Here is a 56,040-nt window from a genome sequence, read left to right as displayed (position 1 = left end):
CCTGACCTTCGCGCCGATCGCCTTCCCCGAACCGGTGCTGTCGTACGCGATCGAGCCGAAGAGCCGCGGCGACGAAGACAAGATCAGCACCGCGATGCACCGCCTCGAAGAGGAAGACGGCAGCATCCGCTACCAGCGCGATCCGCAGACCCACGAATTGCTGCTCGCCGGGCAGGGACAGCTGCACATCGAAGTGACGGTGGCCAAGCTGAAGCGGCGCTTCGGCGTGGACGTGCTGCTCAAGCCGCCACGCATTCCCTATCGCGAGACCATCACCGCGAAGGTGGAGGCGCACGGGCGCCACAAGAAACAGACCGGCGGCCACGGCCAGTTCGGCGACTGCAAGATCCGCATGGAGCCGCTGCCGCGCGGCAGCGAGTTCGAGTTCGTCAACGACATCTTCGGCGGCTCGATTCCGCGGCAGTTCATCCCGGCCGTGGAAAAAGGCATCCAGGAGTCACGGCTGCGCGGCTACCTGGCCGGATACCCGGTCGTCGACTTCCGCGTGATCCTCTACGACGGCTCGTACCACGACGTCGACTCGAACGAGTTGTCGTTCAAGACCGCCGGCTGGCTGGCGTTCAAGGACGCCATGTCGAAGGCGCACCCCACCCTGCTCGAGCCGGTGATGAACGTGGAGGTCTACACGCCCGGAGACCACGCCGGCGACCTGATGGGCGACCTGAACAGCCGGCGCGGCCGCATCTCGGGCATGGAGGCCCGCGGCCAGACCACGGTGATCAAGGCGCAGGTGCCGATGTCGGAGATGCTGACCTACGAGCAGCACCTCACCTCGGTGACCGGCGGCCGCGGCTCGTACCACATGGAGTACTCGCACTACGACGAAGTGCCCAGCCACCTGCAGCAGAAGATTGTCGCCACCGCCAGGGCCGAGCGGGGCCAAGCCGCCGAGGAGCCGGCCTAAGCCGGGCCCCGCGCCGCCGCCGCGCGTCGGTGGCTATGCCGAAGTCGACACGCCGAGGTCGTCGATCAGGCCGTCCTTGAGGCCGTAGATCCAGCCGTGGATTTCAAGCGGCTGGTCGCGCCGCCACGCGTCCTGGACGATGGTGGTGCGCGCGATGTTGCGCACCTGCTCGATGACGTTGAGTTCGGCGAGCCGATCGATGCGGGCGTCAACGTCGGCGAGGCCCAGTAGGTCGGCCTGATGTGTGTGCTGGACGTCCTGCACGTGCTGCAGCCAGTTGTCGATCAAGCCATGCGCGGTGCCGTCGAGCGCGGCGCGAATGCCGCCGCAGCCGTAGTGGCCGCAGACGATGACGTGGCCCACCTTCAGCACGTCCACCGCGTATTGCAGCACCGACAGGCAGTTGACGTCGGTGTGGACGACGATGTTGGCGACGTTGCGATGGACGAAGAGCTCGCCCGGGTCGAGGCCGACGATCTCGTTGGCCGGCACCCGGCTGTCGGAGCAGCCAATCCACAGGAAGGCCGGGGCCTGCTGGCCGGCGAGCCGCGTGAAGAACCGCGGGTCGCGCCTGACGCGTTCGGCGGCCCAGGCGCGGTTGTTGTCGAGCAGCTTGGTCAGCGAGTCCATGCGCCCATAGTCTACCGTCGCCGCGCCACCCACGTGGTCATCGACCGCTGGTCGTGGACCACGGTGGTCTTGATAGGGTCGATCAGCTCCCCGCCCAGCCGCCGGGTCCACTCGAGAATCGTGGGGGCGTCGACCAGGTAGCGATCCGAGCCGTCGAGCAGGCGATAACGCCCGCCTCCGCTCGCGCGGGTTGCAGGCGCAAGCTTCGGCGAGGCCTCGCCATAGCGGCCGTCGGCCGCGAAGGCGGGATTATGACCAAGAGGCTGGACCCGGCCTTCCATCCCGATCGTGGAAGCCAGCCGCGCGAAGAACACGCCACCCGGCTTCAGCACCCGCCACAGGGCGCGGACCATGGCCTCGAAGTGGGCATCGTCGCGCGCGAAATGCAGTACGGCACTGGCCATCACCACGTCGGCCGAGGCGTCCTCGAACGAGGTGTCTTCGATGGCCTCGTGGCGAAAGTCCGAGGTCCGGCCTCCTGCCAGGGCCGCTGCGAGGGCCCGCACTTTCGCGATCGCGTCGGGGCTGGCGTCGTTGCCGAACACGTCGAAGCCCTGGCGCAGGAGGTAAACGAGATTGCGCCCGCCGCCGCAGCCGGCATCGAACACGCGGATACCGGGCCCGCCTTCGCTCGCGCTGGAATCCGCGAGCTTCGGCGAGGTCTCGCCGTAGCGGCCTGCGGCCGCGGAGGCGGAGGCGGAGGCGGAGGCGGAGGCGGAGGCGGAGACGATGCGCCCGCGCAGCAGCTGGTCGAAGACGTAGATGTCGATGTCGCCGAATTCGCTCCGCAGGTCCATGCGGCCTCAAAAAAAATGGCCTCGATGGCGAACCATCGAGGCCGGTGTTCACTGCGTCGGGGACAGTCCCCTCGGCACTTCTTGCTCGGGGACAGTCCCCTGAGGCTAGGCGCCGCCGGCCTTGCGGGGCGTCGAGGTCTGCTTCGACGCGCCACGCGCGGGCTTGCTGGCCTTGGTCTTCGGGCCGCCGTCGCCCTTGCTCTTCTGGCCGGCGCCGCCGCGGATGCTCTTGGCCGCCGCCTTGAGGCGCTCGCCCACGCTCTTCTGCGACTTCGGCTGCTCGCCGGCGCCGGCGGCTTCTTCGGCCGCCTTCTTCTCGGCTTCGGCCTTCTTCGGGTCGAACTCGCTGCCGATCAGTTCGATCTGCGCCACCTCGGCGGCGTCGCCGCGGCGGTGACCGAGCTTGAGGATTCGGGTGTAGCCCCCCGCGCGATCCATGAAGCGCGGCGCCAGCTCGTCGAACAGCTTGGTGACGACGGTCTCGTTGAGAACGTCGCGCATGACCAACCGGCGCGCCGAGAGCGAGGCGCCCTTGGGGTCGTTGGCTTTCACGCCGCGCTTGGCGATCGTGATCAGCCGTTCGACGTAGGGCCGCAGTTCCTTCGCCTTGGGGACGGTGGTTTCGATCTTCTCGTGTCGAAGCAGGGCCTCGGCCTGGTTACGAAGCAGCGCCGTGCGGTGCGACGAGTCCCGGCCGAGCTTGCGATGTGCATTTTGATGACGCATGACTGTTAATTAATCCGCCGTCGCGGGCTGGTCGAGCTTCATGCCGAGGCTCAGCCCCATCGACGTCAGGATCTCCTTGATCTCGTTGAGCGACTTGCGCCCGAAATTCTTGGTCTTGAGCATCTCGGTTTCGGTCTTGCCCACCAGCTCGCGGATGGTCCGGATGTTCGCGTTCTTCAGGCAGTTGTACGACCGCACCGACAGTTCGAGCTCTTCGACGCTCTTGTCGAGGTGCTCGTTGGTGACGCCGACGCGCGGCGTTTCGGCGCCGGCTTCCGACGTCTCATCGTCCGCCTCGTCGAGGCTGACGAAGATGTTCAGGTGGTCGCGGATCAGCTTGGCCGACAGCGACACCGCGTCGCGCGGGGTGACCGAGCCGTTGGTCCACACCTCGATGGTGAGCTTGTCGTAGTCGGTGGTCTGGCCGATGCGGGCGCCCTCGACCTGGTAGTTCACCTTCTTGACCGGCGAGTGGACCGAGTCGATCGGAATCCAGCCGATGCCGAGATCCTCGTCGAAGTTGCGGTCGGCCGAGACGTAGCCGCGGCCGCGCTTGACGCGCAGCTGCATGTGGAGCTTGCCGCCCTCGGCGATGGTCGCAATGATGGCATCCGGTTCCAGGATGTCGATGTCGGCGTCGGCCTCGATGTCGGAGGCGCGCACCGGGCCCGGCTTGTCCTTCCGCAGCGTCAGCGTCTTGGTGTAGTCGACGTGACAGGTCAGCGGCAGCTGCTTGAGGTTGAGGATGATGTCGGTGGCGTCCTCGACCACTCCCTTGATCGGCGAGAACTCGTGGAGCACGCCGTCGATCTGCACCGCGGTGATGGCGGCGCCCTCGATCGACGACAGCAGCACGCGGCGCAGCGCGTTGCCGACGGTGGTGCCGAAGCCGCGCTCGAAGGGCTGCGCGTAGAAGCGGCCGAACCGGTCGGTCAGCGTCTCACGCTCGAACTCGAGGCGCTTGGGCCTCTGAAAACCTTTCCACAACATGGGATCTGTTCCTTTCGCTTACGGGCTGGCAGTTCCAGCCTCCAGGCCTGCGGGTAATGACCACGCTCGCTCGCTGCAGGCCTGACAAGCTGCTGGAGCGCGGCTGGCGATTGGGCCGGGACTGAAGTCCCGGCCTTCTGGCACTACTTGCTGTACAACTCGACGATGAGCTGTTCCTGCACCGGCAGGTTGATCTGCTCGCGGGTCGGCATGCTGACGACCTTGCCGCCCAGCTCGCCTTCGAGGGAGAGCCATTCGGGAATGCCGCGGCCCTTCACTTCCTCGGTGGCGTGGAGGATGGTGGGGTTCTGCCGGCTGGTCTCGCGGACCACCACGGTGTCACCCGACTTGAGCGAGTACGACGGCACGTCGACCTTCTTGCCGTTGACCAGGAAGTGGCCGTGGCGCACCAGCTGGCGGGCCTGCGGCCGCGAGGTGGCGAGGCCCATGCGGTAGACGGCGTTGTCGAGACGGCGCTCGAGCAACTGCAGCAGCGTCTCGCCGGTGATGCCGCCGCGCGTGCGCTCGGCCTGTTCGAAGTAGCGGCGGAACTGGTCTTCGAGCACGCCGTAGGTGCGCTTGACCTTCTGCTTCTCGCGCAACTGCACGCCGTAGCCGACCATCTTCGCCTTGCGCAGGCGGCCGTGCTGGCCGGGGGGCATGTTGCGCTTTTCGATGGCGCACTTCTCGGTGTAGCAGCGCTCGCCCTTGAGGAACAGCTTCATCCCCTCACGGCGGCACAGGCGGCAAACGGGTCCGTTATATCGAGCCATATGTCAGTTCTTCAGCAATCAAAAGTTCGTTAAACGCGGCGGCGCTTCGGCGGACGGCAACCGTTGTGCGGGATCGGCGTGACGTCGCGGATCGATCGCACCTCGAGGCCCGCGGTCTGCAGCGCGCGGATGGCGGACTCGCGGCCGGAGCCGGGGCCCTTGACCAGCACGTCGCACGAGCGCATGCCGAACGTCTTGGCGGCGTTGGTGGCGCTGAGCGCGGCCTGGGTCGCCGCGAACGGCGTGCCCTTGCGCGAGCCCTTGAAGCCAATCGCGCCGGCACTCGACCACGACACCACCGCGCCCTCGGCGTCGGTGATCGTGATCAGCGTGTTGTTGAACGACGCCTGCACGTGCACGAAGCCGTGGTGGACGATGCGCTTCTCGCCGCGCTTCTTGAACGCCTTTTTCTTCTTGGTCGGTGCTTCCGCGCCGCCCGGAGTCTCTGCTTTGGCCATGATTTAAACCGTCTTCTTCTTCGCCACGGCGCCCTTGCGCGGGCCCTTCCGCGTGCGCGCGTTGGTCTTGGTGCGCTGCCCGCGCAGCGGCAGGTTGCGGCGGTGACGTCCGCCGCGGTAGCTGCCGATTTCGATCAGCCGCTTGATGTTCATGGAGATCTCCTTGCGGAGATCGCCTTCCACGCCGCCCTGCTCTTCGAGGACGCGGGTGATCTTGCGAACGTCGTCTTCGGTGAGGTCCTTCACCCGGACGTTCGGATCGACCCCGGCCGCCGTCAGCACGACGTTCGAGCGATGGCGCCCGATACCGAAGATATACGTGAGACCAATCTCAATGCGCTTCGTGCGCGGGAGATCGACACCTGAAATACGCGCCATGTCTTATCCTTGCCGCTGCTTGTGCTTCTGGTTCGCGCAGATCACCCGGACCACCCCTTGGCGGCGGACAATCTTGCACTTAACGCAAATCTTCTTTACCGAGGCTCTAACTTTCATAGCTTCTCCACGATCCGTCCGCGAGTCGGCTCGTGACTCATGAGCGCGACCCTGACCCGATCACCCACCAGCACGCGGACGTAATTGCGTCCGACCGGACTGGCCAGGTGCGCCGTCACCTGGTGCCGCCCCTCCAGCTCCACTCGCACGAGCTGGCTTGGCAGCAGTTCCATCACCACACCGTCCGCCGTGTTAGCCGGCGGCGCTTGCGGTTCGTCCATCCTCGACGGCCACGTCAGGGAGCGTGAGCACCCGGCAACCGTCTCCGGTGACGACCACCGTGTGTTCGAAGTGCGCGGACAGGGCCTTGTCTTTCGTGACCGCCGTCCACCCGTCTCCCAACACCTTCACTGCGGGCTTGCCCGCGTTCACCATGGGCTCGATCGCGAGCGCCATGCCTTCCGCCAGCCGCGGACCGCGTCCGGCGGTCCCGTAGTTCGGAATCTGCGGCTCCTCGTGGAGCGACGTGCCGATGCCGTGGCCCACGAACTCGCGGACCACCGAAAACCCCTGGGCCTCGACATACTGCTGCACCGCGGCGCCGATGTCCGAGACCCGGGCGCCCGCCTTCACCGTGGCCACCGCTTTTTCAAGCGCGACCCGGGTGACGTCGAGCAACCGCTGCGCCTCTGGCGTAACCTGCCCCACCGGCACCGTCACCGCCGAGTCGCCGTAAAACCCGTCGAGCTTCGCGCCCATGTCGATCGAGATGATGTCGCCCTCGATCAGCGCGCGCGGCGATGGAATGCCGTGCACGACTTCTTCATTCACCGACGCGCAAATCGTCGCCGGGTAGCCATGGTAGCCCTTGAAGGCCGGCTCCGCACCCGCCTCCCGCAACCGCTGCTCGGCGATGGCGTCCAGGTCCGCCGTGGTCACACCCGGCCGGACCGCCGCCGCCAGTTCCTTCAACACGCGCGCCACCAGCGCGTTCACGCGGGCGAGCTTCTCGATTTCCGCCGCCGACCTGCAGACGATCACGCCTGCGCTCCCAGGCTCTTCGCCAGCGCTCGCAATTGCGCCGGCGGCAGGCCGAGCGCCGAAGCCACCGCGCCGACCAGCGCCTCGCGAACCTGCTCGGGCGACTGCTTGCCGTCGATCACCCGGAACGTCGGCCGGGCGCTGTAGTACTCGATCATCGGCCGGGTGTCGCGCCAGTAGACCTTCAGCCGCTCGCGCACCACCCCTTCCGAATCGTCCGACCGCGCCACCCACCGCGGCCCGGTGGTCCGGCACCGCTCGGTGTTCTGGCACAACTCCGAGATCGCATCCGGCTTGTGCTCGAACGCGTCGGCGTTGGCGCCGCAGTCGTCGCACACCCGCCGGCCCCGCACCCGCCGCACCAGTTCCTCGTCCGGCACCTGGATCTCGACGCAGATCACCGGTCCCCGCGACGCGGTAATCTCATCGAGCGCCGTGGCCTGCGCCGCGGTGCGCGGAAAACCATCGAGCACGAACCCGGCCAGCGCGTCCGGCCGCGACAGCCGCTCGCGGACGATCCCGATGATCAGGTCGTCGCCCACCAGCTCGCCACGTTCCATGACGGTCTGCACCGCGCGGCCGAGTTCCGACCCACTGTGCACGGCCTCCCGGAGGATGTCTCCGGTGGAGACCTTGGGAATCCCGTGCTCGCGTGCGAAACGTTCCGCCTGCGTGCCCTTGCCCGCTCCCGGCGGGCCCAGCATCACCAGGTTAAGCGCCACTTAGCCGCGCCGTCCCCGGATACGCGTCTTCTTCATGAACCCGTCGTAGTGCCGCATGATCAGCTGCGACTCGACCTGGTTCACGGTGTCCATGGCGACACCCACCACGATCAGCAGCGAGGTGCCGCCGAAGAAAAACTGCACGTTCAGGCCCTGCGTAATGAAGCGGGGCAGCATCGCATCGAGGCTCTCGCCGATGAACGGAATCGGCGCCACCTTGAAGCCGGTCAGCAGGAACTCCGGCAGGATCGCGACCATCGCCAGGTAGACGGCGCCGACGATCGTGATGCGGGCCAGGATGGTGTCGATGTACTCCGCGGTCCGCTTGCCGGGGCGAATCCCGGGGATGAAGCCGCCGTACTTGCGCATGTTCTCCGACACGTCATCCGGGTTGAAGATGATGGCGGTGTAGAAATACGCGAAGAAGATGATGCCGACGACGTAGAGCAGGTTGTAGAGCGGCATGCCGTAGGCAATCTGCCGCACCGCCGAGTCCATCCACCCGCCCGGCGTGAACATGCCCGACAGCGTCGTCGGGAAGGTCAGGATCGAGCTGGCGAAAATCACCGGGATGACGCCGCCGGTGTTGACCTTCAGCGGGATGTGCGTGCTCGAGCCGCCGTACTGCCGGCGCCCGACCACGCGCTTGGCGTACTGGACCGTGATCCGGCGGTGGCCGCGTTCGACGTAGATGATGGCGGCGATGACGCCCACCATCAGCACCACCAGGAGGGCCATGGTCAGCAGGCCAATCTGGCCGGTGCTCAGCTGGTCGATGGTCGCGATCACCGCGCGCGGGAAGTTGACGACGATGCCGGCGAAGATGATCAGCGACATGCCGTTGCCGATGCCGCGCTCGGTAATCTGCTCGCCGAGCCACATGATGAACATGGTGCCGGTGGTCAGCGTCAGCATGGCGCCGAGACGGAAGCTCCAACCCGGCTCGTAGACCAGCATCAGGCCGCCGGCGACCTGCGTCTGGCGCTCGAGGAAGATGGCAATCCCGAGGGACTGCACCGCCGCCAGCAACAGGGTCAGGTAGCGCGTGTACTGGGTGATCTTGCGCCGGCCCAGCTCGCCTTCCTTCGACAGCCGCTCGAGGTACGGCCACACCACCGTGAGCAACTGCAGGATGATCGACGAACTGATGTACGGCATCACGCCGAGCGCGAAGATGGTCACGCGTGACAAGCTTCCGCCCGTGAACATGTCGTAGAGGCCGAACATCGAGTTCTGCGCCTGCTCCGCCATGATCCGCAGCGCTTCGGAATTGACTCCGGGCGTCGGGATGAAGTTGCCCACGCGGTACACCGCCAGCATGCCGAGCGTAAACAGCACTCGGTTGCGGAGGTCCGCGACGGCGAACAGATTCTTCAGTGTATCCAGCACATCAGCCCTCAGTTAACTACTGATTGCTTGCTTCGGCCGAGCCATCCGGGATGGCCTCGGTCCGGCCACCGGCGGCGGCCACCTTTTCGGCGGCCTTGCCGCTGAACTTATGCGCGTGCACGGTCAGCGCCTTGGTCAGCTCGCCGCGGGCGAGGATTTTGACCAGCGAGGTGCGGCTGCTGACCAGCCCGTGCTCGCGCAACGACTCGACCGTGACCGTCGCGCCGGCGGCGAACGCCGACTCGAGCTGGTCCAGGTTCACCACGTCGTACTCGGTGCGGAAGATGTTGGTGAAGCCGCGCTTCGGCACCCGGCGGTGCAGCGGCATCTGGCCGCCTTCGAAGCCGCGCTTGAACGAGTAGCCCGACCGCGACTGCGCGCCCTTGTGGCCGCGGCCCGAGGTCTTGCCCAGGCCCGAACCGGGTCCGCGCCCGACGCGCTTCTTCTTGAACTTCGACCGCTCAGCCGGTTTCAGCTTATCGAGACTCATAATTATTCGCTCACCGTCACGAGGTGACGGACCTTGAAGATCATGCCGCGGGTCTCCGGCGTGTCCGCCAGCGTCACCACGTGGTTGATCCGACGCAGGCCGATGCTCTCGACCACCGTGGCCTGGTTCTTGTTAAAGCCGATCGGGCTCTTGGTGAGCTTGATCGTCACGGTCTTTGCCGCTGCTTTAGCTGCTTTCGCCTTCGCCATGTTCGTATGCCTGTCTGCGCTAACTGCGTAATCTGCGGCCCTATGCCGTCCGGCCGCCGGCCAGCTCTTCGAGCGTGTCCTTGCCGCGCAAGCGCATCAGCTTGCCCGGGTCCTTGAGTTCCTTCAGCGCCGTGAAGGCCGCGCGCACGACGTTGTGCGGGTTGGCCGAGCCCAGCGACTTGGTCAGGACGTTGGTGACACCCGCCGCTTCCACCACCGCGCGCACCGCGGCGCCGGCAATGACGCCGGTGCCGTCCGGCGCCGGCTTCAGCAGCACGCGGCCGGCGCCGTAGCGCCCGACGATCGGGTGCGGCACCGTCGTGCCCTGCACCGGCACGCGGATCAGGTTCTTCTTGGCGGCCTCGATGCCCTTCTTGATGGCCGAGGGCACTTCCTTGGCCTTGCCGACGCCGTAGCCCACCACGCCGTGGCCGTCGCCGACGACGACCAGGGCGCTGAAGCTCAGGTTCTTGCCGCCCTTGACCACCTTGGTCACCCGGTTGATCGAAACCACGGTGTCCTTGATGTCGAGCTGCGCCGGATCGATCTTTTCGCGTGTCCGTACCATATGACCCCTAAAATTCCAGACCGGCGGAACGCGCGGCCTCGGCCACGGCGCGCACGCGCCCGTGGTACAGGAACCCGTTTCGATCGAACACCACCTTGGTGATGCCCTTTTCCTTCAGCCGCTCGGCGATCGCGGTGCCCACCAGCTCGGCGCCCTTGAGGTTGCCGCCGGCGACGCCCGCCGGCATCTGGCCCTTGACCTTGGCGTCGATGCTCGACGCCGAGGCCACGGTCTGGCCGGTGCGGTCGTCGATGACCTGCACGTAGATGTGGGACACGCTGCGGAACACGCTCAGGCGCGGGCGCTCGGGCGTGCCGGTCATGCGCTTGCGAATGCGGAACTTGATCCGGTCGCGGCGGTCTTCTTTGGTCTTGATCTGCATAACTAAGCTCCGGTCTTTCCGGCCTTCTTCTTCAGCACTTCACCGGTGTAGCGCACGCCCTTCTGCTGGTACGGGTCGGGCTTGCGCAGCCGGCGCAGGTTGGCGGCCACCTGGCCCACCAGCTGCCGGTCGACGCCCGTCACGGTGATGTGCGTCTGCTTTTCGATGGCGATGTCGATGCCCTTCGGGATGTCGAACACCACCGGATGCGAGTAGCCGAGGGCGAGGTGCACCTGCTGGCCCTTCATTTCGGCGCGGTAGCCGACGCCGACGATGTCGAGTTCGCGCTTCCAGCCGTCGGTCACGCCGAGCACGGCGTTGTTGACCAGGCTCCGCGCCAGCCCGTGGAACTTGTCGAGCTCGCGGTCGTCCGAGATCTTCCTCGTGACGAGGGTGCCGTCTTCCACCGCGGCGGTGACGCCGGGAGGCAGCGACTGCTTCAGCTGTCCCTTGGGGCCCTTCACGTCGACGGCGGCGCCGTCGACCTTGATGGTCACACCCTTGGGGATCGCGATCGGTTTCTTTCCAATTCGTGACATGGGCTCACCAAACGTTGCAGAGAATTTCGCCGCCGACGCCGACCTGCTTGGCGGCCCGCCCCGTCATCACCCCGCGCGACGTCGTCAGGATGGTGACGCCGAGTCCGCCGAGCACCGACGGCACCTCGTCGCGGTTGGCGTAAACCCGGCGGCCGGGACGGCTGACGCGGGTGATGCCCGAGATCGCCTTCTCCCCGCCGGGACCGTACTTCAGGAACATCCGCATCTGCTGGCGCGGCGCCTTGCCCGGACGTTCGGCCGGGGTCTCGACCATCTTGAAGCCCGCAATGTAGCCCTCGTCCTGCAGAATCCGCGCGATTTCGGACTTCAGCTTCGACGCCGGCATCTCGACGCGCGCGTGGCGCGCCGTGACGGCATTGCGGATCCGGGTCAGCATGTCGGCAATCGGATCAGTCATCTTTGCTCTCTACCCTTCAGACCGGCCCTTGGGCAGCCCCGGCGCGCAGTGCGCGCCCGGCGTGCCGGCGACCGATGAGTTCTTACCAGCTGCTCTTCGTAACGCCCGCGACGTCGCCGGTCAGGGCGAGCTCGCGGAAACACAGACGGCACAGCGCGAACTTGCGCATGTAGGCGCGCGAACGGCCGCAACGGCGGCACCGGTTGCGGTGACGCACCTTGAACTTCAGGGTCTTCTTTTCGCGTGCTTTCTTCGCGCTTGTCGCCACAGCGTCTCCTAAAACCTGCCGCCGACGCGTCAGCGTCGGCGGACTCTTACTGTCCTACGTTGGTCCGGAACGGCATGCCCATCAGCTGCAACAGCTTGCGGGCCTCTTCGTCGGTCTTCGCGGTGGTGACCACGCTCACGTTCATGCCGCGGCCCTTGTCCACCTTCAGGTAATCGATCTCGAGGAAGATCAGCTGATCCTTGAGGCCGAGCGTGTAGTTGCCGCGGCCGTCGAAGCCCTTCGGCGAGACGCCGCGGAAGTCGCGCACGCGCGGCAGCGCGATGCTCATCAGGCGATCAAGGAACTCATACATGCGGTCGCCGCGCAGCGTCACCATGGCGCCGATCGGCTGGCCCTGGCGCACCTTGAACTGGGCGATCGACTTCTTCGCCTTGCGCACGGCCGCCTTCTGGCCGGTGATCTTGCCCAGTTCCTCGGCGCCGGTGTCGACCACCTTGGCGTTCTGGGTCGCCTCGCCGAGGCCCATGTTGACCACCACCTTGGTGACCTTGGGCACGGCCATCACGTTCTTGTAGCCGAACTCCTTCTGGAGCGCGGGGATCACCTCGGCGCGGTACTTGTCGCGCAGCCGCAGCGTCGTCTCGGTTGCCTTTGCCTTGCTCATTTGTCCACCACCGCGCCGCTCTTGCGGCCGATCCGCACGCGCGTGCCGTCGGGCAGCGTCTTGCTGCCGATGCGCGTCGCCTCGTTGGTATCCGGATCCACCAGCATCACGTTGCTGGCATGGATGGCGGCCTCGCGCTCGACGATCCCGCCCTTGATGTTCTTCTGCGGGTTGGGGCGCGTGTGCCGCTTGATCATGTTGACGCCCTCGACGATGACGCGGCCCTTCTCGGGCAGCACGGTGAGGACGCGGCCGCGCTTGCCGCGGTCCTTGCCGGCGCGGACGACGACCTGGTCGTTTTTACGAATCGACATTGCCATGGTGTTACAGCACCTCGGGCGCGAGCGAGACGATCTTCATGAACCGGCGCTCGCGCAGTTCGCGGGCCACCGGCCCGAACACGCGGGTGCCAATCGGCTCGCCCGCATCGTTGATCAGCACCGCCGCGTTGCGGTCGAAGCGGATGTAGCTGCCGTCCTTGCGGCGCTGTTCCTTGCGCACGCGGACCACCACCGCCTTGACGACTTGCCCCTTCTTGACGGTGCCTTCCGGGGCGGCTTCCTTCACGTTGGCCGTGACGATGTCGCCGAGATAGGCATACCGCCCGGTCGACCCGCCGATCGGGTTGATCACCGAGATCTTGCGCGCGCCGGAATTGTCGGCGACGTCGAGGATCGATCGCATCTGGATCATGGCGTCTCCTAAACCTGCGTGGCCTTCTCGACGACGCGCACCAGGGCCCAGCGCTTGCGCTTGCTGAGCGGCCGCGACTCGGCGATCACGACGGTGTCGCCGAGCTTCGCTTCGTTGTTCTCATCGTGGGCGACGAACCGCGAGGTGCGCTTCTGCATCTTGCCGTAAAGGCCGTGCTGCACGCGCCGCTCGGTGGCGACAATGACGCTCTTCTGCATCTTGTCGCTGACCACCACGCCCTGGACTTCCGCTTTGCCCGCCATGGCTATTTCGCCTTCTCTTTCAGAACCGTGAGGATGCGCGCGCGCTCGCGGCGCACGGTCTTTATCTTCCCGGGGGCCTCCAACTGGCCCATCGACTTCTGGATCCGCATCCGGAACAGCTGATCGTCGATTTCCTGCGTCTTCGCCTGCAGGGTCTCGACGTCCATGTCTCTCAATTCAGCGGCCTTCATGACACCGTCTCCTCGGCAAAGCGGGTGGCAAAGCGGACCTTGATGGGCAGCTTCGCCGACGCCAGCTCGAACGCGCGGCGGGCTTCCGCCGCCGGCACGCCGTTCATCTCGAACAGGATCCGCCCCGGCTTGACCACGCAGACCCAGCCCTCGGGCGCGCCCTTGCCCTTACCCATTCGGGTTTCCTGCGGCTTCTTGGTGATCGGCTTGTCGGGGAACACCCGCACCCACACCTTGCCGCCGCGCTTGACGAACCGGGTCATCGCGATCCGGGCCGCCTCGATCTGGCGGTCGGTCAGCCAGCACGGCTCCAGGGCCTTGAGCCCGAAGTCGCCGAACGACACGTCCGACCCGCGCCACGCCTTGCCGCGCATGCGGCCGCGCTGCTGCTTGCGGTACTTAACCTTCTTCGGCATCAACATGGTGGTTAGCCTCGCGCCCCGGGACGATCACCAGCCGGACGACGGGGACCGCGATCGCGATCGCGGTCACGGTCGCGGCCGCCGCCGCCGGTGCCAAATTCTTCTTCACGGGCGGTGCGCGGCGTCAGCCGCTCACCCTTGTAGAGCCACACCTTGACGCCAATCTGGCCGTAGGTGGTGTGGGCTTCCGCGAAACCGTAGTCGATGTCGGCGCGCAGCGTCTGCAGCGGCAACTGGCCGTGCAGGTACCATTCCGAGCGCGCGATCTCGGCGCCGTTCAGGCGGCCCGACACGCGCACCTTGATGCCGCGGGCGCCGAAGCGGAGCGCCGACTCGACGGCCTTGCGCATCGCCCGGCGGAACGCGACCCGCTTCTCGAGCTGCATCGCCACCGACTCGCTGACCAGCTGCGCATCCAGTTCCGGCTTCTGGATCTCCTGGATGTTGATGAAGACCTCGCGGTTGGTCCGCTTCTGGATCTCCTGCTTCAGCTTGTCGACTTCCTGCCCCTTGCGCCCGATGATGATGCCGGGGCGCGAGGTGTGGATGTTGATCTTCAGGTTGCGGGCGGCGCGCTCGATTTCGATCATCGCGACACCGGCATGCTGAAACCGCTTCTTGAGGTCCTTTTTCAGCGCCAGGTCCTCATGCAGGAGGTTGGCGTAGTCCTTGGTCGCGAACCAACGCGACTTCCAGGTCTTGTTGAACCCGATGCGGAACCCGTAAGGGTGAACTTTCTGGCCCACTGCGATCCCCTCTGACTATGCCGACGCGGGCGACGTGGCCCGGCCGCGCTTTGACTGTGACGCTGTTGACTTCGCCGGCTTGGCCGACGAGCCCTCGGCGCCCACCGCCTTGATAACCTGCGCCCGCTCCGTCACTTCCACAGTGAGGTGCGTGGTCCGCTTCACGATGCGGAACGCCCGGCCCATCGGGGCGGGGCGCACGCGCTTCTGCGAGGGGCCGTTGTTGGCGCAGCACTTCGACACGAACAGCCGCGCCACGTCGCCGCCGAAGGCGTCCTGCTGCTGCGCGTTGGCAACCGCCGAACGCAGCACCTTGGCGACGTCGCGGGCCACCGACTTGCGGCTGAACTGCAGCGCCGACAGCGCCTGGTTCACGTCCTTGCCGCGGATCAAATCGAGCACCAACCCGGCCTTCTGGGCCGAGGTGCGGATGTACTTGGCTGTGGCCTCTGCGCGAACCATGGCTTAGCCCTTCCCTGCCGGAGCCGACGGCGCGCCGCCCGGAGCCGGCGCCGACGACTTGTCGGAACGGGCCGAGTGGCCCTTGAACTGCCGCGTCGGCGAGAACTCTCCGAGCTTGTGGCCCACCATGTTCTCAGTGAGATACACCGGCACGAACTTCTTGCCGTTATGCACCGCCAGCGTGTGTCCCACCATTTCGGGGATCACCGTCGAACGGCGCGACCAGGTCTTGACGACCTTCTTTTCGCTGGCGCGGTTCATCGCCTCGACCTTTTCGAGGAGGTGCGTGTCGACGAACGGGCCTTTTTTGAGTGAGCGGCTCATAAATTATTTGCTTCGGCGTTGAACGATGAACTTGTCGCTCGGCTGCGGCCGGCGCGTCTTGTAACCCTTGGTCGGCACGCCCCACGGCGTCACCGGATGGCGGCCGCCCGAGGTCTTGCCTTCACCGCCACCGAGCGGGTGATCGACCGGGTTCATGGCGACACCACGCACGTGCGGACGCTTGCCCATCCAGCGGCTGCGGCCGGCCTTGCCGATCGAGACGTTCTCGTGGTCGATGTTGCCGACCTGGCCGATGGTGGCGAGGCAGTCCTGGTAGATCTTCCGGATTTCGCCCGAGGGCATCTTCACGGAGACGTAGTCGCCTTCCTTGGCCACCACCTGCACGCTCGCCCCGGCGCTGCGCGCCATCTGGCCACCCTTGCCGGGCTTCAGCTCCACGTTGTGGACCATCGTGCCCTGGGGGATGTTCTTGAGCGGCAGGCAATTGCCGGTCAGGATGTCGACGCTCTCGCCCGAGATGATCGCGTCACCCACCTTCAGCCCGACCGGCTGCAGGATGTAGCGCTTCTCACCGTCGGCGTAGTTGATCAGCGCGATGCGCGCCGAGCGGTTCGGGTCGTACTCGATGGTCGCGACCTTGCCGGGAATGCCGGCCTTGTCGCGCTTGAAGTCGATGATGCGATAGAGACGCTTGTGGCCGCCACCGCGCCACCAGATCGTCTGCTCGCCCGTGCTGTTGCGGCCGCCGGAGGTGTGCAGGTTCTCCGTGAGCGGGCCGTGCGGCTTGTCGGTCGTGATTTCGTCGAACACCAGCACCGTCATCTGGCGGCGGCCCGGCGTAGTCGGCTTGTATTTACGGATCGGCATGATCGTCCTCTTATGCGCCTTCGAGGAAGTCCGGCATCTTTTCGCCCGCGCGCAGCGTGACGTATGCCTTCTTCCAGTCGGAACGGCGGCCAACAAAACGGCCCTGGCGCTTCAGCTTGCCGCGGGTGATCGAGGTGCGGACAGCGGCCACCTTGGTTCCCAGCAGCTTCTCGATGGCGCGCCGGACGTCGATCTTGTTCGCGTCCTTGGCCACTTCGAAGACGATGGTCTTGCCATCGTCACGAAGCAACGTGGTCTTTTCGGTAACGAGCGGACGGCGGATGACTTCGGTAAGTTTCATGATTACGCGGTGAGCGCCGCCTCCAGCTTTTCCATCGCCGCGGTGGTGACCACGACCTGGCGGGTGTTGGCCACGTCGCGGGCGGTGACCTGGTTGCTCTGCACCAGCGTGACGCGGGCGAGGTTGCGCACCGACATCGCGAACTTGTCGTCGAGCCGGGCGTCAATCAGCAGCGCCTTGCCGGTGACGCCAATCGACCTGAGCACGCCGGCCGCGGCCTTGGTCTTGACGTCCGACGCGGTCAGCGCGTCAACGATGATCACGGAGCCGGACTGCAGCTTCTCCATCAGGGCCGCGCGCAGCGCGCCCTTCTCGACCTTCTTCGGCAGCTGGTATTCGTAGCTGCGCGGCTGGGGGCCGAACACAGTGCCGCCGCCACGCCACAGCGGGTTGCGGATTTCGCCGACCCGGGCGCGGCCGGTGCCCTTCTGGCGCCAGGGCTTCTTGCCGCTGCCGCTGACCATGGCGCGCGTCTTGGTGGCCTGCGTGCCGCGGCGCTCGGCCGCGTTGAGCCGCACCACCGACTCGTGGATGAGGTCGGTCTTGACGCGCCCGCCGAACACCTCGTCGCTGAGGGTGACGGAGCCGACCTTCTTGTTTTCCGCGTTCACGACATCGATAGTCATGGCGTCCTACTTCTTGCCCTTCTTGGGCTTTTCCTGCAGCTGGGGCTGCGGCTCGGGCTTCGCCGCCACGGCCTTGCGAATCACCACGTAGCCGCCGTTGGCGCCGGGAATCGCGCCCTTGACCAGCAGCAGATGGTTTTCCGAGTCAATCTTGAGCACCTTGAGGTTGCGGACCGTGACGCGGTCCACGCCCATGTGCCCGTGCGCGCGCATGCCGGGCATGACGCGTGACGGATACGACGAGGCGCCAATCGAGCCAGGGGCGCGATGGAACATCGAGCCGTGGCTGGCATCGCCGCCGCGGAAGTGGTGACGCTTCACCACGCCCTGGAAGCCATGGCCCTTGCTGGTGCCAATCACGTCAACGCGCTCGCCCTGGTTGAAGATCGAGACCAGCACCTGGTCGCCGGGCTTCGGCGCCTCGGCGCCCTTGGCGATCTTGACCTCGCGCTGCACGCGCGTCGGCGGCACGTTGGCCTTCTTGTGCTGACCCGTCAGCGCCTTGTTGGCGTTGCGGATGGGCTTGGCCTCGACCAGGCCGATCTGCACGGCGTCGTAGCCGTCGGTCTGCTCCGACTTGCTCTGCACGACGATGCAGGGGCCGGCCTGGATGACGGTGGCGGGTTCGAGCGTGCCGTCCTCGAGGAACAGCTGCGTCATCCCGACTTTCTTGCCGATGATTCCGGTGACCATCGCGATCCTACTTTCCGTGTTCCTTGCCGAACGCCTTGATTTCGACGTCGACGCCCGCCGGGAGATCCAGCTTCATGAGGGCATCGACCGTCTGCGGCGTCGGCTCGAAGATATCGATCAGGCGCTTGTGCGTTCGCACTTCGAACTGCTCGCGCGACTTCTTGTCCACGTGCGGCGAACGGAGCACCGTCCACTTGTTGATTTCGGTCGGCAGCGGAATGGGACCCGCCAGCCGCGCGCCGGTGCGCTTGGCCGTTTCCACGATCTCGCCCGTGCTCTGGTCGAGCACGCGCGCGTCGTAGGCCTTCAGTCGAATTCGAATCTTGTCGCCCAGCATATTTAGCTCTCAGCTTCTCAGGTCTTAATCGGCGTCTAATCTGCGGCTGTCTACTCTGCGGCTTACTTGGTGCCCTGCACGCGCGCGATCACTTCTTCGCTGACGTTGCGCGGCGCCTGCTCGTAGCGCTCGAAGAACATCGAATAGGTGGCGCGACCCTGGGTCCGCGACCGCAGGTCGGTGGCATATCCGAACATGTCGCTGAGCGGCACCCGCGCCGAGATGATCTGCGTGCCGCCGCGGTCTTCCTGCGACTGGATCTTGCCGCGGCGCGACGCCAAGTCGCCCATCACGTCGCCGAGGTTGTCCTTGGGACAGACCACTTCAACGCGCATCACCGGTTCCATCAGCACCGCGCCGGCCTTCTTGGCGGCGTCCTGGAACGCCAGCGAGCCGGCGATCTTGAACGCCATTTCCGACGAGTCGACGTCGTGGTACGAACCGTCGAACACCTCGATGCGGACGTCGTCGATCGGGTAGCCGGCGAGAATGCCGCGGGTGAGCGCTTCCTGGATGCCCTGATCGATCGGCTTGATGAACTCGCGCGGAATCGAGCCGCCGACGGTCTCGTTCTCGAACTGATAGCCGGTGCCGGGCGCGAGCGGGAACAACCGGATCCAGCAGTCGCCGAACTGGCCGCGGCCGCCGGTCTGGCGCTTGAACAGGCCATGGCCTTCGGCCGGCTTGGTGAGCGTTTCCTTGTAAGCGACCTGCGGCTTGCCGACGCTGGCTTCGACGCCGAACTCGCGCTTGAGGCGGTCGACGATGATTTCCAGGTGCAACTCGCCCATGCCGGCAATCACCACCTGGCCGGTCTGTTCGTCGGTCTTGACCCGGAAGGTCGGGTCTTCGGCCATCAGCTTCTGCATGCCCTGGCCGAGCTTTTCCTGGTCGGCCTTGGTCTTCGGCTCGATGGCGAGCGAGATGACCGGCTCCGGGAAGACCATCCGCTCGAGGACGATCGGCTTCTTCTCGTCGCACAGGGTGTCGCCGGTGGTCACCGACTTCAGGCCGACGGCGGCGGCGATGTCGCCGGCGTTGACTTCCTTGATTTCCTCACGCTTGTTGGCGTGCATCTTCAGCAGGCGGCCAATGCGCTCGGTGCGGCCCTTGGTGGAGTTGATCACCGAGGAGCCCGAGGTCAGCGTGCCCGAGTAGACGCGGAAGAAGGTGAGCTGACCGACGAACGGGTCGGTCATGATCTTGAACGCCAGGGCCGAGAACGGCTCGCTGTCGTTGGCGCTGCGCTCGATCTTGTTCTCGTCCTTGGAGTCGGGGTCGATGCCGGTGACCGGCGGAATGTCGAGCGGCGACGGCAGGTAATCGACGACCGCGTCGAGCATCGGCTGCACGCCCTTGTTCTTGAAGGCGGTGCCGCAAATCACGGGCACGAACGGCGCCTCTTCCTTGCGCACCGATTCAATGCAGCGCTTGCGGAGGCCGGCCTTGAGCTCGGCCTCGGTGATCGCTTCGCCGCCCAGGTACTTTTCGAGCAGCTTGTCGTCGACCTCGCTGACCTTTTCCACCAGGATGTCGTGGTGGGCCTTGGCGTCGGCGAGCATGTCGGCGGGAATCTCTTCGACGTCGTAGTCGGCGCCCATGGTCTCGTCCTTGTAGACGAGCGCTTTCATGCGCACCAGGTCAACGACACCGCGGAACTTGTCTTCGGCGCCGATCGGCAGCTGGATGGCGACGGCGTTGCCCTGCAGCTTCGAGCCGATCTGCGACAGCGTCTCCTTGAAGTCCGCGCCGATGCGGTCCATCTTGTTGACGAAGCAGATGCGCGGGACGCGGTACTTGTCGGCCTGGCGCCACACGGTCTCCGACTGGGGCTCAACACCCGACACCGCGTCGAACACGGCGACGGCACCGTCGAGCACGCGGAGCGAGCGCTCGACTTCGACGGTGAAGTCGACGTGGCCCGGCGTGTCGATGATGTTGATGCGGTGTTCCTTCCAGAAGCAGGTGGTCGCGGCCGACGTAATCGTGATGCCGCGCTCCTGCTCCTGCTCCATCCAGTCCATCACGGCGGTGCCTTCGTGCACTTCGCCGATCTTGTACGTGATGCCGGTGTAGAACAGGATCCGTTCAGTCGTCGTGGTCTTGCCGGCATCAATGTGGGCCATGATGCCGATGTTCCGCGTGCGTTCGAGTGGTGCAGAGCGAGCCATGATTTAGGTCAGCGTTCCAGGTTCAAAAAATGTTCAGCAGCGCCGGCGCTACCAGCGATAGTGCGCGAACGCCTTGTTCGCCTCGGCCATGCGGTGCGTGTCTTCGCGCTTCTTGACGGCACCGCCCCGCAGGTTGGCGGCGTCGAGCAGCTCGTTGGCCAGCTTTTCCTGCATCGTCTTGCCGTCGCCGCGCGAGCGGGCGAAGCCGACCAGCCAGCGGATGCTCAACGACAGGCGGCGGTTCGGGTTGACCTCGATCGGCACCTGGTAGTTCGAGCCGCCGACGCGGCGCGACTTCACTTCGAGCGACGGCTTGACGTTGTCAACGGCCTTCTTGAACACCTTGAGCGGGTCGTCGCCCGAGCGTTCCTTGATCAGGTCGAAGCTCTGATAGAGGATGCGCTCGGCGGTCGAACGCTTGCCCTCGCTCATGATCGTGTTGATGAACTTGGTAACCAGCGGGCTCCCGTAAAGGGCGTCCGGCAACAGTTCACGTTTCGCGATTACTCGTCTGCGCGGCATGGATAGGCTCTTGTCTGTGAAATCTGCGTAATCGGCGTTACGACTTCGGGCGCTTGGCGCCGTACTTCGAACGACCCTGCTTGCGGCCCTGCACGCCAACGGCGTCGAGGGTGCCGCGCACCACGTGATAACGAACGCCCGGCAGGTCCTTGACGCGGCCGCCGCGGATCAGCACCAGCGAGTGCTCCTGGAGGTTATGGCCGACACCCGGGATGTAGGTCGTGACCTCGATCTTGTTGGTCAGGCGGACACGCGCCACCTTGCGAAGCGCCGAGTTCGGCTTCTTCGGGGTCTGCGTGAAGACGCGCACACAGACGCCGCGCTTCTGCGGGCTGTTCTGCAGCGCCGGGCTCTTCGTCTTCCACTCGACCTTCTCGCGTCCCTTGCGGACCAGCTGACTAATCGTCGGCACGAGCACTCCACCGCGCCGCAGGCCCTCGACAAACCCCAAAGGTTCATCGCCACAGGCGCGGCGCAACTAACGAGAAAAAACGTCCCACCACCTCCCTCGCGGGCGGTTGTGGTGCCCGAGGCCTGAAAGCCCACCATATGGCGGCTTGGCACCTCGCGCGGTAAAACCCTACTAATGGTGTTTTCGGCATCGGCGGACGCTATTTCGCTCGGCTTTTAGCAAGCTCAAGCTCTTTGCGGCTCCCCCTCGGGGGCTCCGCGCAGACGCGTCACGATGCGGTTGAGACTAGATAGGGTGTCCTAGCCTCACGAGAACCTGACGAATATAGCACGACCTGCAAAAAACACGCAAGCCGCACGCTGCCGGCTACTTTCTGCGAGCCGCCACCCTATAATGCGCCATGCGCAAACGGGCAGCTTTTCCCACAGGCTTTCTCACGAGCTTTCTCACGAGCTTTCTTACAACTTCACTCATTGTCACACTAATTCTCGGCGGCAGTGGTTCATTCTCGCACGTTTTCGCCCAGGCACCTACCCCAGCCGTCGTGGACAGCCCCGGCGTCAAGGTCCTGACCGGGTTGCTCGCCCCGGCTTTCCAGGACGAAATGAACTACATGGTCCAGGCCCTCGGCGTGACTTGCGGCACCTGTCACGTGCGGGGCAACTTCGCCAGCGATGACAACCCGAAGAAGATCACGGCGCGGCGCATGCTGGAGATGACCAGGGCCCTCAACACCCAGTTCTTCCCCGACCACAAGCCCAAGCCGGGCGAATCGGTGCTCGGCCGGGTCACCTGCTACACCTGCCACCAGGGCGAGACGACGCCGAAGCTGCCGCCCGGGGACTGACCCCGAGTCAGTGTTGCCGAGGGGTCTGTCCCCGCGCATGGTCTAATCACTCGTGCCCATCGCGATCGCCGAGTCGCCCATCGCGGCTGCCCAATGGATCGAGACGTGGCAGATGGAACACACCGGCGGCGCCGTCATCGCCGCGCCGCCGCCGGCGGAGTGGCCGTTCCGGTATCCGCTGGCGCCCGTGTTGCCCGCGGGCCCGATCCTCCTGCGCGCCGACGCGTTCGACGAGGCCTTCGTCAACCACCAGGCCGGCGGCACGCAACTGGTCACGACTCAACGCGCGTACCTCGAGCAGGAATGGTCGGCCGCGTTCGCGACGCATGCGGACGCCTGGCTCCTGCTCGTCAGCACCCCAGCACCCCAGCACCACGGCACCACGGCACTGTTGCCCCGGGCCTTTCGCAGCACGGATGCCGCTGAACGATTGCGGCTGTGTGTTGAGGCCCTTGGCAACGGCCGCACGGCGCCCGCCCTGGTCGCCACCGCGAGCGTCTGCATGGAAGTGAATGACCTCGACGCCGCGGCACGCGATCTCGACGACGCCATCGCGCTGGCGCCGCGATGGGCGGCCGCGCACTATGAACGCGGCAAGCTCTGGCTGCGCCTCGACGACATGCCGAAGGCCGCGGGTGCGTTTCAGCAGGCGGCGGACCTCCTGCCCGGGTTTGGCCCGGCCTGGTCCAACCTCGGCGCCACGCTCGGCGAACTGGACCGGCCGGCCGAGGCGCTGGCGGCTTTCGAGCGCGCGCTGACACTGGACCCGGTGAACCCGCAAGCCCTCAACAACGTCGGCGTCGTGCGGCGCGAGCTCGGCCGCCTGGCGGAATCCGAGGCGGCGTTCCGGACGGTCATCCAGCTCACGCCGGACCTGGCCTTTGGCCATTACAATCTCGGGCATACACTGTTTCTGCAGGGGCGCTTCCAGGCCGCACTCTCGGCCTATGCTGAGGGCCAGGCTCGCGACCCTGGGAAGAACCCCGTGCAGGCCTCGCGCCTGGCGTTGTGCCAGGTCGCCACCGGTGATGCCGACGGCGCGCTCCGGGAACTGCGGCGCGCCACCGAGGGACTGCCGCGTGAGTACCGGCGGCAGTTGCTCGCCGACACCAGCGCGGTGTTGTGGGCGCTGGTCACGCAGCAGCCGGGGCTGGCCGGATGGCAAGCGGTGCAGGCGTGGGTGACAAGCGAGTTGCAGGATTGAGGTCCGGCTGAAGCCGGACGCCACATTTGCGTAGTGACATTAAAGGTCCGGCTAAGGCCGGACGCCACATGGCGTAGTGAGGTAGTGTCCGCCTTTAGGCGGACCGTGAGCCAATTAGGCGGACCGTGGGGACGACATGAGCAACGCAACCCGTCCGAATCCAGCGTGGCAGGTGATGCACGACCGCGGGATCCGCTTTGCGGCGGGTCTCGCGATTGTCGTCGCCATCCCGATGGCGGTGCTGTTCTACTTCCAGTTCCGCTCGCTCAACGACATCGAGAAGACCTCGGCCGTGGTGTTGCGCCAGTTGAGCAGCGACACCGCCGATTCGCTGACCGAGTCGGTCGAGGGCTATCTCAAGCGGCCGTACATCAGCGTGCTGCTCCGCGTGCCCCAGAGCCGCACCGAGCCGTTGGACCTGCCGTGGATCGATCCGATCATGCACGAGGCGCTGCAGGAAAGCCCGTACGTGACGTCGTTCTTCGTGTGGACGGAACGCGGTCCGCAGGCGAACAAGTGGCTCGCCTACGATCACCGGTCCGATGCGGAACCGGCCGGCGCGCTGGATCGCCGCTTTTACGAAGACACCGTCTTCCGCGACAAGCTCCTGCCCCGGCTGCATCAGCTCGTCAAGTTGCGGATGGCGATTGTCGCCTTCACCGAGGAGATCAACGGCCGCAAGTACTACGTGCAGGCGCAACTGCGCTTCGAGTCGTTCGCGCGCGAGCGCATGACCAGCGTCGTCGCCCTCGCCGTGGACGCCGAGCGGCTGCGCGCCGAGTTCATCCCGGCCCTGCTGCGCGACCGCCTCGCCAACGTGCAACAGCCGGTCGGTTTCCCGTCGCTCGAAGCCGCGGTGCTGGCGGAAGACGGCGCGCGGATCTTCGAATCCAACCCGTCGCGATCCGACGACGCGCCGGTGGACGAGCGCAGCTTCGCGATCATCTTCTTCGACAAGGAACTGCTGGCGTTCGCGGCGCCGTACGAGCAGCAGCGCGAGATCTGGGGCCTGCGCACCGGATACGGACCACAGTCCATTACCGAGATCGTGGATGCCAGCACGCGGCCGCAAATGGCGCTGATGATCGTGCTGGCGGTGGCGATGGCGCTCGGCGTGTTCCTGGTGGCCGGCGCCGCCGCCCGCGAGGTCCGCGTCGCCGAGATCAAGTCCAACTTCGTGGCCTCGGTGTCGCACGACCTGAAGACCCCGCTCGCCCTGATCCAGCTGTTCGCGGAGACGCTCGAGCTCGGGCGCGTGCGCACGCCGGAGCGGGCGCAGGAGTACTACCGGATCATCAACGGCGAGGCGAAGAAGCTGACGCGGCTGATCGAGAACATCCTCGACTTCTCGCGGATGGAAGCGGGCCTGCGCCCCTACCGGATGGAGCCGGCCGACCTCGGCGAAGCCGTCACCAAGGTGCTGGGCCGCATGGAGACGCAATTCTCGCAGGGCAACTTCGTGGTGACGACGCGGATTGCGCCCAACCTGCCGCGGGTCTTCGCCGATGAAGGCGCCGCCGAGCAGGCGATCGAGAACCTGCTCGCCAACGCAATCAAGTACTCGGGCGAGGCCAAGCGGATCGAGGTCGAGGCCCGGCGGGACGGCGACCACGTCGTGATCGGCGTCACCGACCACGGCCTCGGCATCTCGCGCCGCGAGCAGGGGCGCATTTTCCGCAAGTTCTACCGCGTGCAGCGCGAGCTGGGCGGCGGCCCCCAGGGTACCGGCCTGGGCCTGGCGATCGTCGATCACACCATGCGCGGCCACGGCGGCTTCGTGCGCGTGGCCAGCGAGCCGCACCAGGGCAGCACCTTCACGTTGCACTTCCCGATTCCCGGCGAAAACGCCTTCGAGCCCACGTTCATGGGCAATGTGCTCGACGACGACCATGGCCGTTCCGTCGGAACGGCCCATAATCCTTCGTAGCAGGATCCCGTCGACGTTGGGCTGCTATTTGATACGCTCCGTTTGGTGAGTCCACACGATGAAACGAATCCTGGTGATTGAAGACGAGCCGCAAATGCGGCTCGGCTTGCGCGACAACCTCGAACTCGAGGGCTACGAGGTCGAGACCGCCGCCGATGGCGACGAAGGCATCCACAAGGCGGCGAGCTTCGCGCCGGACCTGGTGATCCTCGACGTGATGCTGCCGAAAAAGAACGGCTTCGACGTGTGCCGCGACCTGCGGGCGCGGTCGAACTCGACGCCGATCGTGATGCTGACGGCCCGGTCGGCGGAGACCGACAAGGTGCTCGGCCTCGAACTGGGGGCCGACGACTACGTGACCAAGCCATTCTCGATCACCGAGCTGCTGGCGCGGGTCCGCGCCGTGCTCCGCCGCACCGGGACGCAGAAGCCGGCCGCCGACGTGATGCGGATCGGCGACATCGAGATCGACTTCACGCTGCACCAGGCCCGCCGCGGCAAGGCCCGCATCGAGTTCACCGCCCGCGAGTTCGACCTGCTGCGCTACTTCGTCCAGCACACCGGCCAGGTGGTGACGCGCGAGCAGATCCTCAACGAGGTATGGGGCTACGAGGAGTTCCCGACCACGAGGACGATCGACAACTTCGTCGCCAAGCTGCGGCAGAAGATCGAGCGTTCGCCCCACGCGCCGGAGCACATCCTCACGATTCACGGTTCCGGTTACAAGTTCGTCGGGTAGAATCCTCCGCAATGGAACCCAAGACCATCCTTCTGTCGGGCATGATCCTGATCGGGATTGTGTACTTCGTGTTTTGGTTCACGACCGTCGCCCGGCAGCGGGCGGCGAAGGGTGACCACTCATCGACGACGCCGCAGCCGATCACCCTCGGCATCTCGTTCGTCGCGAACTTCCTCGATACGCTCGGCATCGGCTCGTATGCCACCACCACCTCGATGTTCCGCTCCTGGAGAGTGGTGCGTGACGAGAAGATCCCCGGCACGCTCAACGTCGGCTACGTGCTCCCGACCCTGGTGCAGGCGCTGATTTACATCACCATCGTGGAGGTGGAGTTCCTGACGCTGGTGGCCATCATCGGCGCCGCCGCGGCGGGCGCGTGGCTCGGCGCCGGCGTCGTCGCCGGGCTGCCGCGCCGCCAGGTGCAGATCGGCATGGGCTTCGCGCTGATCGGCGCGGCCACCTTGATGCTGTTCTCGCTCACCGGCATCGGCCCGGCGCCGGGCATCGCGCTGGGCGTGTCGGGCGCGAAGCTCGGCCTGGCCGTCGTCATCTCCGCCGTCCTCGGCGCGCTGATGATGCTCGGTATCGGCTATTACGCCCCGTGCCTGATCATGATCAGCCTGCTCGGCATGAATCCCACCGCGGCGTTCCCGATCATGATGGGCGCCTGCGCGTTCCTGATGCCGGTGGGCAGCCTGCAGTTCATCCGCAAGCAGAGCTACGACCTGCGCGCCGCCATCGGCCTGATGGTCGGCGGGCCCCTCGCGGTGCTGATCGCCGCGTTCATCGTGAAATCGCTGCCGCTCTACTACGTCCGCTGGGGCGTGGTCGTCGTCGTGATCTACACCGCCGTGGGGATGTTGCGGACCGCGGCGGCGGAGCGCGCCGGGAAGGCTGCCGCAGCCTGAGGAGCCGCCTCATGCCACGACCCGCCGTCGTCGCGGTGATCCTGCTGAGCCTGGCGGCGCCCGTCGCCGGACAGGCGCCGCGTCTCTTCTTCCTCGACCTGCGCGGAAAGCTGGTGTCGGCCACGCCCCACGGCACCGACCGCCAGGTCGTGATTGACGGCCTCACCGGCCAACCCGACGGCATCGCCGTGAATCGGGCGTCGATGGACGGGCGCCGTGACAAAACCACTCTCGCCGGCGGCTTCAACGAAACGATTGGGATTGCCCTCGACCTCGAGGGCGGACGGATGTTCCTGACCGACTTGCGCGGCGGCGTCTACAGCTTGAAGTTGGACGGCTCGGACCGAAAGACGCTGTTCACCGGCCAGGGCATGCTCACCGGCATTGCCTACGCCGAGCTGACGCGAACCACCGCGAACACGCCGAAGAAGCAAGACTGACGCGGCCATCCGGCCGCGCCAGTCCTGGACATGGTCCGCCCTGTCAGGCGGCCCCCATATCAACGAATCAGCCGGCGATACTGACCGTGGCCATCGCCGTGGCCGGCGCACCCAGGTCGTAGGCGGCGCCATCGGTGAGCGTCACGATCACCGTTTCTGCCCCCTCGGTCGTGCCATCGGCCGTGGGCACGACGACCACGTCCGCGGTGGCCTGTCCCGCGAGGAACGTGACGGTGACCGGAATGGCCTGGTAGTCCGTGCCGTTCACCGCGGTGCCGGCCACGGTGTAAGTGACCGTGAGCGACGACGTGAGGCTGCCGGTCCGGCTGAACCGGAAGGTGCCGAGATCGGGACCGGTTTCAGACGCCGAGGCGTCAAACGCCGCGACGGTGACCACCGGCAGCGCATCGGAAATCGTCACGGTGCCGGACGTGGGCGAGCCCAGTGCGTACGGCGCCACCGACGTCAGCGTCAACAGGACCGACTCCGACCCTTCGGTGAGCGCGTCGGCGGTCGGCGCGACCACCACATCCACCGTGGCCTGTCCGGCGAGGAAGGTCGCGGTGAGCGGAACGCTCGTGTAGTCGGTGCCGTTGAGGGCCGTTCCGGTGAGCGTGAAGGTCACGGTGAGCGGCGAGGTCAGCGGCAGCGTCGCGCTCGCGGCGCGCGTGAGGCGGAACGTTCCCGTGTTGGCGCCGCTCTCGGAAGCCGCGGCGTCGAGCAGCGTGACCCACACGTTGCCACCACCAACTTCGTCGTCATCCCCGTCGTCATCCCCGTCGTCGTCACCGCCGCCCGGGTTCTGCAGCTTCACTTCGCTCGCTTCGAGCGTCGTGCCCTGCATGCGGGCCCTGACGTGCACGCGGTCGCCAATGCGCAGCTCCGAGAAAGCCACGGCGCGCGAGCCGTGACGGATCACCGCGTCTACCGGCACGACCACGACCTGGCCGTTCACGGTGATCGACGCTCCGCTGATGGCCGCGATCAGGCCTTCGATCTCGACCTTGGCGGTCACCGGCGTGGTGGGCAGGGTCGGACCGACTGGCGAGGTATTGGCCGGCGGCGCGGGCGCGGGCGCGGGCGTTGACGGGCCGTGATCGTTGCCGTTCCCGTTTCCATTTCCGTTTCCATTGCCAGGATTGACCGGCTTGACGGGATTACCGCCGCGCGCCGCAGTGCCGGAAACAGCGCCGGGATCTCCGGCTTCATCGTTGATCGTCGCGGCCACGACTGCGGAAGGCGCCGTGGGATTGAGAGACTTCGACGAGTCTCCACACGCCACGGTCATGAACATTGCGCTCGCCAGGCCAATCAACACGGCCGTTCTCAGGCTCATCATTTGTATCTCCTCGTTAACGGCCGGGGTAGGGCCTGAATGTCGGATACGACTGCAAGGCGGATACCGACAGTGAGCCGCCAACGGTAATCGGCGTAAGTCGCATGGATCACGACAGTTGGCGGCACCCGTGCGTCAATGCGGGTGAGCAAGGATGGGCGGGGCTGGAAGAATTTGGGGGCCGACTGTCGGTTTTGTGTACGGTCAGCCGTTCGCGGCGGGGGCCTGGTGCTGAACCCTCAGGCGTCCAGGATCTCGCGCAACTTGATCGTGAACGCCGTTGCTGTGTACGGCTTGGCGATAAAGTGCGCGGCGTCGGTCGCCGCATTCCGGCGCACCATCGCATCGTCGGTGTAACCCGAGGTGTAGAGGACCTTGAGCCCCGGGCGGTGGAGCAAGAGAGCCGCGGCCAGCTCCGGGCCGCTCATGCCCGGCATGACCACGTCGGTCACCAGGGCGTCCAGAGGGCCCTGGTGCGCGCCGGCCACGACGAGCGCCTCCTGGCCCTCGCACGCGGTGAGCACCTGGTAGCCGGCCGCCCGCAGGATGCGCGCCGTGATCATGCGCAAGCCCTCGTCGTCGTCCACGACCAGGATGGCCTCGGTGCCCCGCGGCCGGCCGACAGTCTTGTTCGGCACGGTGCGGAACCCCTGGGGCTGCCGCTCGGCTCTGGGCAGGACGATGGTGAAGCACGTGCCGTGGCCCGGCTCGCTCTCAACCATGACAATCCCCCCGCTCTGATTGACGACGCCGTAGACCGTGGCGAGGCCGAGTCCGGTGCCCTTGCCCGGTTCCTTGGTGGTGAAGAAGGGCTCGAACAGCCGCGCCCGGACCTCGGGAGACATACCGATACCGGTGTCAGTGACCGACAGCATCACGTACGGTCCCGGCGAGACACCAGGATGGTGCGCCGCGAAATCCGCGTCCAGCGTCTCGTTGCGGGTCGCGATGGTGAGCGAGCCGCCCTTGGGCATGGCGTCCCGGGCATTGACTGCCAGGTTGAGCAGCGCCTGTTCGAACTGCCCCGGATCGACGAACACGTCGTCGAGACCCGGCGCCGTGTTGATGACCAGCTTGATGTCCTCGCCGATCAACCGCTGCAGCATCTTCGCGGTGCCCTCGACGTGGGCACTCAGGTTCACCACCGCCGGCGCCAGCACCTGCTTCCGGCTGAAGGCCAGCAGCTGTCGCGTCAGGCGCGCGGCCCGCTCCCCCGCCTCCTGGATGTGCTCGAACTCGATGCGGAGGGGACTGTGTTCCGGCAAATCGAGCAGGGCGAGGTCGGCGGTGCCATTGATGACGGTCAGCAGGTTGTTGAAGTCGTGGGCGATGCCGCCCGCCAACCGGCCGATCACTTCCATCTTCTGCGCCTGCTGGAATTGCTCCTGCAGCTGCTTCTGCTCGGTCATGTCCCGCTTGACGCCGATGTAGTTGGTCACCTCGCCAGCCGCGTTGCGGACGGGCGTGATGGTCTGCTGCTCGATGTAGCGCGTCCCGTCCTTCCGGCGATTGATCAGCTCACCCTCCCACATCATGCCGGCGACCAAGGTCTTCCACATGTCGTCGTAGAACGACTGCGGGTGCGCGCCCGACTTCGTCAGGTCGCGCGGGTTCCGGCCGATGGCCTCATGCGCGTCGTAGCCCGTCATGGTCGTGAACGCGGGGTTCACCCACTGAATCGCGCCATCCCGGTCGGTGATGACGATGGCATTGGCGGTGGCGTGCAGGGCGGCACTTTGCAGCTTGAGTGATACTTCGATCTGCTTGCGATCGGTGATGTCGCGGATGAATGCGGTGATGAACCAGCCTTCCGCCGTCTCCCATCGCGCCAGCGATCGCTCGAGCGGAAACGTGGAACCGTCCTGGCGCCGCCCAATCCGCTCGCGCAGCGCGTCGAGCTCTCCAGAACCGGTGAAGCCCTCGGCCAGCTGCAGGACCTGATCACGAATGGCCTCCTGACCGGCGCCCAACAGCATGGCGGCGGGCTGACCCAATATCTCCTGTTCGGTGTAGCCGAACATGCGCTCGGCCGCGACGCTCCACCCAACGATGCGGCCGTCGCGATCGGCCGTGATGATAGCGTCGTGGGCCGTCTGGATCACCGCCCGGTATCGCGCCTCGCTGGCCCGCAGCTTGCGGTCGGAGTCGTCCTTGTGCAGCGCAATCTCGATGGTGGTCCGGAGGCTCTGTTCGTCGAACGGCTTGATGAGATAACCGAGCGGCTCGGCGCGCTTGGCACGCTCGACCACGTCGTCGGTGGCGTAGGCGGTCAGGAACACGCTCGGCACCGAGAACCGCTGGCGGATTTCGACGGCGGCGTCGATGCCGTCGATGGCGCCCGAGAGATGAATGTCCATGAGCACGAGCTGGGGGCGGAGTGTGCCGGTGAGCGCGACAGCGTCTTCTCCGGTCAGGGCGATCCCGACCACCTCGTAGCCCAGGGCCTGCAACTGCCCCTGGATGTCCCGGGCGATGATGCCTTCGTCTTCGACGATCAGGATGCGGGGTCGGGTCATGACACGCTCCGGCTCGACGGCGCCCCGGCCGTCGTTCGCGGCACGAAGGTCAGGGTGAAGGTGGTGCGGGCGCCGGCCTGGATGTTCAGCGTTCCGCGCAGTTGGCGCGCCAGGTCGGCCACCAGTTGCAGGCCGAGCGAGCGTTGCCGGGCCTCTTCGAAGTCAGCCGGCAGGCCGATGCCGGAGTCGGACACCACTAGCCGAATCTCAGGCCCACCGTTCAGCGGATGCGCCTCGATGCGGATGTCGCCCCGACGGCCATCAGGGAAGGCATGCTTCAAGGCGTTGGAGATCAGTTCGTTGACCAGCAGGCCGCACGGCACCGCCTGTTCGAGCTCGATGGAGATCGGATCCACGTCGAGGTGCAGGGTCACGCCAGAGGCCGGCGCCAACGACCGGACGATCTGGTTGCCCAGTTGCGAAAGGTAGACAGCCAGGTCGACCGCCGCGAGGTTTCCCGATCGATAGAGCGTTTCGTGGAGCAGGGCCATCGACATTACGCGGCTTTGCATCTCCGCCAGCACGGCCGTCACCTCCAGACGCGCCGAGCGACCGGCCTCCAGCCGCAGCAGGCTGCTGATGACCTGCAGGTTGTTCTTCACGCGGTGATGCACTTCCATGAGAAGTGCCTCCTTCTCGTGGAGCGACGCCCGCACGGCCTCCTCGGCGCCGCGGCGGTGCGCTTCGCGCGCGAACGTGTCCAGGGCGAAGCTGATGTCGGTGGCCATCTCGTTCAGCAACCTGCGGCCATCGGCGTCAAAGGCGTCCGGCGTGGTGGCGTAGATCGTCAGGGCCCCGACCGCCCGGCCCTCGCGCGTGAGCGGCAGGCCCGCGGAGGCCGCCCAGCCGTACCCCCTCGCGCGCTCGTGCCAGGCCTGCGTTCGCGGGTCGGTCCGGAAGTCCTCGACCCAGACCGCCCTGTTCTCCCGGATGGAGGTGCCGGTTGGGCCCTGGCCTAAGGGGCTGTCGCCGCAAACCGAGATTTGGATGCCGTCGAGATACCCGGTGCCCGCGCCGAAGGACGCGACGGGGTCGACCATCAGGGTGGCCTCGTTGGTGAGACCCACCCACGCCATGGCCATGCCGCCGTCGCTGACGGCGGCCTCGCAAATGCGGGGAAACAACTCCGCTGCGCTGGTGCTCCGCACGATGGCTTCGTTGCACTGGCTCAGAGCGGCGTACAACTGGGTCAGACGCCGCGCCCGCAGTTCCTGGTGCTTGCGCTCGGTGACGTCGTGCCAGCTCCCCGCCACCGCGACCGGCCCGCGCGCGTCCCGGCGCGTCACGTTCAACCGATCCATCACCCACAGTTCCGAGCCATCTTTCCGCACGAACCGGTACTCGTGCGACATCCCATCACTGGTGTCCAGCGCCGCCATGGCCGCCACCGCTTTCGAGCGGTCCTCGGGGTGTACGTGCGACAGCCAGAACGAGGGTTGAAGCACCTCCGCAGTGGTGTAGCCGAGGATGCGCTCGATGTTGCCGCTGACCGCGGTGGGGCTCAACTCGCCGTCCACGTTCTCGAGCGCGTAGACAATCGTGGGACTGTTGTCCAGCAGCTCTCGCAACTGCGCGGCGGTGGCCCCGAGGTCGGTCGCCAGGGCCGACCGCTCCCGGTAGAACGCCAGGCGCTGATTCCTCCACGCGAGGCCCAGCCCCGATCCCGCGCTGAGCAGCAGCAGGCCGCCGAACGCGGACACCACGCGAAGGCGCTGCCACAGTTGGGCGTGGAACTCGGCGAGGTCGATGCGCGCCACCAGGTGCCACGGCGAATCCGGAATGGCGCGGGCCACAGCCAAGGCCGGCGCCCCCTTGTAGTCCACACCCTCCAGCGTGCCGGTCTCGCCCAGGGCGGCCTTCACCGACACGTTCTCGGTCTTCGCCAGGGGCACGCGCAGGCGCAGCGCCGCGCCGGGAGCGAACCGGAGGTCGTTGAGATGCTGGGCGTGATCGCCATCCCGCCGTACCAGCAGCGTTTCCGCCGACGCGCTGACGCCAGGCCACCGCTCGATGAAGGGAAACAGGAAGAGGGTGGGGTCGATGCGGAGGGACAGCGCGCCGATCGGCGGCGCCCCCTCGCCGTCGCCGACAATCGGGACGACGACGGCCAGGTGGACACGGCCGTCACGCTCGTCGCGGTAGAAATCCTGGACGGCCACCCGCCCGGTGCGAAGCACCGATGACACCTGTGTGCTGATGATGACCGACGGCTGGTCGTCGCTGACCGGCAGTGATGCGCGCACGGTGCCGTCGGCATCGAACACGTACATGCGGTCGTACTGCAGGTAGGCGTCGTAGCTGCGGAACCACTCTCGAAGCCGCCGCCGGGCGGCGCCGTCGCCGGGCGCCAGCAGCACGCGGCGCAGCAGGCCCGTAATCGAGGCGCTGCGGAACAGCAGGTTGGCGTCGCCCAGCCGCTCCCGCCGCCATTGGTTCAAGGTGGCCACCTTCAGTTCGGCGACGGCTTCGAGCTGGTGCTCGATGTCGGCGCGCAGCTCCCGCTCGAGCTGCCGGTAGTAGGCGTAGCCTCCGCCCATGATGACGGCCACCACCGCGACGAAGATCCAGACGAAGGGGCGGACCGGCGCCGCCACCAGCGGCGTCGCGTGGGAACGGCCGGCCAGCACCCACAAGGCCAGGCCGCTGACAAACACCACGGCGCTCGCGCCGAACGAGACGGGAATCGTGGCCAGGCCGACCAGCAACGGCGCGCCGAGGACATTGCCGACGACGAGTGTGAACCCCGTGCCAACCAGCGCGGCCGCCGCCGCACGGCGGGCCACTTGCTTCCATCCGGTCCTGGTCACCGGCGGGATGAGACCCAACAACGTGAGGTCGGCGACCAGGAAACAGGCCGCCGTGATCGGAGAGATGAAGCCGATGCGAGCGCCGCCGATGGCGCCGGTGACCGGCAGGCCCAGCAACTCGAACCGCGGCAACCACCCCACGAGGCGCATCAGCCACAGACCCAGCGTCGCGGCGGCGCCGGCGCCGGCAATCACCCTCGCGGCGCGGCGCGCGGATGATCGTGGCTGACTGGGAGCACACAGGACGAGGGCGGCGCCAAGCAACACGGCCAGGAGCGCCGTGACCGGCGCCATCGGCACGGTGGCCGCGGCCCAGGTCGTGAGGACGGATTGGTTCGTGAGCCAGCCGAGCAGAGCCAACAGCCCAACGCCGGCGACCACTGCCCCTGCCGCAAAGACGGCACCCCTTCTCCACGTCCGTTCGCCGGACTGCGTCGTGGGCTCCATCTCCTTGCCCGAATGGGCCACGGACGATGGTCGCGAGGTTAGCGTGGGCGCCCCGGCTTCTTCGCGGCCTTGGCCTCTTCGGCACGGGCGCCGGCGAGAATACCTTCCATCGCGTAGTTGCCTTCATGGCAGGCGTATTCGTAGATCAGGCCCGCGGCCTTCTTCAGCCGGACCATGAAGGTGAACGGCTTGGTCCACGTCGCCGGATCCTCCACCGTGATTTCCCAGTTGATGAAGTCCGGGCTGACGCGCGTATAGCGCTCGGTCAGCTTCACGTTCGGCGTCGAGCCCAGGAAGCCGTTGCTGTAGTTGGTGGTCTCGACGACCAGCGAATCCCCATCCCAGCGGCCGCGCGGATCGCCGTGCAGCTGACGGAGCGACGCCGGCAGGTGGGGCCTGGAGGTCATGGGCACCACGCGCGCGTCGTGAATCATCTCCTGCAGCAGCACGGTGGTGTCGGGCGACTGGATGATCTGCGTGTAGCTGTTGTAGTTGGCCTGGGTGCGCGGCGCGCCGTACGAGATGCAGCGCTCCGACAGCGGCCGGTCTTCCGGACCGTCGGACGGGCCGCGCGTGCGCTTCGCCGCGGCGGCGGCCCGCGCTGCGCGCCGGGCCTCGCCCTCGGGCGTCAGCGGCGGATACTGTCCGTCCGGCGGATCGGTGATCAGCGACGTCCGGTTGTCCCATTCGCGATCGGCCATCCAGAACTGGTTGTAGTTGCCGGTGGTGGGGTCGTACGACACCTGCTTGAACGCACCCTGGTCCTTGGCGTTGAGCATCAACTGGACGAAGTTGCCGAAAATGGCGTCGCCGCCCTGATCGACGAACTGCGCCGCCATCCGCTTCAGGTCCTCGAGTTCCGCGTCGGTCAGCGCTGCCTTGTCTTTCCACTGGGTTGGACGGGTCATCGGCGTCACGCTGTTGTTGCCCCAGACGCCCTGCAAGTCGGGATGGCCGTCCGGCGTGCGCGTCACTTTCCAGCCGGCGGGGGCGGCCCCGGATGACGTGGCCGTTGATTGGGCTGCCAGCGATGCCACAGCCAGCCCGACAGTAACGAGAACCGGAAGGAGGCGTCTCATGCGCCGTAGTGTCGCTCAAGAGGCCGGTCCCGTCCAGTGGGCCGATTGAGCGACACCATGAGCGAGATTTTCTGCCGCCGGAGGCGTCAGAAAAATCGAGTCGAATGGTATTCTCCCCCCCACTAGGAGGTCCGGGTAATGTCACAGAGGCTTTGGATTGCGGTCGTCGGCGCGGCACTTTTGGCCGCCGGCAGCCAGTTGTTGGCCCACCACGCGTTCTCCGCCGAATTCGACGCCAGCGCCCCCGTCTCGCTGCGCGGGCCGGTCACCAAGGTCGAGTGGATCAACCCGCACGCGTGGATTCACATGGAGCACAAGGCCGCCAACGGCAAGACCGAGATCTGGATGGTCGAGGGTGGCACGCCGAATACGCTGCAACGCAACGGCATCTCCCGCGACTCGATCAAGATCGGCACGGTGATCGTCGTCTCGGGCTACCGCGCGAAGGACGGCCGCATGCGGGCCAACGGCCGCGACATCACGTTCCCAGACGGCCGCACCCTGTTCATGGGGTCGTCCGGCACCGGCGCGCCGAAAGACGGCCGCGACCCCAACGACAAACCTAGGCCGAAGGGGCCGGTCCGCTAGTGCGCGCGCGGACCTGGCACGCACTCACCGCGGCGTTCATCCTCGGCACCATGGTCTCGGCGTGCGGCGGCGCTCCGCAGCCGTACCGCGCGCCGCGCACGCCGGACGGCAAGCCGAACCTGGGCGGCATCTGGCAGGCGGTCAACACCGCGAACTGGGACATCCAGGCTCACGAGGCGCGCCAGGGCCCGGTGGTCGCCCTGGGCGCCGCGTTCAGCGTGCCGCCGGGCCTCGGCGTCGTTGATGGCGACGAGATCCCCTACCTGCCCGAGGCGCTCGCCAAGAAGAAGGCCAACGGCGAGAACTGGATGACGCGCGATCCCGAGATCAAGTGCTTCATGCCCGGCATCCCGCGCTCGACCTACATGCCGTATCCCTTCCAGATCGTGCAGGCCACCGACACCGTGGTGATGACCTACGAGTTCGCCAGCACCAGCCGCATCGTGCGGATGAACAGCACGGAGAAGAGTCCCGCGCCGGCGTGGATGGGATGGTCGCTCGGCCGCTGGGACGGCGAGTCGCTGGTCATCGAGGTGACCGACCAGATGGAAGAGACCTGGTTCGACCGCGCCGGCAACCACCACAGCGACGCGCTGAAGGTGACCGAGCGCTACACCGCGGTTGACGACAACACCCTGCAGTACGAGGCCACCATCGAGGATCCGAAGGTGTTCTCGAAGCCGTGGAAGATGAGCATGCCGCTCTACCGCCGGCGCGAACCGAACATGCAGCTGATGGAATACAAGTGCGTGCCGTTCGCGGAAGAGCTCATGTACGGCCACCTGCGCAAGCAGCCCGTCACACGATAATTGGCCACAGAGGCCACAGAGGACACAGACCTCTTTTCTACTGACCCGTTTAGTCGGCCCTCAGCGCGATCACAGGATCGACCCGAGCGGCTCGGCGCGCGGGAACAATGCTTGCAGCGAGTCCGATGGCCACGAAGAACGCGGCTGGACCTTGGCCCTGTCGACGCTGCTCGTCGTTCTACGCGTCCCGAAGAGCGGTGGCCGGAGCGTAGCCGGCGAAATTTGGTAAACCTGGGGTGGCAATCGCGGTGACCAACGGTCTCGAACAGCTCAGCAAGATCGATTAGGATGGCCCACCATGGCTGACAAACTTCTCGGATCGTTCGTGTGGTGTGAACTGATGTCCACGGACACGGCGGCAGCCGAGTCCTTTTACAAGAAAGTCATGCGGTGGACGTCGGTGCCCTTCGCTCCTGACGGCTCCTACATCGTCTTCAACAACCTCGCGGGCGCAGGCGTGGGCGGCCTGATGCTGCTGCCGGACGCCGCCAGGCAGATGGGCGCGCCGCCGAACTGGATGATGTACGTCGGGACGCCGAACGTCGACGACACCGCCATTCGGATCGCCCAACTCGGCGGCCGCGTGCTGAAACAGCCCGCCGACATTCCCGACGCGGGCCGCTTTGCCGTCGTTCAGGATCCGTTCGGGGCGGCGTTCGGCATCTTCCAGCCCCCACCAAACAGGCCCGGCAGAGGCGGCCAGCCCGGTGTGGGCGACTTCTCGTGGTTCGAGCTCTACACGCCCAACCCAGAGGGCGCGTGGAAGTTCTACGAGACCTTGTTTGGATGGGAGAAGACGTCGGCCATCGACATGGGCGAGATGGGCGTGTACCAGATGTTCGGACGCGGCGGCGGCATCCCCAACGGCGGGATCATGAAGCCGCCACCGGGCGCGCCGGCGGCATGGATGCCCTATGCGCTGGTCAAGGATGCGAAGGCGGCGGCGGCGATTGCGGCCGCCAACGGCGGCAAGATCGTCAACGGCCCGATGGAAGTGCCCGGCGGCGACTGGATCGCGCAAGGCATGGATCCGCAGGGCGCGATGTTCGCCGTGCACTCGCTGAATCCCACCTCCGCCAAGGCTTCCGCCTCCGCTAAAGCTACGGCGGACAGGTCGGCGGGCAAGCCGGCGAAGAAAGCCGCGCCCCCGAAGAAGAAGGCGAAAAAGGCGCCCAAGAAGGCCGCTCCCACCTCCACCAAGGCTACGGCGGGCAAGGCGAAAAAGGCGAAGGCCAAGCCGGTGAAGAGGTCGGCAAAGAAAGCGAAGCCGGCAAAGAAGAAAGCGGCCAAGAAGAAGACGGCGAAACGGAAGAAGTAGAAAGAAGAAGGGCACGGAAGCCAATGGTTTCCGTGCCCTGAAGTTTTCGCGGTCAGCGGATGCGAACCGTGCGCCATCCGCTTGCCGGCTCCCACATTTGCATCTGGCGGGGACCATCGCGATCGGGACACTGATCGCGCCGGTGGGTGATCCGCCCGTCCGCCTCCAGGCTGCGATGCATCTCCCAATAGCGGTCGCCGAACTGGGCGCTGACAAGATCGAGCGACGCCGTGAACTCATAGACCGCGACCGCATCGCCCCGCTCGGCGGGCATCTCGATCGTCCGTGCCGACAGTCGATCGCCGGAAGTAGCGAGTATCACGCGATTGAACGGCGATCCGCTGAGGCGATTCAGCTCGGTCCTCGGAAAAATCACCATCTTCAACGGTGCGTTGGGTCCGCAGGTTTCGCAAAAGTGCCGGCTGCCTGACGGTTCCGGGCCCTGGCCGTCGAGAGCCGCCGCGTCGATGAGCGACACCATGCCGCCGTCATGCGCATTCGAGAAGCCACCAATCGCAAGCCGCCTGTGATCGAGCCATCTCACCTGTTCGATCCAGCCGGCGTGCACGAAGGTCCCACGGCGCCGCCACTCTGCATCAAGGATCGTCAACACGCCTGGATCCCACGTGTAGTGATGGCCGGTCACCGCCACTGAATACTCACCGCCTGCCGGGTTGACGGTGAACGCCGTAATCGCCCACGGCGCGCTGTATGGCTGGCCATGGAAGCTGACGCGATCGGAAAAGGAGAACGTGCGCTGCAGTCGGCCCGTCACGTCGAACAGAGAGAGCTCACCGCCCTCGACCTGATCTTCGTGCTGCCGTGCACGATAGCTGGTCGCGACGTAGACTCCGGGATTCTTCCCAGCCACGACCTGCACAGGCGCGGGCGGCAGGAACGTCCTATAGCCGGCATCGAACTCGTGGCGCCACTGCTCCACGCGCGCCGCATCGCGCGCGATCACGCCGCCGGCAGTGACCTCGACGTCCAGATCGCCGACACCCACCAGGGCCGTCCGGGCATACAGGCCGACGACGAAAGCAAAGGCGACGACCAGCAGCAGGAGCCATGGCCACGACTGCCGCTGACGTGAACTGCCGGTAGGGAGAATCGGCCCGGTCGCGGACGGATCCGACGCCTGCGGCCTGGACTGAGTGAGCCACGCGTCAATCTCCGCGGAATCGGCGAACACCGAGCGGCCAATGCCACCGACGCGATGGACGGGGAGGGCAAGGTTCTTTTCCCAGCGGCGAACGGTCGCAACATCGCGCTGCAGGTAATCAGCGATCGCCTTCCAGGAGTCGAGCCGATGATGCTTTTGGTCGAGATCGGCCATAAGTGCGCCCTAATTATGGTCCGAATCGATGCAATACGCGGAGTTGCGCGGTGTTGCCGGTTGAGCGGGACACGGAAGTGGGCCATGTTTGATGGCTCATGAACAACATTTTTCGTTTGGCCTCTACAGCGCTCGTTTTCACGCTGGCGGCGTGCGGCGGCGGTTCGTCTACACCAACCGCGCCCTCTGCACCGTCGGCCCCTCCTGGTCCGCTATCGACGGCCATAGTCCTCGTGCTGAATGTCTCGGCGACCGTTGAACCAACAGCGACCGGCGTCCTCTACAGGAACACGCTCACGTTGACCGAGTCGAGCCACCGTAGCGGCGCGACCATCGCGTCGATTCGCGTGAACCTGTCCAATGCTACGCGCAACGGGAGCGCGACGTTCGACCGCAACGACAACATCGTGACCGCGCTCGCGTCAGGCGGCTCGAATGTGTATCAGCTCAACGTCACAAGTGATAACCGGGACCCGTTCACGCAGGTGACCTTCGTGGTCACGTATGCCGACAGCGCGGGGGTCGGCGGCAGCTTCACGTCGCCGAGCAGCTCGAGCATCACACCCGTGCCGGCCGCGACCACGCCGCCCGTGTTGGCTCCAGGAGCGCCGAGCGGCAAGTTCGACGGTGTCTACAATTTTTTCATCAGCTATCCCACCAGTGCGACGACCTCGGGCTCCCAGAACATCGCCCGGTTCATGACGATTCGGAACGGCATTATTTCGGCCGCAGATGGACTGATGGCGGGAACGGTGGACAACTTCGGCAACGTCACATTTACGTGGCCCTGCATAATAAGCCCCAGCTTCCTCGCCGACTTCACGGGCCAGATGAACTCGCTGGCCAGACCCAATTTCGGCGAAGGAAAGTACACCTGCAGGAATCCGCACGACGGCCCGCGGTCGTGGCAGGCCAATCAATCGCAATAGGAGAACAAATGAGACGATTTTTTCGCTCGTGGCTTGCGCTGCGATGATGGCCTGCGGCGGGGGCAGTTCATCGTCGCCGACCGCACCAACGGCCGCGACGCCGCCGCCAACGGCGCCTGCGCCGACGCCCGCTCCAGCGCCAGCCCCGGCGCCTGCTCCGGCGCCGGCGCCGGCTCCGACACCCACTCCAACGCCGGCACCAACACCAATATCAGCGACCGGAAGATGGGTGGGCGTAACGCTTGATGGAATGATCATTGAGCCCGGCGCGGGCAGCCCAACCGTGTGTGATATCGAGTTCGATCTCCAGCTTGACTTGACGGCGAGCGGAACGGCGCTGACGGGTACGGCAGTCTCGAAGGTTCGAAAGTGGGTGCCGAATCCGGTGAATTGTGGCCAGATGGGTGCCGAAGAAAAGTGGACCGTGATCAACGGGACCGTCGGATCGGGAACGATCTCGTTCAGCTTCCCGAATCCCGATGGTAGGGGAACAACGATTGATTTTTCCGGAACATTTACCGCCACCCGGATGACCGGGACGGTGGCCAGCTTCGCGGGCCGTCGCGGAACGTTTGCGGTCAACCGGCAGTGAACCGCGGTGTGATTCTCGTCGTGGCCCTCGTCACCGCCTGCAGCGGTTCCAATGGAGGCGGCTCGTCGCCCACCGCGCCAACCGCGGCGACGCCGACCGCCACCACGCCGGCCGGTTGTTCCGGAGCTGCGATACCCCAGGTCGCGGTGGGCTTCAATGGCGGGAGCACCGGCGTCAGCGTCACGTTCCAGTTATACGGGGAAACGTTCAACCAGCAAATCGGCGCGAACCAGAACTTCGTCATCACACGCTCCGTCGTGCCGTGCAATTACGAGCTCGTTGGCCAGATGTTGAGCCTCGGGAACATGGGCGTCAGCTTCGCGCTGACACCGCCGTTCCTGAGTCGCGCCGCCGGCGTCGAAAAGGGGTCAGTGGTCATCGACGAAGGGCCCGAGGGCGTATTCGGGCCCGACAATGTCGCGTGCTCAGTCAGGTTTAACGCGCCGAACGGCACCCCGACCGGGCCGCCGTATAACTTCAAGATCCGGTTCAAGGTCGCGACGTCGAATGCCGTTGACGATCGTGGCGGCGGCTGCGGCCTGCCGGCCACAGGCACACCTGCGCCAGTCCCGACACCCACGCCCACAGGAACTCTGTCCGGAACGTGGTCCGGGACGGTGATCGCCACCATCGGCAACGGCAACCCACGCGCGCCTCTCAACCTGAGCGTCGTGCTCCAGCATTCGAGCACTCGCCTGACGGGCACATTCTCCAGTTACCCCGCCACGCTCGATCTGTTCCCGGGGCAAGTGTCGGGCGCCATTACGAACTTCACCGGCAATTTGACGATTGTCTCGGGGAGCACTGCTGTCATGCCGGGCTCGATGCAAGTGAACACCGGCGATAACACCATGACTGGCACCTTCTCGGGAACCAACACGGACGGCTTGCCGGAGCGCAACGTCTTCTCGCTGCGGAAGCAGTAGAAAGAAAAAGAGGCGGGTCGAAAGACCCGCCTCTTTGATTTATTCGACCTCGGTAATCCCTCTGGCCTCTGCCTCTTCCGGCTCCACGAGATACTCCATCTCACGATCGAGCTCCAGCTCGTCGTCGCCCTGGCCTGAGCAAGCCAGTTGATCGCGAGAGCGATCGACTGGCGCGTCGAAGGCTCGGTTAAACACGAAGGGCGCCACATGAAGTGGCGCCCTACGTTCAGTGTTACTCGACTTCGGTGATCCCCCGGTCGAGTGCTTCTTCCGGCTCGACGAGATATTCCATCTCGCGATCCAGTTCCAGCTCGTCGTCGCTCGGCTGCTGCACCGGCGGCGGCGGTGGCGGCTCGTCCGCCGGAATCTGCACGTGCCGGTACCACCAGAAGCCCGTGCCGGCGGGGATCAGGCGTCCCATCGTCACGTTTTCCTTCAGGCCGCGCAGGTAGTCGATCTTCCCGGAGATGGCGGCCTCGGTGAGGACGCGCGTGGTCTCCTGGAACGATGCCGCCGAGATGAACGACTCGGTCGACAGCGACGCCTTGGTAATACCGAGCAGCAGCGGCTGGGCCTTGGCCGGGTGGCCGCCGTTGCCGATGACGCGCTCGTTCTCTTCCATGAACCGGAACTTGTCAACCTGCTCGTCGACCAGGAATTCCGTGTCGCCGACGTCTTCGACGCGGACCCAGCGCATCATCTGGCGAGTGATCACCTCGATGTGCTTGTCGTTGATGTTCACGCCCTGCAGGCGGTAGACCTCCTGGATCTCGTTGACCAGGTACTTCTGCAGTTCCTTCTCGCCCAGCACGTGGAGAATGTCGTGCGGGTTGTTGGGGCCGTCCATCAGCGGGTCGCCGGCGCGGACGCGGTCGCCTTCCTGGACGTTGACGTGCACACCACGGGGGATGCTGTATTCACGCGGCTCGGCGTTCGGGTCGTCGGCCACGATCATGATCTTGCGCTGGCCCTTGACCACGCCGCCGTACTTGACCGAGCCGTCGATCTCGCTGATCACGGCCGGATCCTTCGGCTTGCGGGCCTCGAACAGTTCGACCACGCGCGGCAGGCCGCCCGTGATGTCCTTGGTCTTGGTAGTCTCGCGCGGGATCTTCGCCAGCACGTCGCCGGCGTTGACCATCTCGCCGTCCTGCACCATCAGGTGGGCACTGACCGGCATGATGTAGCGGCGAATCGTGGTGCCGTTCGCGGACTTGATTTCCACCGTCGGCTGCTTCTTCTCGTCCGGCGAGTCGACGACGATGAGACGGGACAGGCCCGTGACCTCGTCGAGGTCTTCCTGGACGGTGACGCCGTCGATGATGTCCTTGAACCGGATCTGCCCCTTCTCTTCGGTCAGGATCGAGAAGGTGTAGGGATCCCACTCGACGAGGATCTTGCCGGTGTCGACGGCTTCGCCGTCCTTGACCTTGAGACGCGCGCCGTAGACCACCTGGTAACGCTCGCGGTCGCGGCCCTTGTCGTCCTGCACGACGATGAAGCCGGTGCGGTTCATGACCACGATCTCGACGCCGCCGGACGGGTTCGGACGCTCGACCGTCTGCAGGTTGTCGTACTTGGCCACGCCCTTGTGCTTCGAGTCGAGGGTTGACTGGTCGGAAATGCGCGAGGCCGTGCCGCCGATGTGGAACGTGCGCATCGTCAGCTGCGTGCCGGGCTCGCCGATCGACTGCGCGGCGACCACGCCGACCGCCAGGCCGAGCTCGACCAGCTTGCCGGTCGAGAGGTCGCGGCCGTAGCAGCGCTTGCAGACGCCGCGGCGCGAGGCGCAGGTCAGCACCGAGCGGATTTTCACCTTCTCGATGCCGGCGTCCTGCACGTCGGCCGCCAGCTGTTCGTCGATCTCCTGGTTGAAGTCGAGAATCAGGCCGCCCTTGATCGGGTCGACGATCTTCTCGAGCGAGACGCGGCCGATGATGCGGTCGCGCAGCGGCTCGATGACCTCGCCGCTTTCGACGATCGCCCGGGCCTCGATGCCGTCCAGGGTGCCGCAGTCGTGATCCGAGACGATCACGTCCTGCGCCACGTCGACCAGGCGGCGGGTCAGGTAGCCCGAGTCGGCGGTCTTCAGCGCCGTGTCGGCCAGGCCCTTGCGCGCGCCGTGGGTCGAGATGAAGTACTCGAGCACCGAGAGGCCTTCGCGGAAGTTGGCCTTGATCGGCTGCTCGATGATTTCGCCCGACGGCTTCGCCATCAGGCCGCGCATGCCCGCCAGCTGGCGGATCTGCTGCTTCGAACCGCGGGCGCCGGAGTCGGCGAAGATGTAAACCGGGTTGAACTTGCCTTCCTTGTCGCGCTGTTCCATCTCGCCGAACATGGCGTCGGCGATCTTCTCGGTGACGTCCGACCACACCGCGATGACCTTGTTGTAGCGCTCGCCGTTGGTGATCGCGCCCTCGAGGTACTGCTGTTCGACCTTGATCACCTCGTCGTGGGCGTTCTGCGAGAGGACCGCCTTGTTCTGCGGAATGATCAGGTCCTGAATGCCGATCGACATGCCCGAGCGGGTGGCGTAGGTGAAGCCGACCTGCTTGAGGCTGTCGAGCATCTCGACCGTGTTGTCGATGCCGGTCGTCAGGTAGCAATGCTGGACCAGCTGCTGCAGGCCCTTCTTCTTGAGCATGCCGTTGACGAACGGAATGCCCTTCGGCAGCGCGTCGTTGAAGATGACGCGGCCGACGGTGGTGTTGATGATCTTGTTCTCGACCATCTGCACTTCGGTGTGCAGCACGTCCTGGTCGTCGCGCGACGAGGCCATGTCCTGCAGCGGGCCGGTGTAGCGCAGGCGGATCGGGGTCAGCGTCTCGAGCTCGCCGGCCTCCAGCGCCAGGACCACGTCGTCGACGCAGGCAAAGGCGCGGCCTTCACCCTTGGCGCCCGGCTTGGCCTTGGTCAGGTAGTAGCAGCCGAGCACGATGTCCTGCGACGGCACCGCCACGGGCGTGCCGTTGCTGGGCGACAGGATGTTCTTCGACGACATCATCAGCGTCGAGGCTTCGATCTGGGCCTCGGGCGACAGCGGGATGTGCACCGCCATCTGGTCGCCGTCGAAGTCGGCGTTGAACGCCGTGCACACCAGCGGATGGATGCGGATGGCCTTGCCCTCGACCAGCACCGGCTCGAACGCCTGGATGCCCAGGCGATGCAGTGTCGGCGCGCGGTTGAGCAGCACGGGATGCTCGCGAATGACCTCTTCGAGCACGTCCCACACTTCGGGGACCTGCTTCTCGACCATCTCCTTGGCTTGCTTGATGGTGGCGACCAGGCCGCGCTCCTCGAGCTTGTTGTAGATGAACGGCTTGAACAGCTCGAGCGCCATCTTCTTCGGCAGGCCGCACTGGTGCAGCTTCAGCTCGGGACCGACCACGATCACCGAACGGCCGGAGTAGTCGACGCGCTTGCCGAGCAGGTTCTGGCGGAAGCGGCCCTGCTTGCCCTTGAGGGTGTCCGACAGCGACTTCAGCGGCCGGTTGTTGGCGCCGCGCAGCACGCGGCCGCGGCGGCCGTTGTCGAACAGCGCGTCCACCGCTTCCTGGAGCATGCGCTTTTCGTTGCGGATGATGACGTCCGGCGCCTTCAGCTCCATCAGCTTCTTCAACCGGTTGTTGCGGTTGATGACGCGGCGATAGAGGTCGTTGAGGTCGGAGGTGGCGAAGCGGCCGCCGTCCAGTGGCACCAGCGGGCGCAGTTCGGGCGGAATCACCGGCACCACGTCCAGGATCATCCACTCGGGCTTGTTGCTCGACTTGCGGAAGGCGTCGACCACCTTCAGGCGCTTGGCGAACTTCAGCTTCTTCTGCGCCGAGGTCTCGGTGCGCATCCGCTCGCGCATCTCGACGGCGAGCTTGTCGACGCTGACGCGCTTGAGCAGCTCCTTGATCGCCTCGGCGCCCATCTGCGCCTTGAACTTCGAGTAGCCGTGCTCTTCGCGGGCCTTGCGGAACTGGTCCTCGGTGAGCAGCTGGTTCTGCACCAGCTTGGTCTCGCCCGGGTCCACCACCACGTAGGCCTCAAAGTAGAGCACGCGCTCGAGGTCGCGCAGCGAGATGTCGAGCAGGTGCCCGATGCGGCTCGGCAGGCCCTTGAAGAACCAGACGTGGCTGACCGGGGTCGCCAGCTTGATGTGACCGAGGCGCTCGCGGCGCACCTTGGCCTGTGTCACTTCGACGCCGCACTTGTCGCAGATCACGCCGCGATGCTTCATGCGCTTGTACTTGCCGCACAGGCATTCCCAGTCGGTGATCGGCCCGAAGATCTTGGCGCAGAACAAGCCGTCGCGTTCAGGCTTGAACGTGCGGTAGTTGATCGTTTCCGGCTTGGTCACCTCGCCGAACGACCACTGCTCGATCTTCTCCGGCGACGCCAGGCTGATCCGGATCGCGTCGAAGTCGGCGCGCAGGGTGGTCTTGGCGTCGGTGAAGCTTGGTCTCATGTTCATCAACCCTCCAGCACCGGCTCGGCCGGGACTTCTTCGGTCAGTTCCGCCGGCTTGCGTTTCGTGGAGATGAGCTCCACGTCAAGACACAGCGACTGCAGCTCGCGGATGAGCACATTGAACGACTCGGGGAGTCCCGCCGTGAAGGACGCGTCGCCCTTCACGATTGATTCGTAAATCTTCGCGCGGCCGGTCACGTCGTCCGACTTCGCGGTCAGCAATTCCTGCAGGATGTGCGCGGCGCCATACGCCTCGAGCGCCCACACTTCCATTTCGCCGAAGCGCTGGCCGCCGAACTGGGCCTTGCCGCCCAGCGGCTGCTGCGTAATCAGCGAGTACGGCCCGATCGAGCGGGCGTGGATCTTGTCGTCAACCAGGTGCGACAGCTTGAGCATGTAAATGTAACCAACGGTTACATCCTGCTCGAACGGCACGCCGGTCATGCCGTCGCACAGCGTGGTCTTGCCGCCGCGCTGTTCGAGGCCGGCCTTGTCGAGCCAGCCCATGATTTCCTTCTCGGTCGCGCCGTCGAAGACGGGCGTCGCGAAGTAGAGGCCCAGCGCGTGCGCGGCCCAGCCGAGGTGCGTCTCGAGGATCTGGCCGACGTTCATGCGCGACGGCACGCCCAGCGGATTGAGCACGATTTCCACCGGCGTTCCGTCCGGCAGGTAGGGCATGTCCTCTTCGGGCAGGATGCGCGCGATCACGCCCTTGTTACCATGGCGGCCGGCCATCTTGTCGCCGACCGACAGCTTGCGCTTCATCGCGACATAAACCTTGACCAGCTTGATCACGCCCGGCGGCAGTTCGTCGCCGCGGCGGATCTTTTCCTTCTTCTCCTCGAACAGCTGCTTGATGACCTCGACCTGCCGCTCGGTGCGCTCCTCGACCAGCCGCAGATCCGGCTCGAGCGCCGCGTCGTCGGTCTGGATCTTCGAGCGCACCAGGGCCACGAATGGCACCGGCTGCATCGCGTCGATCGACAGCTGCTGGCCCTTCTTGAGCAGCCGCTCGCGGCCGAACTCGTCGAACAGGTCGGCGCGCAGGGTCTGGCCCTGCAGCATGTTGACGACCCGCTTCTTGGTCTCGTCGTGCAGGATGCGGATTTCGTCCTGCAGGTTCTTCTCCATCATGTCGAGCTCTTCCTGCTCGATCGCTTTCGCGCGGTCATCCTTTTCGATGCCCTTGCGGGAGAAGATCTTGACGCCGACGATGATGCCCTCGATGCCCGGGGGGCAAATCAGGGAGGCGTCGCGGACGTCGCCGGCCTTTTCGCCGAAGATCGCGCGCAGCAGCTTTTCTTCCGGCGTCAGCTGGGTCTCGCCCTTCGGCGTCACCTTGCCGACCAGGATGTCACCGGGCTTGACCGAGGCGCCGATGCGGATGATGCCGCTGTCGTCGAGGTCGCGGAGGTAGCCTTCCGAGACGTTGGGGATGTCGCGGGTGATTTCCTCGGGCCCGAGCTTGGTGTCGCGGGCCTCGATCTCGAATTCCTCGATGTGAATCGAGGTGTAGTAGTCGTCGCGCACCATCTTCTCGGACACCAGGATGGCGTCTTCGAAGTTGTAGCCGCGCCACGGCATGAACGCCACCAGCACGTTGCGGCCCAGCGCCAGCTCGCCCAGCTCGGTACACGGACCGTCGGCGAGGACCTGGCCCTTCTGCACCTTCTGGCCTTCGCGCACGATCGGCTTCTGGTTGATGCAGGTGTTCTGGTTGGAGCGCTTGAACTTGGTCAGCGGGTAGATGTCCGCGCCCATGTCCTCGTTGACGTCCGACTCCGACTCGACGCGCACGACGATGCGGGTGCTGTCGACGAAGTCAACGGTGCCGGTGCGGCGGGCCACGGCGACGGCGCCGGAGTCGCGCGCGGTGATGTACTCCATGCCGGTGCCGACGTAGGGCGCCTGGGCCCGCAGCAGCGGCACCGCCTGGCGCTGCATGTTCGATCCCATCAGCGCGCGGTTGGCGTCGTCGTTCTCGAGGAACGGCACCAGCGAGGCGGCGACCGAGACCAGCTGCTTGGGCGAGACGTCGATGAACTGCACCTGCTCGCGCGAGGCGAGGATGAAGTTGCCGGTCTGGCGGGCGTTGACGCGCTCGTCCTTGATGCGCATGTCTTCGTCGAGCGCGACGTTGGCCTGCGCGACGATGTACTGGTCCTCTTCCCACGCCGACAGGTAGAAGCAGAACGGCTCGAACTCGACGCCCTTCTTCTTGGCGCGGCCGTCGGCGCCGACCAGCTCGTCGGCCTCGACGATTTCGCCGTTCTTGTACTTGGGGTGGCCCCCGGCGTTGGTCACCAGCACGTAGTCGATGACCTGGCCGTTCTTGACCTTGCGGTACGGCGACTCGATGAAGCCGAACTCGTTGATGCGGGCGTACGAGCTGAGCGAGCTGATCAGGCCGATGTTCGGGCCTTCCGGCGTCTCAATCGGGCAGATGCGGCCGTAGTGCGTGGTGTGGACGTCGCGCACCTCGAAGCCGGCGCGCTCGCGCGACAGGCCGCCCGGCCCGAGCGCCGAGAGACGCCGCTTGTGCGTCACTTCGGAGAGCGGGTTGGTCTGGTCCATGAACTGCGACAGCTGCGACGAGCCGAAGAACTCGCGGATCGCGGCCATCACCGGCTTGGCGTTGATCAGGTCGTGCGGCATGGCCGTGGCCATTTCCTGGTAGACCGACATCTTCTCCTTGATCGCGCGCTCCATGCGGACCAGGCCGATGCGGAACTGGTTCTCCAGGAGCTCGCCGACCGAGCGGACGCGGCGGTTGCCCAGGTGATCGATGTCGTCGACGTTGGCCGCGTTCTTGCGCAGCTTCAGCAGGTAGCTGATCACCTCGTAGAAGTCCTGCGGGTGCAGGATGCGCTCGTCGAGCGGGGTCGTCAGCTTCAGCTTGGTGTTGAGCTTGAGCCGGCCAACGCGAGAGAAGTCGTACTTCTGCGGGTTGAAGAACATGTTCTCGAACAGCGAACGCGAGCTGTCGAGGGTCGGGGGGTCGCCCGGCCGCAGGCGGCGGTAGATCTCGATCAGCGACTCTTCGTGCGTGCGGATCGGGTCCTTCTTGAGGGTCGCCGACATGATCGGCCCGACCTCGTCGCGCTCGGGGAAGAACACGTCGATCTTCTCGACGCCCTTCTCGTGCGCCATCGCCACCACGCGCTGGCTCAACTCGTCGTTGGCCTCGAGCAGCACCTCGCCGGTGGCCGGATCGACGATGTCGGCGGCGGCGAAGGCGCCTTCGAGCGCCTCGTCGGTAATCGCGATGTCCTTGACCCCGGCCTTGCGCAGGCCCTCGATGTGGGTCTTGGTGATCTTCTTGCCTTCACCGATCGAGACGTCGCCGGCCTTGACGTCACGGCGCGAGCGCTGGCCGACCAGGCCTTCGCCGACCGACCAATAGAGCGCGTTGTCGCGCAGGTTGAGGCGATCGACCTGGTGGAAGGTGCGGATGATCTCGTCGGCGCCGCGCAGCCCGAGGGCGCGCAGGAACACCGAGGCGAGGAACTTCCGCTTGCGGTCGATGCGGACGTAGAGCAGGTTCTTGGTGTCGTACTCGAACTCGACCCAGGAGCCGCGATAGGGGATGATCTGCGCGACGTAGAGGTTCTTGTCTTCCGAGTGGAAGAAGGCGCCCGGCGAGCGGTGCAGCTGCGAGACGATGACGCGCTCGGTACCGTTGATGATGAAGGTGCCGTTGTCGGTCATCAGCGGGATGTCGCCGAAGTAGACTTCCTGCTCCTTGATGTCGCGGATGGTCTTGACGCCGGTCTCGGGGTCCTTGTTCCAGACCACCAGGCGGATCGTCACCTTCAGCGGCACGGCGTAGGTCATGCCGCGCTCCTGGCACTCGTCGACGTCGTACTTCAGCTTCAGCGCGACCGCGTTGCCGCAGATGTCGCACATGTCGCCGCGGGCGTGGTTGCCGGTGCCGCATTTCGGGCACAGCACGTCCTTGTCGCCGTACGGATCGCAGATCAGGGTGTGGCCGCAGCTCTTGCACGGCTTGCGCAGGTGGTGCAGGCCCTGGAGCTTGCCGCACTTGCATTCCCAATTGCCGATCGAGTACTCGATGAATTCAAGCGACGAGTTCTCCCGGAAGTCGCTGATCGGGAAGACCGACTTGAACACCGACTGCAGGCCCTGGTCCTCGCGCTCCGAGGGCAGACGGTTCATCTGCAGGAAGCGTTCGTAGCTCTTCCGCTGGATCTCGATCAGGTTCGGAATCGGAACCGTCGTCTTGATCTTCGAGAAGTCCTTACGCTCGCGGTAGACGTTTTTCGGAAGGCTGTACATGCGTCGCTCGGGGTCCCGGGAGGTGAAAAAAAGTACGGCGGACACCAGGGGCTCACCCCTGGTGTCCGTCACCACGGTCGTAAACTGTCCGCGTCGGTCGAGGTGTTACTTGACTTCGACCTTCGCGCCGGCTTCCTCGAACTTCTTCTTGATGCTCGCGGCCTCGTCCTTGGTCACGCCTTCCTTGATCGGCTTGGGCGCGCTCTCGACGAGGTCCTTGGCTTCCTTGAGGCCGAGGCTGGTGACTTCGCGGACCGCCTTGATCACGTTGATCTTGTTGCCGCCAATGTCGGTCAGGGTCACCGTGAATTCGGTCTGCTCTTCCGCCGGCGCCGCGCCGGCGGCGGCGCCGCCGCCCATCGGCATCCCCATCGGCATCGCCGCCGCGGCGGACACGCCCAGTTCGGTTTCGAGCGCCTTGACGAGCCCCGAGAGCTCCATCACGGTAATGCCCTTGATGTAGTCGATCACCTGCTGCTGATTCACGTCGGCCATTGCTATCGCTCCTTAAGTAAAAAACGGCTGGGGTCCTGGGGCTTGGGGCTTGGGCTCATGCCCGCGCCGCCGCGACCCTATGATTCTTTGCGCTTCGTTTCCGCCTGCACGAGCACGCTCATCAGATCCCTCGGCACCGCGTTCAGCACGCGCACCAGGTTCACCATCGGCGCCTGGAGGAGGAAGAGCAGCTTCGCGTAGAGTTCGGGCTTGCCCGGCAGCGTGGCGAGGCTCGCCACTTCCGCCGCCTTCAAGGTCTGCCCCTGCACCACCGCCGCCTTGATCTGCAGCGCCGGCACCGTCTTCATGAAGGTCGTCAGCGTCTTCGCCAGCGCCACCGGATCGCCGTCGGTATAGGCCACCGCGGTGGTGCCCTCGAAGTATCCCGCCAGCGTCTCGTAGGCGGTGCCCTTCAGCGCCCGCTTGGCCAGCGAGTTCTTGACGACCTTGTAGCTGGCCTTCGACTTGCGCAGCTGCGAGCGCAGCTCCGTCACCTGGGGCACGTTGATGCCCTTGTAGTCCACCAGGATCGCCACTTCGGCGCCCTTGAACATGCCTTCCAGTGCTGTCACTGCGGCGGTCTTGTCGGCTCGTGTCACTGCCATGATTTCTGCCCCGCCTACTTCTTCGCGGCTGTTTCCACGCCGCTTTCATCGATCTTGACGCCGGGGCCCATCGTGGACGACACCGTGATGCTCTTGAGGTACTTGCCCTTCGCCGCCGCCGGCTTGGCCCGCACGATGCTGTCGATCAGCGCCGTCGCGTTGTCGACGAGGTTCTCCGCCGAAAAGGAGGTCTTGCCGACCGGGGCGTGGACGATGCCGGTCTTGTCGACGCGGAACTCCACCTTGCCGGCCTTGATTTCCTTGACCGCCTGCGCCACGTTCGGCGTCACGGTGCCGGTCTTCGGGTTCGGCATCAGGCCGCGGGGACCGAGCACCTTGCCCAGCTTGCCCACCGCGCGCATCATGTCGGGCGTCGCCACCACCGCGTCGAACGCGGTCCAGCCGGCGTTGATCTTCTCGACCAGTTCCTCGCCGCCGACGATGTCGGCGCCGGCCTCGAGCGCTTCCTTCTGCTTGTCCGGGCCGGCAATCACCAGCACGCTCTTGGACTTGCCGAGGCCATGCGGCAGGACCACCGTGCCGCGCACCATCTGGTCGGCGTGCTTGGGGTCGACACCGAGGCGAATCGACAGCGCCACGGTCTCGTCGAACTTGGCGAACTTGATCTTCTGCACGAGCGGGAGCGCGTCAGCCAGTGGATACACCTTGTTCTCCACCTGCCCGCGGGCCGCCGTGTACTTTTTGCCGTGTGTTCTCATGTTTCTCCAACCGTGGTGTTAGCGGGTGGCCGAAGCCAGCCCTCCCACTTGCCTATCCGACTACGTCGAGTCCCATCGAGCGCGCCGTGCCGGACACGGTGCGGACGGCCGATTCGATCGAATCGGTGTTGAGGTCGGGCATCTTCAGCTTGGCGATCTCCTCGACCTGCTTCGCCGTCACCTGGCCGACCTTGTTCTTGTTCGGCACCGCGGACCCCTTGGCGAGGTTCGCCGCGCGCTTCAGCAGCACCGACGCCGGCGGCGTCTTGGTGATGAAGGTGTACGAGCGGTCCGAGTAGATCGTCACCACCGCGGGAATGATCAGCCCGTCGTCCTTCGCCGTCCTGGCGTTGAAGGCCTTGACGAAGTCCATGATGTTGACGCCGTGCGGGCCGAGCGCCGTGCCCACGGGCGGGGCCGGAGTGGCCTTGCCGGCGGGAATCTGGAGCTTGACCATTGCCTGAACTTTTTTCGCCATTACAGTTTCTCAACCTGCAGAAAATCGAGCTCCACTGGTGTCGCGCGGCCGAAGATCGTAACCATCACCTTCAGCGTGTTCTTCTCGACGTTGACCTCGTCGACCGCGCCGTTGAAGCCGGTGAACGGGCCCTCGTTGATGCGCACCTGGTCGCCCTTGTCGAACGTGTACTTCGGCTTCGGCTTCTCCGCCGCCGTCTTGACCTGGTCGAGAATCTGCTCGACCTCTTCCTTGCTGAGCGGCGTCGGCTTCGAGCCGGCGCCGACAAATCCGGTGACCTTCGGCGTGTTCTTGACGACGTGCCACGCGTTGTCGGTCATGTTCATCTCGACCAGGATGTAGCCGGGGAAGAAGCGCTTGGAGGAGACCACCTTGCGGCCCCCGCGCATCTCGACGACATCCTCGGTCGGGATCAGGATCTCGCCAATCTCGTCGGCGAGCCCATATGCCTTCTTGCGCTCCTCGAGCGACTCGGCGACCTTCTTCTCGAAGCCCGAATAGGTGTGGACGATGTACCAGCTCTTGGTCGCGACGTCGGTCATTACGCGCCCCCGAAGCGGCGGAAGACCCATTCGGCCGCGCGGCCGAACAACAGGTCAACGCCAAACAGGTACACCCCGAAGAACACCGACGTGAGAATCACCACCACGGTTGTCGCGTAGACCTCGCGCTGCGACGGCCACGTGACCCGCTTCATCTCGTTGCGCACCTCGGAGAAAAACTCTCCCGCGCGCTGCCACCAGCCCAGCGGACCCTTCAGGGTCCGCTCGCCGGACTGTTCAATAGTCTCGGTGCTCATCGGTTCGCAAAGTGCCGCGTGCCGCAGTCATGAATGGCAGGCCAGGAGGGAATCGAACCCCCAACCCCCGGTTTTGGAGACCGGTGCTCTGCCAATTGAGCTACTGGCCTACGCGCCTACTTCTGCTCCTTGTGCGGCTGGTGTTTCCGGCAGAAACGGCAGTACTTCTTCATCTCGAGCCGCTCGGTGGTCTTCTTCTTGTTCTTCGTCGTGCTGTAGTTGCGGCGTTTGCACTCGCCGCACGCCAGCTGGATGATGTCTCTCATTGCTCAATCCTTGATTGTGCCGGGGTGCTGAAGCGCTGAAGGGCCGAGGTGCTTCCGCACCCGGGCACTCCATTACCGCAGCACCTGAGCACCAAACTACTCGATGATGTCCGTGACCGAGCCGGCGCCGACCGTGCGGCCGCCTTCGCGGATGGCGAACTTCGCGCCCTTTTCGAGCGCCACCGGGGCAATCAACTCGACGTTCACGCTGGTGTTGTCACCGGGCATGATCATCTCGACGCCTTCGTTCAGGTTCAACGTGCCGGTCACGTCGGTGGTGCGGAAGTAGAACTGGGGGCGGTAGCCGTTGAAGAACGGCGTGTGACGGCCGCCCTCTTCCTTGCTCAACACCACGACTTCGGCCTTGAACTTGGTGTGCGGCTTGATCGAACCGGGCTTGGCCAGCACCTGGCCGCGCTCGACGTCTTCCTTTTCCACGCCGCGCAGCAGGATGCCGACGTTGTCGCCCGCCTGGCCCGAGTCGAGCAGCTTGCGGAACATCTCGACGCCGGTGACGATCTTCTTCTCGCTCGGCTTGAAGCCGATGATCTCGACCTCTTCGCCGACCTTGACCTGGCCGCGCTCGATACGACCGGTGACCACCGTGCCACGGCCCGAGATCGAGAACACGTCTTCAATCGGCATCAGGAACGGCTTGTCGACGTCGCGCTGCGGCACCGGGATGTAGGTATCGAGCGCTTCCATCAGCTTGGTGACCGACTCGACGCCCTTGGGGTCGCCGTTGAGCGCGCCGAGCGCCGACACCCGAACCACCGGCAGGTCGTCGCCCGGGAAGCCGTAGCTCTTGAGCAGCTCGCGGACTTCGAGTTCGACCAGGTCCACCAGTTCGGTGTCGTCCACCGCGTCCACCTTGTTCAGGGCGACGACGATGTACGGCACGTTGACCTGCTTGGCGAGCAGGATGTGCTCGCGGGTCTGCGGCATCGGGCCGTCGATGCAGCTGACCACGAGGATGGCGCCGTCCATCTGCGCCGCGCCCGTGATCATGTTCTTGATGTAGTCGGCATGGCCGGGGCAGTCGACGTGCGCGTAATGACGAGTCGCCGTGCCGTATTCCACGTGGCTCGTCGCGATCGTCAAAATCTTGGTTTCGTCGCGGCGCCCCTGCGATTCCGAGGCCTTGGCGACCTGGTCGTAAGGGACGAACTTCGCCCAGCCCTTGTCCGCCGAAACCTTGGTCAGCGCCGCCGTGAGCGTCGTCTTCCCGTGGTCGATGTGGCCAATGGTGCCAACGTTGACGTGCGCTTTGGACCGATCAAACTTCTCTTTCGCCATGACTCGCCTTCGCTCGCTTCCTTACGACCCGGCCCCGTGCCGGCGTCGGTATCAAAGAAACCGGGGTACTGTTTCCCTGCCTGCTTACCTACGCGAAAAAGAATCCCGGTTTCTTTTTCGCAACAACTGGAGCTGATGACCGGGATCGAACCGGTGACCTCGTCCTTACCAAGGACGTGCTCTACCGACTGAGCTACATCAGCCTGAACGTTCATCAGCCGATTGTGGAGCGGGAGACGGGGATCGAACCCGCGACCAACAGCTTGGAAGGCTGTGACTCTACCACTGAGTTACTCCCGCCTTCGCGCCTCGCCACTCCACTTGCTCGGCGCTCTTCACGCCCTTCAAATCGTCCCCTTACGGGGGGTCTTGCCCGCCGAAGCTCGAAACGCTTTCCTGGCAACCCTCGCCTGCTTCAGGAGCGAGAGTTGGTGGGCAGGGAAGGATTCGAACCTTCGTAGCCACTGGGGCGACAGATTTACAGTCTGTTGCGATTGACCGCTCCGC

The 56,040-nt window shown here is 65.7% G+C and carries 61 protein-coding genes, 4 tRNA genes and 3 pseudogenes (2 of these 68 only partly in view); 14 read left to right on the top strand and 54 right to left on the bottom strand.

Features of this window, described 5'->3' with window-relative positions:
* A protein-coding gene (fusA, locus tag WC815_05470; protein ID MFA5908202.1) for an elongation factor G crosses the window boundary here: on the top strand, nt 1-925 show its 3' end. The gene continues 1,169 nt to the left of window position 1, outside the view; 925 of the gene's 2,094 nt are visible here — the last part of the coding sequence; its start codon lies off the left edge, out of view; it ends in the stop codon at nt 923-925.
* A gap of 33 nt (nt 926-958) precedes the next feature.
* On the opposite strand, the gene can is transcribed toward fusA (WC815_05470), so the two are convergent.
* The 35 genes and pseudogenes from can to rpsL form a co-directional block, all read right to left on the bottom strand.
* Complete coding sequence (can, locus tag WC815_05465; GenBank protein MFA5908201.1) at nt 959-1,555, bottom strand: carbonate dehydratase; 597 nt, start codon at nt 1,553-1,555, stop codon at nt 959-961.
* An 11-nt stretch (nt 1,556-1,566) separates the two neighbouring features.
* On the bottom strand, nt 1,567-2,352 hold the full coding sequence (locus WC815_05460; GenBank protein MFA5908200.1) for a class I SAM-dependent methyltransferase: 786 nt from the start codon (nt 2,350-2,352) through the stop codon (nt 1,567-1,569).
* A gap of 351 nt (nt 2,353-2,703) precedes the next feature.
* Nucleotides 2,704-3,078, bottom strand: a pseudogene (rplQ, locus tag WC815_05455) (50S ribosomal protein L17).
* 9 nt (nt 3,079-3,087) lie between these two features.
* Nucleotides 3,088-4,068, bottom strand: coding sequence for a DNA-directed RNA polymerase subunit alpha (locus WC815_05450; protein MFA5908199.1), 981 nt, complete (start codon nt 4,066-4,068; stop codon nt 3,088-3,090).
* Between the two features lie 143 nt (nt 4,069-4,211).
* Nucleotides 4,212-4,841: a 30S ribosomal protein S4 gene (rpsD, locus tag WC815_05445; protein ID MFA5908198.1), complete on the bottom strand. Its 630-nt coding sequence runs from the start codon at nt 4,839-4,841 to the stop codon at nt 4,212-4,214.
* Nucleotides 4,842-4,870: 29 nt separating this feature from the next.
* The gene (gene rpsK / locus WC815_05440) at nt 4,871-5,299 is read right to left on the bottom strand and encodes a 30S ribosomal protein S11 (protein MFA5908197.1); all 429 of its coding nucleotides are present in this window, start codon (nt 5,297-5,299) and stop codon (nt 4,871-4,873) included.
* Nucleotides 5,300-5,302: 3 nt separating this feature from the next.
* Entirely contained in the window at nt 5,303-5,677 is a 375-nt protein-coding gene (rpsM, locus tag WC815_05435; GenBank protein ID MFA5908196.1) for a 30S ribosomal protein S13, read from the bottom strand.
* Between the two features lie 3 nt (nt 5,678-5,680).
* Nucleotides 5,681-5,794 (bottom strand): 50S ribosomal protein L36, encoded by a 114-nt coding sequence (gene rpmJ, locus WC815_05430; protein MFA5908195.1) that lies wholly within the window; start codon nt 5,792-5,794, stop codon nt 5,681-5,683.
* Between the two features lie 192 nt (nt 5,795-5,986).
* Nucleotides 5,987-6,775, bottom strand: coding sequence for a type I methionyl aminopeptidase (map, locus tag WC815_05425; GenBank protein MFA5908194.1), 789 nt, complete (start codon nt 6,773-6,775; stop codon nt 5,987-5,989).
* Nucleotides 6,772-7,497, bottom strand: coding sequence for an adenylate kinase (locus tag WC815_05420; protein MFA5908193.1), 726 nt, complete (start codon nt 7,495-7,497; stop codon nt 6,772-6,774). Before WC815_05420 ends, map begins: the two co-directional genes overlap by 4 nt.
* Entirely contained in the window at nt 7,498-8,886 is a 1,389-nt protein-coding gene (gene secY / locus WC815_05415; protein ID MFA5908192.1) for a preprotein translocase subunit SecY, read from the bottom strand.
* Nucleotides 8,887-8,902: 16 nt separating this feature from the next.
* Nucleotides 8,903-9,376, bottom strand: a complete 474-nt coding sequence (gene rplO, locus WC815_05410) for a 50S ribosomal protein L15 (GenBank protein ID MFA5908191.1) — start codon at nt 9,374-9,376, stop codon at nt 8,903-8,905.
* A gap of 2 nt (nt 9,377-9,378) precedes the next feature.
* Entirely contained in the window at nt 9,379-9,585 is a 207-nt protein-coding gene (gene rpmD / locus WC815_05405) for a 50S ribosomal protein L30 (protein ID MFA5908190.1), read from the bottom strand.
* Nucleotides 9,586-9,625: 40 nt separating this feature from the next.
* Entirely contained in the window at nt 9,626-10,153 is a 528-nt protein-coding gene (gene rpsE, locus WC815_05400; GenBank protein MFA5908189.1) for a 30S ribosomal protein S5, read from the bottom strand.
* 7 nt (nt 10,154-10,160) lie between these two features.
* Nucleotides 10,161-10,529, bottom strand: coding sequence for a 50S ribosomal protein L18 (rplR, locus tag WC815_05395; GenBank protein ID MFA5908188.1), 369 nt, complete (start codon nt 10,527-10,529; stop codon nt 10,161-10,163).
* 8 nt (nt 10,530-10,537) lie between these two features.
* Nucleotides 10,538-11,074 (bottom strand): 50S ribosomal protein L6, encoded by a 537-nt coding sequence (gene rplF, locus WC815_05390; GenBank protein MFA5908187.1) that lies wholly within the window; start codon nt 11,072-11,074, stop codon nt 10,538-10,540.
* Nucleotides 11,075-11,078: 4 nt separating this feature from the next.
* Entirely contained in the window at nt 11,079-11,492 is a 414-nt protein-coding gene (gene rpsH / locus WC815_05385; protein ID MFA5908186.1) for a 30S ribosomal protein S8, read from the bottom strand.
* Nucleotides 11,493-11,574: 82 nt separating this feature from the next.
* Nucleotides 11,575-11,760 (bottom strand): type Z 30S ribosomal protein S14, encoded by a 186-nt coding sequence (locus WC815_05380; protein ID MFA5908185.1) that lies wholly within the window; start codon nt 11,758-11,760, stop codon nt 11,575-11,577.
* Between the two features lie 46 nt (nt 11,761-11,806).
* Nucleotides 11,807-12,385, bottom strand: a complete 579-nt coding sequence (gene rplE / locus WC815_05375; protein ID MFA5908184.1) for a 50S ribosomal protein L5 — start codon at nt 12,383-12,385, stop codon at nt 11,807-11,809.
* Nucleotides 12,382-12,705, bottom strand: coding sequence for a 50S ribosomal protein L24 (rplX, locus tag WC815_05370; GenBank protein MFA5908183.1), 324 nt, complete (start codon nt 12,703-12,705; stop codon nt 12,382-12,384). The genes rplE and rplX overlap by 4 nt, the downstream gene beginning before the upstream one ends.
* A gap of 4 nt (nt 12,706-12,709) precedes the next feature.
* Nucleotides 12,710-13,078, bottom strand: coding sequence for a 50S ribosomal protein L14 (gene rplN, locus WC815_05365; protein ID MFA5908182.1), 369 nt, complete (start codon nt 13,076-13,078; stop codon nt 12,710-12,712).
* Between the two features lie 8 nt (nt 13,079-13,086).
* Nucleotides 13,087-13,341 (bottom strand): 30S ribosomal protein S17, encoded by a 255-nt coding sequence (gene rpsQ, locus WC815_05360; GenBank protein ID MFA5908181.1) that lies wholly within the window; start codon nt 13,339-13,341, stop codon nt 13,087-13,089.
* A 2-nt stretch (nt 13,342-13,343) separates the two neighbouring features.
* On the bottom strand, nt 13,344-13,532 hold the full coding sequence (gene rpmC, locus WC815_05355; protein ID MFA5908180.1) for a 50S ribosomal protein L29: 189 nt from the start codon (nt 13,530-13,532) through the stop codon (nt 13,344-13,346).
* Nucleotides 13,529-13,954: a 50S ribosomal protein L16 gene (gene rplP, locus WC815_05350; GenBank protein ID MFA5908179.1), complete on the bottom strand. Its 426-nt coding sequence runs from the start codon at nt 13,952-13,954 to the stop codon at nt 13,529-13,531. The genes rpmC and rplP overlap by 4 nt, the downstream gene beginning before the upstream one ends.
* 5 nt (nt 13,955-13,959) lie before the next feature.
* Nucleotides 13,960-14,700 carry a 30S ribosomal protein S3 gene (gene rpsC / locus WC815_05345; GenBank protein ID MFA5908178.1) on the bottom strand — a complete coding sequence of 247 codons (741 nt, stop codon included), beginning with the start codon at nt 14,698-14,700 and terminating at the stop codon, nt 13,960-13,962.
* Nucleotides 14,701-14,823: 123 nt separating this feature from the next.
* Nucleotides 14,824-15,162, bottom strand: a pseudogene (gene rplV / locus WC815_05340) (50S ribosomal protein L22).
* Between the two features lie 3 nt (nt 15,163-15,165).
* Nucleotides 15,166-15,486 (bottom strand): 30S ribosomal protein S19, encoded by a 321-nt coding sequence (gene rpsS / locus WC815_05335; protein MFA5908177.1) that lies wholly within the window; start codon nt 15,484-15,486, stop codon nt 15,166-15,168.
* 3 nt (nt 15,487-15,489) lie between these two features.
* A complete protein-coding gene (rplB, locus tag WC815_05330) occupies nt 15,490-16,314 on the bottom strand; it encodes a 50S ribosomal protein L2 (protein MFA5908176.1) in 825 nt (274 codons plus the stop codon).
* 10 nt (nt 16,315-16,324) lie between these two features.
* Complete coding sequence (locus tag WC815_05325) at nt 16,325-16,615, bottom strand: 50S ribosomal protein L23 (GenBank protein MFA5908175.1); 291 nt, start codon at nt 16,613-16,615, stop codon at nt 16,325-16,327.
* Nucleotides 16,616-16,617: 2 nt separating this feature from the next.
* Nucleotides 16,618-17,241: a 50S ribosomal protein L4 gene (gene rplD, locus WC815_05320; protein MFA5908174.1), complete on the bottom strand. Its 624-nt coding sequence runs from the start codon at nt 17,239-17,241 to the stop codon at nt 16,618-16,620.
* Nucleotides 17,242-17,247: 6 nt separating this feature from the next.
* A complete protein-coding gene (gene rplC, locus WC815_05315) occupies nt 17,248-17,934 on the bottom strand; it encodes a 50S ribosomal protein L3 (protein ID MFA5908173.1) in 687 nt (228 codons plus the stop codon).
* A gap of 7 nt (nt 17,935-17,941) precedes the next feature.
* Nucleotides 17,942-18,271, bottom strand: coding sequence for a 30S ribosomal protein S10 (gene rpsJ / locus WC815_05310; GenBank protein MFA5908172.1), 330 nt, complete (start codon nt 18,269-18,271; stop codon nt 17,942-17,944).
* 62 nt (nt 18,272-18,333) lie between these two features.
* Entirely contained in the window at nt 18,334-20,442 is a 2,109-nt protein-coding gene (gene fusA, locus WC815_05305; GenBank protein MFA5908171.1) for an elongation factor G, read from the bottom strand.
* A gap of 48 nt (nt 20,443-20,490) precedes the next feature.
* A complete protein-coding gene (gene rpsG / locus WC815_05300) occupies nt 20,491-20,964 on the bottom strand; it encodes a 30S ribosomal protein S7 (GenBank protein MFA5908170.1) in 474 nt (157 codons plus the stop codon).
* A 37-nt stretch (nt 20,965-21,001) separates the two neighbouring features.
* Nucleotides 21,002-21,376, bottom strand: coding sequence for a 30S ribosomal protein S12 (gene rpsL, locus WC815_05295; GenBank protein ID MFA5908169.1), 375 nt, complete (start codon nt 21,374-21,376; stop codon nt 21,002-21,004).
* A gap of 544 nt (nt 21,377-21,920) precedes the next feature.
* Here rpsL and WC815_05290 point away from each other — a divergent pair.
* The 6 genes from WC815_05290 (at nt 21,921) to WC815_05265 (ending at nt 27,441) form a co-directional block, all read left to right on the top strand.
* Nucleotides 21,921-22,223, top strand: a complete 303-nt coding sequence (locus WC815_05290; protein ID MFA5908168.1) for a c-type cytochrome — start codon at nt 21,921-21,923, stop codon at nt 22,221-22,223.
* A gap of 52 nt (nt 22,224-22,275) precedes the next feature.
* The gene (locus WC815_05285; GenBank protein MFA5908167.1) at nt 22,276-23,427 is read left to right on the top strand and encodes a tetratricopeptide repeat protein; all 1,152 of its coding nucleotides are present in this window, start codon (nt 22,276-22,278) and stop codon (nt 23,425-23,427) included.
* A gap of 136 nt (nt 23,428-23,563) precedes the next feature.
* Nucleotides 23,564-25,354, top strand: a complete 1,791-nt coding sequence (locus tag WC815_05280) for a HAMP domain-containing sensor histidine kinase (GenBank protein ID MFA5908166.1) — start codon at nt 23,564-23,566, stop codon at nt 25,352-25,354.
* Nucleotides 25,355-25,412: 58 nt separating this feature from the next.
* Nucleotides 25,413-26,093, top strand: coding sequence for a response regulator transcription factor (locus WC815_05275; protein ID MFA5908165.1), 681 nt, complete (start codon nt 25,413-25,415; stop codon nt 26,091-26,093).
* An 11-nt stretch (nt 26,094-26,104) separates the two neighbouring features.
* Complete coding sequence (locus WC815_05270) at nt 26,105-27,001, top strand: hypothetical protein (GenBank protein ID MFA5908164.1); 897 nt, start codon at nt 26,105-26,107, stop codon at nt 26,999-27,001.
* A gap of 11 nt (nt 27,002-27,012) precedes the next feature.
* Complete coding sequence (locus WC815_05265; protein ID MFA5908163.1) at nt 27,013-27,441, top strand: hypothetical protein; 429 nt, start codon at nt 27,013-27,015, stop codon at nt 27,439-27,441.
* 67 nt (nt 27,442-27,508) lie between these two features.
* Here the strand turns inward: WC815_05265 and WC815_05260 are convergent, their stop codons facing one another.
* The 4 genes from WC815_05260 to WC815_05245 all read right to left on the bottom strand — a co-directional run bounded on the left by WC815_05260 (nt 27,509) and on the right by WC815_05245 (nt 35,626).
* Complete coding sequence (locus WC815_05260; GenBank protein MFA5908162.1) at nt 27,509-28,780, bottom strand: Calx-beta domain-containing protein; 1,272 nt, start codon at nt 28,778-28,780, stop codon at nt 27,509-27,511.
* Between the two features lie 236 nt (nt 28,781-29,016).
* A complete protein-coding gene (locus tag WC815_05255; protein MFA5908161.1) occupies nt 29,017-31,293 on the bottom strand; it encodes a PAS domain S-box protein in 2,277 nt (758 codons plus the stop codon).
* On the bottom strand, nt 31,290-34,568 hold the full coding sequence (locus WC815_05250; protein MFA5908160.1) for a GAF domain-containing protein: 3,279 nt from the start codon (nt 34,566-34,568) through the stop codon (nt 31,290-31,292). The genes WC815_05255 and WC815_05250 overlap by 4 nt, the downstream gene beginning before the upstream one ends.
* 17 nt (nt 34,569-34,585) lie before the next feature.
* Entirely contained in the window at nt 34,586-35,626 is a 1,041-nt protein-coding gene (locus WC815_05245) for a hypothetical protein (GenBank protein ID MFA5908159.1), read from the bottom strand.
* 138 nt (nt 35,627-35,764) lie between these two features.
* Between WC815_05245 and WC815_05240 the strand changes: the two genes are divergently transcribed.
* The 3 genes from WC815_05240 (at nt 35,765) to WC815_05230 (ending at nt 38,341) form a co-directional block, all read left to right on the top strand.
* Entirely contained in the window at nt 35,765-36,214 is a 450-nt protein-coding gene (locus WC815_05240; protein ID MFA5908158.1) for a DUF6152 family protein, read from the top strand.
* The gene (locus WC815_05235; GenBank protein MFA5908157.1) at nt 36,214-37,023 is read left to right on the top strand and encodes a hypothetical protein; all 810 of its coding nucleotides are present in this window, start codon (nt 36,214-36,216) and stop codon (nt 37,021-37,023) included. Before WC815_05240 ends, WC815_05235 begins: the two co-directional genes overlap by 1 nt.
* Nucleotides 37,024-37,321: 298 nt before the next feature.
* Nucleotides 37,322-38,341 carry a VOC family protein gene (locus tag WC815_05230; protein MFA5908156.1) on the top strand — a complete coding sequence of 340 codons (1,020 nt, stop codon included), beginning with the start codon at nt 37,322-37,324 and terminating at the stop codon, nt 38,339-38,341.
* 52 nt (nt 38,342-38,393) lie between these two features.
* Here WC815_05230 and WC815_05225 read toward each other — a convergent pair whose 3' ends face one another.
* The gene (locus WC815_05225) at nt 38,394-39,677 is read right to left on the bottom strand and encodes a hypothetical protein (protein ID MFA5908155.1); all 1,284 of its coding nucleotides are present in this window, start codon (nt 39,675-39,677) and stop codon (nt 38,394-38,396) included.
* A 233-nt stretch (nt 39,678-39,910) separates the two neighbouring features.
* Between WC815_05225 and WC815_05220 the strand changes: the two genes are divergently transcribed.
* Genes WC815_05220 through WC815_05205 form a run of 4 tightly spaced genes read left to right on the top strand, consistent with a single transcriptional unit; the run spans nt 39,911 to nt 42,124 of the window.
* A complete protein-coding gene (locus tag WC815_05220; GenBank protein MFA5908154.1) occupies nt 39,911-40,606 on the top strand; it encodes a hypothetical protein in 696 nt (231 codons plus the stop codon).
* 33 nt (nt 40,607-40,639) lie between these two features.
* Nucleotides 40,640-40,852, top strand: a complete 213-nt coding sequence (locus WC815_05215) for a hypothetical protein (GenBank protein MFA5908153.1) — start codon at nt 40,640-40,642, stop codon at nt 40,850-40,852.
* A gap of 4 nt (nt 40,853-40,856) precedes the next feature.
* Nucleotides 40,857-41,198 (top strand): hypothetical protein, encoded by a 342-nt coding sequence (locus WC815_05210; GenBank protein MFA5908152.1) that lies wholly within the window; start codon nt 40,857-40,859, stop codon nt 41,196-41,198.
* A 20-nt stretch (nt 41,199-41,218) separates the two neighbouring features.
* Nucleotides 41,219-42,124 carry a hypothetical protein gene (locus tag WC815_05205; GenBank protein ID MFA5908151.1) on the top strand — a complete coding sequence of 302 codons (906 nt, stop codon included), beginning with the start codon at nt 41,219-41,221 and terminating at the stop codon, nt 42,122-42,124.
* Nucleotides 42,125-42,356: 232 nt separating this feature from the next.
* On the opposite strand, the gene rpoC is transcribed toward WC815_05205, so the two are convergent.
* From rpoC to WC815_05135, 14 genes and pseudogenes are all read right to left on the bottom strand, one after another.
* Nucleotides 42,357-46,577: a DNA-directed RNA polymerase subunit beta' gene (gene rpoC, locus WC815_05200; GenBank protein MFA5908150.1), complete on the bottom strand. Its 4,221-nt coding sequence runs from the start codon at nt 46,575-46,577 to the stop codon at nt 42,357-42,359.
* 71 nt (nt 46,578-46,648) lie between these two features.
* Nucleotides 46,649-50,875 (bottom strand): annotated as a pseudogene (gene rpoB / locus WC815_05195) (DNA-directed RNA polymerase subunit beta).
* Nucleotides 50,876-50,980: 105 nt separating this feature from the next.
* Nucleotides 50,981-51,370 (bottom strand): 50S ribosomal protein L7/L12, encoded by a 390-nt coding sequence (gene rplL, locus WC815_05190; GenBank protein MFA5908149.1) that lies wholly within the window; start codon nt 51,368-51,370, stop codon nt 50,981-50,983.
* Between the two features lie 77 nt (nt 51,371-51,447).
* Nucleotides 51,448-51,975, bottom strand: coding sequence for a 50S ribosomal protein L10 (gene rplJ, locus WC815_05185; GenBank protein MFA5908148.1), 528 nt, complete (start codon nt 51,973-51,975; stop codon nt 51,448-51,450).
* 14 nt (nt 51,976-51,989) lie between these two features.
* Entirely contained in the window at nt 51,990-52,694 is a 705-nt protein-coding gene (rplA, locus tag WC815_05180; GenBank protein ID MFA5908147.1) for a 50S ribosomal protein L1, read from the bottom strand.
* Nucleotides 52,695-52,746: 52 nt separating this feature from the next.
* On the bottom strand, nt 52,747-53,172 hold the full coding sequence (gene rplK, locus WC815_05175; GenBank protein ID MFA5908146.1) for a 50S ribosomal protein L11: 426 nt from the start codon (nt 53,170-53,172) through the stop codon (nt 52,747-52,749).
* On the bottom strand, nt 53,172-53,714 hold the full coding sequence (gene nusG / locus WC815_05170) for a transcription termination/antitermination protein NusG (GenBank protein MFA5908145.1): 543 nt from the start codon (nt 53,712-53,714) through the stop codon (nt 53,172-53,174). Before nusG ends, rplK begins: the two co-directional genes overlap by 1 nt.
* Nucleotides 53,714-53,971, bottom strand: coding sequence for a preprotein translocase subunit SecE (gene secE, locus WC815_05165; GenBank protein MFA5908144.1), 258 nt, complete (start codon nt 53,969-53,971; stop codon nt 53,714-53,716). The genes nusG and secE overlap by 1 nt, the downstream gene beginning before the upstream one ends.
* Nucleotides 53,972-54,005: 34 nt before the next feature.
* A tRNA-Trp gene (locus tag WC815_05160) sits at nt 54,006-54,081 on the bottom strand.
* Nucleotides 54,082-54,087: 6 nt separating this feature from the next.
* Entirely contained in the window at nt 54,088-54,237 is a 150-nt protein-coding gene (rpmG, locus tag WC815_05155; protein ID MFA5908143.1) for a 50S ribosomal protein L33, read from the bottom strand.
* Nucleotides 54,238-54,333: 96 nt separating this feature from the next.
* Nucleotides 54,334-55,533, bottom strand: a complete 1,200-nt coding sequence (tuf, locus tag WC815_05150; protein MFA5908142.1) for an elongation factor Tu — start codon at nt 55,531-55,533, stop codon at nt 54,334-54,336.
* A gap of 127 nt (nt 55,534-55,660) precedes the next feature.
* A tRNA-Thr gene (locus tag WC815_05145) sits at nt 55,661-55,736 on the bottom strand.
* 22 nt (nt 55,737-55,758) lie between these two features.
* Nucleotides 55,759-55,833, bottom strand: a tRNA-Gly gene (locus WC815_05140).
* Between the two features lie 129 nt (nt 55,834-55,962).
* Nucleotides 55,963-56,040, bottom strand: a tRNA-Tyr gene (locus WC815_05135) (it continues 9 nt past the right edge of the window).

The organism is Vicinamibacterales bacterium, assembly GCA_041659285.1.
GTDB lineage: Bacteria > Acidobacteriota > Vicinamibacteria > Vicinamibacterales > UBA2999 > 12-FULL-67-14b.
This window is presented reverse-complemented; position numbering and strand designations above follow the sequence as displayed.

Bases quoted from the DNA above. Each gene is read 5' to 3' on its own strand.
- can (MFA5908201.1), bottom strand. From the start codon at position 1,555: ATGGACTCGCTGACCAAGCTGCTCGACAACAACCGCGCCTGGGCCGCC.
- WC815_05460 (MFA5908200.1), bottom strand. From the start codon at position 2,352: ATGGACCTGCGGAGCGAATTCGGCGACATCGACATCTACGTCTTCGAC.
- WC815_05450 (MFA5908199.1), bottom strand. From the start codon at position 4,068: ATGTTGTGGAAAGGTTTTCAGAGGCCCAAGCGCCTCGAGTTCGAGCGT.
- rpsD (MFA5908198.1), bottom strand. From the start codon at position 4,841: ATGGCTCGATATAACGGACCCGTTTGCCGCCTGTGCCGCCGTGAGGGG.
- rpsK (MFA5908197.1), bottom strand. From the start codon at position 5,299: ATGGCCAAAGCAGAGACTCCGGGCGGCGCGGAAGCACCGACCAAGAAG.
- rpsM (MFA5908196.1), bottom strand. From the start codon at position 5,677: ATGGCGCGTATTTCAGGTGTCGATCTCCCGCGCACGAAGCGCATTGAG.
- rpmJ (MFA5908195.1), bottom strand. From the start codon at position 5,794: ATGAAAGTTAGAGCCTCGGTAAAGAAGATTTGCGTTAAGTGCAAGATT.
- rplO (MFA5908191.1), bottom strand. From the start codon at position 9,376: ATGAGTCTCGATAAGCTGAAACCGGCTGAGCGGTCGAAGTTCAAGAAG.
- rpmD (MFA5908190.1), bottom strand. From the start codon at position 9,585: ATGGCGAAGGCGAAAGCAGCTAAAGCAGCGGCAAAGACCGTGACGATC.
- rpsE (MFA5908189.1), bottom strand. From the start codon at position 10,153: ATGGTACGGACACGCGAAAAGATCGATCCGGCGCAGCTCGACATCAAG.
- rplF (MFA5908187.1), bottom strand. From the start codon at position 11,074: ATGTCACGAATTGGAAAGAAACCGATCGCGATCCCCAAGGGTGTGACC.
- rpsH (MFA5908186.1), bottom strand. From the start codon at position 11,492: ATGACTGATCCGATTGCCGACATGCTGACCCGGATCCGCAATGCCGTC.
- rplE (MFA5908184.1), bottom strand. From the start codon at position 12,385: ATGAGCAAGGCAAAGGCAACCGAGACGACGCTGCGGCTGCGCGACAAG.
- rplX (MFA5908183.1), bottom strand. From the start codon at position 12,705: ATGGCAATGTCGATTCGTAAAAACGACCAGGTCGTCGTCCGCGCCGGC.
- rplN (MFA5908182.1), bottom strand. From the start codon at position 13,078: ATGATCCAGATGCGATCGATCCTCGACGTCGCCGACAATTCCGGCGCG.
- rpsQ (MFA5908181.1), bottom strand. From the start codon at position 13,341: ATGGCGGGCAAAGCGGAAGTCCAGGGCGTGGTGGTCAGCGACAAGATG.
- rpmC (MFA5908180.1), bottom strand. From the start codon at position 13,532: ATGAAGGCCGCTGAATTGAGAGACATGGACGTCGAGACCCTGCAGGCG.
- rplP (MFA5908179.1), bottom strand. From the start codon at position 13,954: ATGTTGATGCCGAAGAAGGTTAAGTACCGCAAGCAGCAGCGCGGCCGC.
- rpsS (MFA5908177.1), bottom strand. From the start codon at position 15,486: ATGAGCCGCTCACTCAAAAAAGGCCCGTTCGTCGACACGCACCTCCTC.
- rplB (MFA5908176.1), bottom strand. From the start codon at position 16,314: ATGCCGATCCGTAAATACAAGCCGACTACGCCGGGCCGCCGCCAGATG.
- WC815_05325 (MFA5908175.1), bottom strand. From the start codon at position 16,615: ATGAAACTTACCGAAGTCATCCGCCGTCCGCTCGTTACCGAAAAGACC.
- rplD (MFA5908174.1), bottom strand. From the start codon at position 17,241: ATGACTATCGATGTCGTGAACGCGGAAAACAAGAAGGTCGGCTCCGTC.
- rplC (MFA5908173.1), bottom strand. From the start codon at position 17,934: ATGGTCACCGGAATCATCGGCAAGAAAGTCGGGATGACGCAGCTGTTC.
- rpsJ (MFA5908172.1), bottom strand. From the start codon at position 18,271: ATGCTGGGCGACAAGATTCGAATTCGACTGAAGGCCTACGACGCGCGC.
- fusA (MFA5908171.1), bottom strand. From the start codon at position 20,442: ATGGCTCGCTCTGCACCACTCGAACGCACGCGGAACATCGGCATCATG.
- rpsG (MFA5908170.1), bottom strand. From the start codon at position 20,964: ATGCCGCGCAGACGAGTAATCGCGAAACGTGAACTGTTGCCGGACGCC.
- WC815_05280 (MFA5908166.1), top strand. From the start codon at position 23,564: ATGAGCAACGCAACCCGTCCGAATCCAGCGTGGCAGGTGATGCACGAC.
- WC815_05275 (MFA5908165.1), top strand. From the start codon at position 25,413: ATGAAACGAATCCTGGTGATTGAAGACGAGCCGCAAATGCGGCTCGGC.
- WC815_05270 (MFA5908164.1), top strand. From the start codon at position 26,105: ATGGAACCCAAGACCATCCTTCTGTCGGGCATGATCCTGATCGGGATT.
- WC815_05265 (MFA5908163.1), top strand. From the start codon at position 27,013: ATGCCACGACCCGCCGTCGTCGCGGTGATCCTGCTGAGCCTGGCGGCG.
- WC815_05260 (MFA5908162.1), bottom strand. From the start codon at position 28,780: ATGATGAGCCTGAGAACGGCCGTGTTGATTGGCCTGGCGAGCGCAATG.
- WC815_05255 (MFA5908161.1), bottom strand. From the start codon at position 31,293: ATGACCCGACCCCGCATCCTGATCGTCGAAGACGAAGGCATCATCGCC.
- WC815_05245 (MFA5908159.1), bottom strand. From the start codon at position 35,626: ATGAGACGCCTCCTTCCGGTTCTCGTTACTGTCGGGCTGGCTGTGGCA.
- WC815_05240 (MFA5908158.1), top strand. From the start codon at position 35,765: ATGTCACAGAGGCTTTGGATTGCGGTCGTCGGCGCGGCACTTTTGGCC.
- WC815_05230 (MFA5908156.1), top strand. From the start codon at position 37,322: ATGGCTGACAAACTTCTCGGATCGTTCGTGTGGTGTGAACTGATGTCC.
- WC815_05225 (MFA5908155.1), bottom strand. From the start codon at position 39,677: ATGGCCGATCTCGACCAAAAGCATCATCGGCTCGACTCCTGGAAGGCG.
- WC815_05210 (MFA5908152.1), top strand. From the start codon at position 40,857: ATGATCATTGAGCCCGGCGCGGGCAGCCCAACCGTGTGTGATATCGAG.
- rpoC (MFA5908150.1), bottom strand. From the start codon at position 46,577: ATGAGACCAAGCTTCACCGACGCCAAGACCACCCTGCGCGCCGACTTC.
- rplL (MFA5908149.1), bottom strand. From the start codon at position 51,370: ATGGCCGACGTGAATCAGCAGCAGGTGATCGACTACATCAAGGGCATT.
- rplJ (MFA5908148.1), bottom strand. From the start codon at position 51,975: ATGGCAGTGACACGAGCCGACAAGACCGCCGCAGTGACAGCACTGGAA.
- rplA (MFA5908147.1), bottom strand. From the start codon at position 52,694: ATGAGAACACACGGCAAAAAGTACACGGCGGCCCGCGGGCAGGTGGAG.
- rplK (MFA5908146.1), bottom strand. From the start codon at position 53,172: ATGGCGAAAAAAGTTCAGGCAATGGTCAAGCTCCAGATTCCCGCCGGC.
- nusG (MFA5908145.1), bottom strand. From the start codon at position 53,714: ATGACCGACGTCGCGACCAAGAGCTGGTACATCGTCCACACCTATTCG.
- secE (MFA5908144.1), bottom strand. From the start codon at position 53,971: ATGAGCACCGAGACTATTGAACAGTCCGGCGAGCGGACCCTGAAGGGT.
- rpmG (MFA5908143.1), bottom strand. From the start codon at position 54,237: ATGAGAGACATCATCCAGCTGGCGTGCGGCGAGTGCAAACGCCGCAAC.
- tuf (MFA5908142.1), bottom strand. From the start codon at position 55,533: ATGGCGAAAGAGAAGTTTGATCGGTCCAAAGCGCACGTCAACGTTGGC.